The organism is Exiguobacterium sp. s138, assembly GCF_018618775.1.
GTDB classification, from domain to species: domain Bacteria; phylum Bacillota; class Bacilli; order Exiguobacteriales; family Exiguobacteriaceae; genus Exiguobacterium_A; species Exiguobacterium_A artemiae.
In genome coordinates this window covers 229,989-286,581 of the sequence record NZ_JACSMW010000002.1, presented here as the reverse complement: position 1 = coordinate 286,581, position 56,593 = coordinate 229,989, and the positions used below count along the sequence as shown (strand labels likewise).

The following is a 56,593-nucleotide window of genomic DNA, read 5'->3' as shown; positions in this document are numbered from 1 at the left end:
CCTCCAATATTAAATTCCGATAGAAAATCACCAAAAGTTGATATATACTCAACTTATCATTCAAAAAAAAATTTCTGAAGATACATTAAATATTTTTTTTAGCTTTAAAATATCGACTTCACTGAATTTTGTTTCACCATTCTCTCTTCTCCAGTATGATGAGGCATCCATCTCCATTAACCTCGCCATCTCTCTAATTGTTAATTTTTTATCAATTCTAAGCCTGAGTAGTACTTTACGATTCAATTTTCTCACCCTTCCTTTTGTTGAGATATTATCAACTTAATTCGATAATATATAAAAGTTGAGTATATGTCAACTTAATGATCAATAATTTTTCCCATTTAGATTATTGTTGAGGTTTCTGAAACAAAATCATCTTATTTTGAGGTAATATCATTGTATAGACATCGTTTAATTACGTAAGGTGGTGTATAAATTGAATCAGGATTTATTAAAAGAGATAATGGCGGAAAGAATAAAAACATGCAGAAAGAATCATGTTCCGAAAATGACGCAAATAGAATTAGCAAAAAAACTTGGGGTAGATAAAGCATTAATGAGTAAATACGAAAATCCTAAATATCCAGATATGCCACCACACAGAGTATTGAATCAAATCGGAGACATCTTTGAAGTATCACTTGACTACCTCAACGGGAGAGTCGACGATCCCCATACAACTTTAAGCGAATATATAGAACAGGTATCTCGTGCAAATAAAATGATTGGCATGAGTTTTTCTAAAGAAGAGCTCAAGTCTTTGGATCAACAAAAAATCGATAAGATTATTCAGTACATGCGTGATCAAGTTAATTTAGCTCTTTCTGAATCCTCCAATAAATCAAATAGTACGAAGTTGTAATTTTTCTCATAAACGTAAAAAATAATGATATTTATTAATTTTAAAAGACTAAAAAAGCAAAAGTATTGCAAAAGACACAGCTTCACTCAGCTGTGTCTTTAAATTTATCTAATTTAGGGTGCCAAAGTTCAACTTCTTCAGCACCTACAATATCTTGATTACGAAACATCACATAAGCATCTAGTTCGTCACTCCAAAATCCCCTAAGTCCTTCGAAACCTTCATTGGTTTTTAAAATTACTTTTTTAGTATACATGCTATCCATTTAATCCCCACCTTTTACGAGAACTTATGTTCTTGTTTTATTATGAGGGAACGTTTTTCTTTTTACAAGTTGCCATACTTCGCTCGCATCAAAAACTTTTCGACAATATTAATCTAATTTTGTCGAAACCTGTCGGACGGTTGTTGCCAAACCTTCCCTTTTTATTAAAAGGAAATACTTTTATACATCTTTTTAATTGGTAAAATGAAGGGAAATGTATATTACAGGAGGAATTATTGTGAAACGATTAATCATCGGAACATCATTAACCGCTGCTCTTTTGCTAGCTGGCTGTGCAGAAGAGAGTGCGGATACTAAAAAATCAGAACCTACTACTGCAGCTAAGACAGAGAAAAAAGAAGAAACGAAGTCTGAGGAAAAAGAAGTGGCTGCCAAAGAAGAGCCGAAAGTAGAAAAATCTGAGGTTGGTGAGAAGACGCCCCACTTCACGAATAAAAGTCTCGGCATCAAAGAAAAGTTGGGTCCGATCAATCTTTCAATTGATAAAATCCAAACTTCACGCTTAAAAGTCAGTGATGCTTTCAAACCGACATTCGGCGATCAAGACGAAGTTACGACTATCGTGATCAACATGACGCTTGAAAACACGAGTGATGACACGATCAGTGTTTATCCTGAACAAGCCACTCTTACAACGAATACTGGAGAGCAAATCGAAGCCGAGCTATTCCTATCTGATCAGATTGGTGGCGAATTCATCGGCAAAGTCAAAAAGTCCGGGAATATCCTTTTCGTAGCAAAATCCCAACCTAAAGACATTACAAGCATCAAGTACATCCTGGATGCTCCTCATGACCAGGAACTGAATCAACTCGCTGATCGGTATACGGTTGAGATTCAGGTGAAGTAACATCATATCCAAAAATAAAAAAAGACGTTGTTGCCGGCAACGTCTAAAAAAAGATTATTTAAAATTTACCATTACGAAGAGCATCGAACCAAGGACTTTGAGAAACGCTATTCGGAAGAGGATCTGATTTTTCATTTAAACGCTGATTAAACCGTTCTTCTGCTGATTCACGAAAATCATTGTAGGATTTATCAACTTTCTTACTATGTTGTTCGAAAGCTTTCATCTCTTTCTTATAACGTTTCATCAAACTCATTAAGTTCACCCTCTTCGGAATAAATTGGAGGAAGCCATGTCAAAACCATCAAGACAAAACTCGTCTGGAGCTCATCAAAATAAGCCAATGCAACATTATCTTTACGCAGATATGGATTTTATCAATTCTTTTCTAGCGCAAAGCGGTAAAGGTCTTCATCTTACTTCTCGTCAAACAAATTCTAACACAAACGGTAAGAAAGAAGATAGAAGTACTTCATCCATAACAGCACAAGGAAACGCTCTTAAAAAAGGTAGTCCGACGTTAGAATTAGGCGCGTTTGGTTCTAAATTAGGTGTTGGTGGTGATGAAAAGAGTGATGGGGAATTAACAGTAACTATCGAAGGACTTGAACGTGGAGAAGACTCCCTTATTTATACGGAACAAGCAATAGAAGTTGCTTTACATGATTATGCGATTAAAATGTTTATTGAAACTGTCGCTGATATAACGAAGACATCTAATGGCCAAAGTGATTATTTCTTAGCATTAGATAAAGAATGGAGTTTGCTTGATTACTCAAATACATTATCGGAAAAACTAGACGCATACGCCGAATTGTTTGGAACCGGATTAATTGAGGATGCTGATAAAACTTTAGACGTTATAAATACAATCTCACCACAAGCAAAAGCGATATTAAAAGTTATGAATTCAACTTTCCCGACACCATATGCGATTAGAAGAAAAAATAGACATGGAGTGTTAGATGAAAAGTGGATGAGATATTCTATGAAGTTTTTAGTTAATGATTTCGGAATGACACCTAAATTCAATGTTTTGGGTATTAAAACAACAAATAACAAAACAGTTGTAAGTGATGAGATATTAGATAACCCTAAAAAACTAATGAGTAACTTATCACAATTTCTGGATCAAAGTTTTTTGACAGAAGTTACTGAGACTAACTCAGGCGACTATATGTTTAGACCGATTGTTATCTATAGAACCTTAAATTAATTTTTGATTTCAAATTAGAGCATCCGATAAGATAATTGGATGCTTTAACTACATAATTTAAATCTCAAATTTAAGTTGAACATTGAATTAATATAAAGCATTACAATAACTTCATCACTTAAACTTGTACTATGAAGAAGTCCGTCACCATTCACAAAACGGAGGGAATTATTATGTTCAGTAGTTTCGCGAAGTTAAATGAAAGACTTGCATTAATCAAGTTTCCGGTCACGTTAGCTGCCATGAATGAGATCAAGATGGACTTCTCTGAAAATGAACGTATCTTCTATGAAGTCACGATAGAAGAATTAAATAAACACTTCAACCCGATTGATCTTATCTATAGCTTCGAACCAGTGCAACCAACAATTGTGAAGCACGGTTTCATGGTAATGATGGAAAAAGAAATAGTGCTGACACTTCATAATTTCAGACTGTCTACTAGCGCTACTTTAGAGCGCATCCCAATAGAAATGGTGGAGAAAGTTGACTCAGAAATCGTCATTTCTCCACTTGATGAGCCTACTGATTTTAGACTCGGTGTCATCTATATTACTTACAATGAAGGACTCAATAAAAAGAAATGCATAATCAGAAATGTAAACACAGAAAATCTCGCGTACTTAGTTACTAAATGTGAAATGTTATTACTTCAGTAAAAATTCAGAAAATGTATTTAAATAAGAACACATTCAATTTAAAATAACTCTTTCTGATATGACTACATAGTTACAAATTGGGGAAAGTACCTTTTAAAATAGTGTTGCAATTTAATTATTTTTAGTTCATTTGTACCATAAAGCACAGCTTTTTTTTCATATTTATCTTCTAATTCAATACTCTATGTTATTATTACAAACGGCAATAAAGAAACTTACTACAAATATTTTTTAAAAAAGGGGGATTCTAAATGTCATTTACTAGAGATGTCGGTGGACTTATTCCTAGCCATGTTATAAGTGTCAGCTATAATAACAATCCTTCTGTCGGTACTGCAGATGTTGTAAAAGAGTTCTGTATTTTCAAAATTCTCACTAAGCGAAGTAACAATCAATTATCGGATTTCATTAATAGTCCTAAATTCCAAAACCCAGAATTAAATCCTAATCACAAATCTAAGATAACAAAGACTCACAATACGGTATCTTTTATAGTAGAAAGCTTAGTTACACCTTCTTCATACTCTGACCCTTCATATATGAGAGAATGGCTCCACTCTCAAAATCATTACTTCAATCGAATTCTCGAGGATGACCTAAATAACGAGTTCGATGCAATTTTGTTTGCTAATGATATTACAAGAGCGCTTTCAGATTTGCAAAATGAGAATGAAGATTTTTTCTCTAAAACTCGCATGGCTCCGTATTTAAACGAAGAGATTGTACCGTCTTATTAATAATCCACAAATTAATATTCTGCTTCATAGACATAGATGAGACACTAAAAAAGTTTCTCATCTATGTTTATTTATAACAATAAGGAGGATAACAAATGAAAGAATCGACAATATCTAGTATTAATCACTTTTTAAGAAGCTTTAATGTAATAGACGTAGCTATTCAGTCTGAAAATGACTACTTTTTTAAAGAAGAATTCAACGTGCGAGGTCGAATAAATATTGCTTTAAGCAGACCTATTCGAATAGATAAAGAAACCTGCGAACAAATAGCAACATTTCAAATTGAATTTTCTGATGCAAAAAAAGAAAACAATCCCTACATAGTTGCTTCAATTGAACACAACATAGAAGTTAAATTCAACCCAGAGGAATTAGACGAAAAAAGACTATACGATAAACACGCTAACGCTCAAGATGAATATCATAAAGTATTTGGAGATATGGTCATTGAAGAGGTTTGGAGCAAAACAAGAGATTTAGGTAATATGATTTTAGCATCTACACGCTATGAAGATGTGCTCTTACCTGATGACTTAAAGCGCGGCTCCCAAAATGATCAAAAGGAAATACAGTGATATCATGGCTACTTTAAACTCTGATTACAGACCAATATGTCGAAGAACTGCACATAGTAGAATAAAATTAATTACAGAACTTGGTGAGATTTACGAGAATACAAATATATTTTTCAGAGAAAATATACAATACTACAAACCATTCTTTTCAATCATGGAAGATATAGTCATACCTTCTAATGAGGAAGACTACGCTAATAAAAATCGACCAAGACTACTTGAAAAAATCCCAGCTATTTTAATAAAAGATTTGAATGAATCTGTTTCAATGAAAACCACAGAAGTTATTGAGAAACATTCCGAATTTTATGGTTTCATTTTAGAAATCTTATCTTTACCTTTGAATAAAGTTAGCGACTTCAGAGGAATTTTTTTAGAAGATTTTGTCCATTACGCTGGTCCCTCACTACCAAAAAAGCACGATGAATATATCAAATTCATGAGCCCAGTAATTCAAGTGGGTACTCCACTTAAAAAATTAAAAAACAAAGAAAATGATATCGACGTCATATTTGTTAATGTTGGTGAAAATTCAGAAATACTAGAAGTAGAAGCAATAGAATGTAAATCTTCCATTAATTCATTCATGTATGCTGTAAAAAGATATGTTGAGACTGAAACAAGCAACGGGAAAAGAGATTACAATAAAGTATTATACATGAAAGATGTACTCGAACATTCTAAAGCTGACATACCAGATTGTACAATAGGATTTGCAACATACGAATCCAGATTTAACATAGACTACCTAATCGACATTGAAGAACACTACACCCATGAAATTTTTGAATTCATCCGTAAAAACACCAAAATTATAGAACGTTCACAATTATTAAGACTTGTAATGTGAAGTTAATTCAAACTCAAGTACTAAAAATTTAGTAGTATCAATATGCTATTAATTTTTAGTACTTTTATTTTTTATAAATACTAATTCTTAAATTAGAAAGGAGGATAAAGATTTATGACGAACATAAAAAAGAATCCCACTTCTGGTAAATGGGAAGCCAGGATAAGTCTAGGATACGATGAACGAGGAAGACGCATTCAGCGTTTCAAGCGAGCGAACACGAAACGAGAGCTAGAATACTGGGTAGCCAAGTTACTCAAGGAACGCGAGAGCGGAGCCATCAAGAAAAAGCGTGTGAAATTGACCGTCACGGATTTACTTGCGATTTACTTCGAACGCCGTGCTCCCCAACTCGCACAGGCGACGCTTTACAACCGTCGGAAGGTTTCAGGATTGCTCGAGAAGGAACTTGGAAAGATGAAGATTGAGCACGTCCGGACACATCATCTATCGGATGTCTTGGTGAAGTACGCAGAGATACGGGATTGGAATTCGAACAGCTACAATACGATGTTGCAACAAGTCCGCGCCTTCTTCCGGTATGCTGTCGAGATGGAGTACCTCAAGGAGGATCCGAGCAGTGGTCTCGCGCAGGATCGACGACGCGCCGTTCAGAATCACCAGGTATGGACCCAAGAGGAGTGCGAGCTATTCATCCAGACGCATGAAAAAGAAATCCGCGCCCTGCCAATCATCTTAATCCTGCATACCGGGATGCGAATTGGTGAAGCCATCACCTTACGCTGGTCAGATATCGATTTTGAAGGGCACACGTTACTCGTCAAGCGTTCCGTCGCGGATCATAACCGTTCTGCTCATCAAAACGAGAAAGCGCCTAAGAACGGCCGTTCTCGCCTTATCGTGCTCAGTGATGCTACGATCGATTATTTGAAGAGCATGAAAAAGCTACAAGCAGCGCACCAGCTGAGCAAGGGATATCGGAATGAGGACGAATATGTCTGTTTGAATACACTCGGGACACCTTTGAGCGCGACGCTCGTCCATCGTACTTTTAACTGGTTGACGGAACTAGCCGGCGTCTCGCGAATCCGCATCCATGATCTCCGGCATACACATGCTACCCTCCTACTCGAGCAAGGTGTGCATCCAAAAGTTGTGCAAGAAAGATTGGGTCATGCGAGTTACGCGATAACGATGGATTTATACAGCCACGTTAGTATAAAGTTGCATCAAGAGGCCGCAAATGTGCTCGTTTTCAAAAAAAGTGTGCAATAATTGTGCAATCGGAGGAGATTCGCTTGAATAAGAGAGAACCAAGAAACGTGAAAAGCGTTGATACTAAAGGGTTTCCGAGACCTACAAACCCAACAGCCAAAAAATATGTCATGTTCGTCGATGAGACGGGCACGCCAAAAGGAAATACCCAGTTTAATCTGACCGGGGTCTTGATGGAGTATAAATACGCTATTGATTCCGACGAAACCGGCGAACCAAGTCCATTACGCAAGCGATTAATGGAATTCAAATCGTCTGTTTTCGAAGATCCGCATATTCCGTTGCACCTGAAAGAAATCTTAAAGGCGGAACACCCATATGGAAAAGAAGACGGGATTACGATTGATATGTTACGTCATTTTTGGGTCGCTTTGCCGGACTTCTTGGTCGATATCGACTGTACGATTGTCAGTGTCGAAGTCGATAAACAAAAATTGCAGGAATTCTATTCGACACCAAAAGATCCATACGTCGTTGCATTTGCCCATTTGATGAAATCGTTTTACGCGTTTCTCGAGGAGACGGAAGCGACAAGCGCCCGTGTTGTACTCGAAAGCCGGGACGATTATCAGAACCTGTTGATTCAAAAAGCATTTTTTGATATTTTCAATTCCGGTACCGTTCATCTGGACGTGGAGAAAAGCCGTCAAAAAATCAAAGGATTTATTTTTGCTGAAAAAGATAGCGACCTCTACCAATCCGGTCTTGAGATTGCTGATCTTGTCTGTCTCCCTCTCTCCCGCGTCCGCCGCGGCGTGATTGAGGTAAAACCGCGGTTTGTCCATTATGGGGACGAAAACCGAATTTTCAAAGCCATCAAAAATAAGATTTATATCCGCCGTGACAGTCCGGACCAAGATTTCCGAAACTGGGGTTTCAAAAAGGTTCCGATTACGAAAAAGCGCCGCGAGTGGTCCGATACACCGTGGAACGGATGATACAAAAATACAGCGTCCTGCCGAAAATGGCAGGACGCTGTTTTGTCATTCGCCCTCAACAGGCGGCAGTAACCCTTTCGTACGCTTTTTCCCTTCCCGACACATATCGAGCAATGGACACTCAAGACAGTTCGGTCGTTGTGCCTTACAGTGATACCGTCCGAAAAAGATGAACTGATGGTGCAACTTCGACCACCGTTCCCGCTTAAACCGTTTCATTAGTGTCTGTTCCACTTGCATAACGTTGTCTTTCCAGCGGCAAATCCCAAGACGCTTCGAGACCCGTTCGACATGTGTATCGACTGCAAAGGCCGGCACATCAAAGGCAACGGACAATACGACGTTCGCCGTTTTCCGGCCGACACCCGGTAACGCTTCAAGTCCCGCCCGATCGGTTGGGACTTCCCCACCATGAAGAACCAGCAATTGCTCCGCTAACGCTTTGATGTTTTTGGCTTTATTGCGATACAAACCAAGCCGCTTAATCTTTTCTTCAATCTCTTCCACCGGCGCTGCCGCCAAGCGGTCTGGCGTCGGATAAGCGGCAAACAGACCCGGCGTCACTTTGTTGACCAAAATGTCGGTCGCTTGCGCACTGAGGGCCACGGCAACGACCAGTTCAAACGGATTTTGATGAATCAGTTCGCAAAACGCTTCCGGAAACATCTCTTCAAGTGTCGATTCGATTCGATCAATATCTGCTTTTCGTAACATGTGTCAGCCCCCTCTCGTTGCCAAATCTTCGAGCGTCTTGATCCCTTCCCGTTCCCATGTCCGCAAAATCTGATTGATGTAGGTCATTTTCCGGACGTTATGATAAACGGCTTCCCGTAATGCGGCCAAGACAAGCTCTTCTGCAATGTTTTCAATCGTCAACCACTGAATGATCTGTTCCATCTGAAACGGGGACATCATCCCAAGTTCGCGCTCAAAATGTTGGAAGACCGATGGATTGATCGTATCGAAGTTCGGTGCTTCCTGTTCCGGGGGTGCCATCAATTTTTCATAGAGCGGCACCAGCGAATAGCGTTCCGAACCGGCGACGTTTTCCATCGCGAGTAATCCTTTTTGAAGCAATCCAAGTGTCGTCTCGATCGTTTCCGTCTCCGAGAGTCCAAGCCGGTTGCTGAGTTCCTCTGGTGACGGCATCTCCATCCCTTCGGCACGGCAGGCAAACAATTGTCCGATCAGCGTAAACTCGACGAAACTGATGCCAAGACGTTTTGCTTCTGTGAACAATCGCTTAGGGAGGACAACCGTTCCTTCCTCAAAAAGCTGAATTAAATTATGATCCATGATACTTCCTCGATTCTTTAAAGTAAGCAAGAAATCGACCCGTCCGAGGGATGGGTCGATTTCGATCACTATTACGGATACAACCGGTTCAGCAGACGTGGGAATGGAATCGTCTCCCGGACGTGTTCGACTCCTGTGATCCAGGCGACTGTCCGTTCGAGTCCGAGTCCAAAACCACTGTGCGGCACTGATCCATATTTACGTGTTTCCAAGTACCATTTATAAGCACCGGTTTCATCCAAATCATGTTCTTTCATGCCGGCAAGTAACTTCTCGAAGTCTTCTTCCCGTTGTGAACCACCAACGATTTCACCGTAGCCTTCCGGCGCAATCAAATCATCACATAACACGAAGCCCGGGTTTTCCGGATCTTCCTTCATGTAGAACGGTTTGATGGCTTTTGGCCAGTGTGTGATGAAAACAGGACGGGCAAATGTATTGGCGATTGCCGTTTCGTGTGGTGCTCCGAAATCATCTCCGAACTCGATGTCGTCAAATCCTTGTTCTTTCAACATATCAATCGCTTCCGTATACTTCACACGCGGAAACGGCGCTTGGATGTTTTCAAGAACGGTCAGGTCGCGCTCAAGCAATTCGAGTTCCGGACGGCAGTTTTTCAACGCCGACTGAACAAGATGCGATACATAGTTTTCCTGGACTTCGAGGTTCATGTCATGATCGTAAAACGCCATCTCCGGCTCCATCATCCAAAACTCGATCAAGTGACGGCGTGTTTTCGATTTTTCCGCCCGGAAAGTCGGACCAAACGAAAAGACTTTTCCAAGTGCCATTGCGGCCGCTTCCATGTACAGTTGTCCTGATTGCGACAAGTACGCATCTTCATCAAAATATTTCGTATGGAACAATTCCGTTGTTCCTTCCGGTGCACTTCCTGTCAAAATCGGCGGATCGACTTTGATGAATCCTTCCTGGTTAAAGAATTCATATGTCGCCCGAATCAATTCGTTCCGAACGACCATGACGGCATGCTGACGTTTTGACCGTAACCAGAGGTGACGGTTATCCATGAGGAAGTCCGTTCCGTGAGCTTTTGGTGTAATCGGATAATCGACTGCTTCATGAATCACTTCAATCGCTGTGATTTCCATTTCGTGGCCGATGGCAGTCCGTCCGCCGTCCGATTTGATTGTACCCGTTACCCACATCGATGTTTCCTGCGTCAATCCTTTAGCCGTCTTAAACAGTTCTTCACCGACTGTTTCTTTGACAACGACACCTTGCATAAACCCTGAACCATCCCGTAATTGAAGAAACGCGATTTTCCCGCTTGATCGTTTGTTCGCGAGCCAACAACCGATCGTGATTTCTTCACCTACGTGTTTTTCTACATCCCGAATCATTGCTTTCAAAAGTCAACATCCTCTCTCTATTAAACGGCAGTATGCGCCGTGATAAATCCTTCAATCCGGTCTAATGCCTCGAGTACCCGTTTCGGGTCTGTCGCATACGATAACCGGACATATTCTGGTGCTCCGAAGCCTGAGCCCGGAATCAAGGCGACTTTCGCCTCGGATAACACAGCCGTACACCAGTCATCGACATTTGAGAATCCGCACATTTTTGCTGCCTGTAAGGCGTGCGGGAACAGGTAAAAGGCACCTTCCGGCTTCAGGCAGGTCAAACCCGGAATCTGAATCAAGCGGTCATAAATCTGTTCCAACCGTTCTTCAAACACGACACGCATTGCCTCGACCGGTGCATCCCCTTCCGCATAGGCAGCGACAGATGCTGCTTGGGCGATCGATGTCGGATTCGACGTCGAATGACTGGCGAGATTTGTCATCGCGCTGATGATGTCTTTCGGTCCGATGGCATAACCAATCCGCCAGCCCGTCATCGCATGCGATTTCGAAACGCCGTTAATGATGACTGTCCGCTCACGCATATCCGGTAACGTTGCAATCGATAAGTGCGTCACGCCGTTGTATAACAGTTTTTCATAAATTTCATCGCTGATGACCAACAGATTATGGGCAATCGCCACTTCTGCCACCATCTCAAGCTCTTCCTTCGTATAGACCATCCCTGTTGGATTTGAAGGAGAGTTTAAGACAAGCGCTTTTGTCTTCGGTGTGATGTGCTGTTCGAGTAGATCACGCGTCACTTTAAAGCGCGAGGCTTCCGTCGTCTCAAGAATGACCGGCACACCGTCACTCAGTTTGATTTGTTCCGGATAGCTGACCCAGTAAGGGGCCGGGACGATGACTTCGTCGCCCGGATCTAAAATCGCCTGGAACAACGTCGACAAAGCATGTTTCGCGCCTGACGCGACCATGACTTCCGAACGGTCATAGGATACCCACAAATCACGGCGTGTTTTTTCAATGATGGCATCTTTCAAGGCAACCGTTCCGCCGGACGGGGTATATTTCGTATCGCCCGCTTCCGCAGCTGCGAAGGCCGCTTGAATGATAAATTCTGGAGTGTTGAAGTCCGGTTCGCCTGCACCGAGTCCGATGATGTCTTGTCCTTCTTCACGCAATGCTTTCGCTTTTGCAGTAATCGCCAGTGTCGTTGACGGTGTCAGTTGTTGTACCCGTTTCGATAACATCCTGTCCACTCCTTTTTAATTGATCCGTAATCGTTTGATGAAGGATCCCTCTTGATAGGTATAGTACGAATAGTCGTAGCCGGTCGCCGTTTTGGTGACAATTTCAATCAGCGCCCGGTTTTCAAAACCGTATTTCGCTGAAACGATGTTTTCCGGATTACCCGCTTGTCGAATGACATCGGCAATCTTCATTCCATCTTTGACACGTCTCGTCTCGATTTTTCCTGTCTTCGGAACGAATGCCCGTAACGCTTGACCATCTTGTTCAATCGTAAAGACACTATACTGGGTTTTTCCGTTAAATACATGGTCAAATTGAATCTGTTTCGGCGCCAATTCTTTTTTCAAGCGTGCTTCCGCTTGAATGGCGACGGTTTGTTCACGTTCTTTCGCTTCAGCGACGGTGAATTGATACACGCCCGTCCCAATCAGCGTAATCAGAAGGATGAAGCCGATCAGACCGATGACGATCTTCCACTTCATGTGCGGTAGATGGTAAAGACCATCTGCTCCTTATCTTTTTCGTCCAGTGCCAGACCAAACATCAAATCTTCTGTTTTCAGCGTGCGATTCAATAAGTCTACAATCTTGTACGTATCGTCATGGCGGTTGACCTTGACGGTTGCTAGCGTCTCGATTTTCGAATCCATCTTATATCCTCCCTCATTTTTCTACATCTATTATAATGCGATAATGCTTATTTTAACAGACTCAATCCGTCTCATTTAAGAACAATTCCAACTCGGCCGTTAATTCGTCGAGCGGTTTAGCCAAAAGCGGCACGTTAGGCAGACTTGTGACAAATCGTTTTCCGTAACGGGTCGTCTCGATACGGCGGTCAAAGACGAAGACGACACCCCGGTCATTCGTCGTCCGGATCAAGCGGCCGAATCCCTGTTTGAAGCGAATGATGGCTTGCGGCAAACTGTATTCGAAGAACGACGATTTTCCTTGTTGTTCAATTTGTTCTGAACGCGCCTGCACAATCGGTTGATCGGGTGGTGCAAACGGCAGTCGCACGATGACGAGACAACTCAGGTCGTCACCCGGAACATCGACCCCTTCCCAAAAGCTCGCTGTACCGAACAGGATACAGGCATCAAGTTGTTTAAATTGTTTCATCAGACGCTGCCGTGATCCTTGGGTGATCCCTTGGGAAAGTAACGTAAACCGTTCCGGCAATGCCATTTTCGTTGCATCATGTGTTTGGCGTAACATTTCGTTTGATGTGAATAACACCAACATCCGGCCTTCCGTCACTTCGGCAATCCGGATGATGGCATCCGCAATGACTTCAGAATACGTGGCTTGCGGTACATCTTGTAATAACGGTAAGTCCGTCGGAATCATCAGTCGGACTTTTTCGGCGTATCCGAACGGCGACGGAACGATGAACCGCCGTGTCTCGAGCTCCGACAGCCCTAGCCGCTGTTCGATGAACTGAAATTTATTTGATACCGTCAAAGTCGCGGACGTTAAGATACAGGTCCGTTTCGAAAAAACTTCCCGATGCAGACGATCTGAAATATCAATCGGTTGCGTATAAATCCGCGTCAGTTTCCGATTTTTAGCCGTTGTTTCAATCCAGGAGACGGTCTCATCATGCGGGGCGAGCATCGTCTCAAAGATCGCTTGTTCGACTTCTTCCAACTGACCGATCACCGCCTTTAAATCCGCCACGACGGACCGTTCCCGGTAACTCATATGTTCCCGTTGATCATGGAACAATTTATGAATTGCCCGGATTGCCTGGCGGAGACGCCGTAAAACCAGTTCCACACGTTTCGCGCTCTCCTGCACCGCCCGCATCGACTGATCAAGTCGTTTGAAGCGAACGGTGACACGTCCTTCCCGCCGTTCTTTCCGGGAAGCCAGTTCCAAACCGTACGCTTGAATGATTGTCAACAGTCCGTCGGCTTCTTCGAGTAATTTTGTCAATGTCTCATCGATCGTTTCACTGTGCGCTTCGACCAGTTCCGTCAAGTCGTATTGATCCGATAGACTGATCAGCCGCGTCAACAGTTTTTTATCGGAAGAGAATCCGAGCTGTCTGAATATCCGGTCAAAGGAATGACCGTCAAAAACCAGACCGAAATGATGACTGGCCACTTCTTCGATTTGGTGGGCCTCATCCAAAATCAACGGACATCCCTTTGGTAGGACACCGGCTTCATATTGAATATCACTGAACAACAAGGCATGATTCGTGACGATGATCGTCGCCTGTTTCGCCCGCCGGACGGCATGATGGAAAAAGTCCCGGCTGTACCAGGGATCAAATCGTCCGAGTTGCGACTGACTGTCCGACTGGATCAGCTGCTTAATGGCGATATTTCCTTGCGCTGCCCCTCCGGGTAAACTGACTTCCTCCAGGTCGCCTGTTTCCGTCTGTGTCAACCAGACCAACAAGATGGCTTTCGCCAACGTAAAATTATACGGTTCTTCCGTTTCGCTGAGGAAAAACTCAAACTTGCGTAAATCCATGTAATTACTGCGCCCTTTTAATAAGGTAATGTCGACCGGTGCTTCAAACAGTTGGCGTAAAAGCGGCAAATCCCGGGCAAATAACTGTTCCTGTAATTGAATCGTGTGGGTACTGACGATAATCGGCGTCTCATGTTCAATCGCATAATGCGCCGCCGGTACAAGATAGCCGAGGGATTTCCCAGTTCCCGTCCCCGCCTCGACAAGTAGCGGTGTTTCTTGGTCAAGCGATTGATAAACATGACGCATCATTTCAAGCTGTCCCGTACGCGGTTCGTACCCAGGGAACAGTTGCGGAAACACGGTTTCGTTCAATCGGTCAACGAACGGACTGAACGGTTCCAGCTCGGTCCGTGTGTACCATTCTTCCGGTTCGGTTCGCTTCTTTAAAGCCAGCTTACGAAAAGAATCAAACCGGTCATCCGGCTCCAGTCCGACCGTTTGAATCGCCTGATCAATCTCCTGTTCAATCGCACTAAACAGTTTTCCGGCCAGCCGACGTAAGTGGCGTAACGTATCGAGCGGTAAATCCTGTAGACGGGTAAATAAATGAAGCAACAGTTCCGCCGTCGCTTCTGCATCGCTCCCGGCACGATGCGCTTCGTGGTGCGTCAACTGTAACGCTTCCGTCAAATGCGACAACGAATGACTTTCAGCAGTCGGCAGCAAGATCCTCGCTAACTCGACTGTATCGATGACAGGACCCGTATACGGCAAATAGCCTTCTTCTTCCAAAGCTTCGTTCAAAAAGGTCAGATCAAACTGCACATTATGTGCGACGAACACACCACCATCGAGTAATTGAAGTACGCGCGGTGCAATGGTCGCGAATGATTCCGCCTGTGCCACATCCTCATCCGTAATGCCGGTCAATTGAGAAATAAACGGCGGAATCGGTTTTTGTGGACGGACAAATGCCGACAGACGATCTGTAATCTGACCGTCTTCAATTACTGCCACTCCGATTTCAATCATCTCATCGCCGGATTTAATCGAATGTCCGGTCGTCTCTAAATCCACTACAACAAACTTCTTTTCCACGACTCATCTCCACCTTTAACCATCCATATCTTAAGTATATGGCATCTCAAGTTCCATCTTAACAAAAAAGAGACCCGAATGTATCTCGGGTCCCTCAAAATCATAAGATCGTATGTGCGATTTCCTGCGATAACATCTGCTTAATCGAATTCTCTTGATCAAGAACCGCGACTTTCGGAACATGTGTCGCAATTTCTTCGTTCGTCAATTGCGCATAAGCCATGATGATGACTTCATCACCGATTTGGAAATGACGGGCTGCTGCTCCGTTCAGACAAATGACACCAGAACCACGGGCTCCCTTAATGGCGTATGTTTCAATCCGGGCCCCGTTTTGATTGTTCGTCACTTGGACCTTCTCGTTTTCAAGAATCCCGACCGCGTCCAGTAAATCTTCATCGATCGTAATCGAACCGACGTAATGCAGATTCGCTTCCGTGACACGGGCTTTGTGTAATTTTGCATGCATGAATGTACGTAACATGATCATGCTCCTCTCGTATATAGTAAGTTATCAATCAATCGGGCCGATTCAAATTGAACGGCAACCGCCAGTAAAATCGTGTCCGTAGTCGCATCGACCGGACCGAGTGTCGGATAGGCGACAGCTTCGACATAATCGATCGTCGTGCCTTCAAAGTGAAGCGACGCCCGTGTTTGCTCCAGAACCGTTTCGAGCGGCGTTCCGGCATCGAGCGCTTGTTTGGCTTGTTGGAGCGCCTGCTGGATACCCGGTGCCTGCTTCCGTTCCGTTTCCGACAGATAGACATTTCGCGACGATTTCGCCAGTCCATCCGCTTCACGAATGATCGGACACCGCTTGATTTCGACCGGGACGAAGTAATCTGTGACATACCCTTCAATTAATGCCAGTTGTTGTGCATCCTTTAATCCGAAATAGGCACGCGTCGGTTGGACAATATTAAACAATTTACTGACGACCGTCAAGACCCCGTCAAAATGTCCCGGTCGCGACGTGCCACATAAGACGTCATCACCCGAACGAACCGTCACCCGCGCCATATCAAGCGGATACATGACGTCGTTCGTCGGATAAAAGAGATAATCGACACCGGCAGCTTGGGCCAATTGCTGATCACGCTGTTCGTCCCGCGGATAACGGTCTAAATCTTCGTTTGGACCAAATTGTGTCGGATTGACAAAGATACTTAATACGACAATGTCATTCTCCTGCCGTGCCTGTTCGAGTAAGGAAGCATGCCCTTCATGCAGGAAGCCCATCGTCGGAACGAATCCGACCGATGTCTGTCCTGCCAATGCTTCGCGCAATTGTGTCACACTCTGCATGATTTTCATTCTTTAAATCCTCCATATAACGCCCCGATCAGTTCTTCATCCATCAGGAACGAGTGGGCGAGTTCAGGGAACGTCCCGTTTTTGACGTCTTCGACGTAACGGGCGATCGCTTCCGTACCGGATGTGTTCCAGTCGGCATATGCTTTAACGAATTTTGGCAACCGTCCGACACCGTACGTCAAGATATCATGGTAGACCAATACTTGTCCGGCAACATCGGCACCTGCCCCAATTCCGATTACCGGAATCGTTAAGAGTTCCTGAACACGTTTCGCCAGCGGATGCGGTACACACTCAAGAACAAGCATCTTCGCTCCCGCTTGTTCTGCGGCCAAACTGTCGGCAATCAACTGTTCCGCTGCTGCAAGCGATTTCCCCTGAACTTTAAATCCTTCGAGCACTCCGACCGATTGTGGTGTCAGCCCCAAGTGGGCAACACAAGGCATACCGGCCTCCGTCAGACGACGAATCGTTGTCAGGATGTCTCCGGCCCCTTCGAGTTTCAAGGCGTCTGCTCCGCTTTCCTGGAAGATACGGGCTGCCGCCTCAAGCGTCCGGTCAAACGAACCGTGATAGCTGGCAAACGGCATGTCAACGACCATAAAGGTTGCCGGTGCTCCGCGACGGACAGCTTTTGCGTGATGGACCATATCGTCTACTGTCACGGCAATCGTCGAATCATATCCGAGAATGACATTCCCGAGCGAATCCCCGACCAGCAGCAAATCGACGTGTCCGGCTTCCGCTAATTTTGCGGACGGATAATCGTACGCTGTGAGCATGACGAGTTTTTCGCCCGCCTGTTGTTTTTTTAGTAAAGGTGTCATCGTATGCATGTGTGTTCTCTCCTTCGTAGTTTAGAGAGGACAAAAGGAAATGCCTTCCTTCCTAAAAAATAGCATAGGAAAGAAGGCATGAATAAGTGCAAAATCATCCTTCTGTCCCTGTCCAAGTAGGATCAAGGCAGTCAAATAAACAATATGAATATAAGCCTCTAACCGGTATGACTCCAAGTGGCTATCATCCTCGCACTTATTATACATGATTCAAAAAGCAGACTGCAAACGTCCGAGCTTACATCTCCGTCCAGTAAACCAGTTCGGCGGAATGAAATGCTTTCAGTCCTGTCTCTGTTTCAATTTGTAAGGTACCGTCCGCCTGAATTCCGCGTAAGATTCCGGTCACGGTCTCTTGCCGGGTCCGCAACGTCACTAAATCGTTTAACCGGTCGGCGTATTTCTCCCATGCCGGGACAAACGATGCGAATCCTTCTGTCAACCATTTCTTGTACATCGGTTCAAACGTGTTTAAAAACAATCCGACGATTTCAGCGCGGGCGATTAATTTTCCGGTTGCTAAATGTAAAGAGGTCGCCCGATCCGATAAGAGTTCCGGAAATTGCGTGTGGTGGACATTGATACCGATTCCGATGATAACGGAATTGATGCGATCGGCTTCCGTCTGCATTTCCGTTAGGATTCCGGCAACTTTTCTTCCGGCAATCAACAAATCGTTTGGCCATTTAATCGTCGCCGGGACGTCTAGTGTCCGTAATGTCTCGGCTAAAGCGATTCCGGCAAGTAAGGTCAATTGCCCGGCCTGGTGAAGCGGTGCTTTGGGACGCAAAATTAAACTCATTGCAATACCTGCACTCCGCGTCTCGTGCCAGGTCCGTCCAAGTTGTCCCCGTCCGTCGGTTTGAAAGTCACAGACAATTAACGTCCCTTCACTTGCCGCTTGTTGCGCCTGCTCATGCGCAATCCGTTGGGTGGTTTCCGTCTGTTCGAGATGAATGATCTGTTGTCCCAAAGTGTCCGTTCGTACATACTGCTGAATCGCAAGCGGTGTCAACCGGTCACCCCGATCCGCCAAATGATACCCGGTTTTCTTATGGGCTTCGATGATATAGCCGTCCTCTTTCAATGCCGCAATTTGTTTCCAAATAGCGGTACGTGAAATATTAAATTGATCCGCCAACTCTTGACCGGATATCCAGTCAGCCTGCATCAATGCCTGGAGGACCCGGTCCCGTGTTGATTTTTCCAATTCATCACTTCCTTTAACAGAATCTCGCGTTCATTATCCAACTGACGGTGCACGACTTGCTGCTCCAAATGATGGAGTGCTTCTTTAATCTGATGTTTTCGTAAACCAAGGTCCATCATGTCCCGTCCGTTGACCGTCAAGTCTTGTAGGCGCCGAATCGGCAAGGACGCCCGGCCTTCGTGACGGTACCCCGTCATCTGATTCAAATGGTCCAACTCTTCATCCGACAGCCGGTAACGTTGCCAATCGGATAACGTCTGTTCATGAACGAGCGGAGCGAATGTCTTCGCCCGTCCCTCTTGTTTTTTAGACCGTTTCCATGCCCGTAAAGATTCGGGATGGAGTCCGGCCACCAAAACGAGCGTCCATACGTCGTCCGGCGACACCCCATTAAACGGCAACAGCATCAACTGATGCAGTATCACATCGTTCATGTGCGGCATATAGTGTCCGATTCCCGTCCGACGCATCGCCGCTAAAGCAGCTTTGCGTCCGGGACCTAACAGCAGTTTTTCAAATTCAATGGCAATCCGTTCGACGGCAACGGATGAAAGGTGCTGTTTTTTATTTTCGATGGCCCGTTCTGTCTCCGGATCGAGTGTAAACTCCAACTGACTCATAAAACGGAACGCCCGGATCATCCGCAGGGCATCTTCATCAAACCGGTCTTCCGCCCGACCGACTGTCCGGACGACTTTCGTCGCCAGATCAGCTTGACCGCCGAACAGATCGACGAGACCGGTCGGCTTCAGCGCCATCGCATTGATGGTGAAATCACGGCGCGTCAGATCTTCCTCCAGGCTGACACCTAGCGTCACTTCGTCCGGACGCCGCCGGTCACTGTACGTACTTTCCGAACGAAAGGTCGTCACTTCAAACGGTACATGATCAAGGACAACCGTGACGGTTCCGTGATCCAGTCCGGTCGGAATCACGACCGGAAACAGGTGCATGACCGCTTCCGGAAGCAGCGACGTTGCCAAGTCATAATCTCCGGGTTCGCGTTTAAGCAACATATCCCGAACCGCTCCCCCGACGATATAGGCTTCGCCGCCTGCCGCTTCAATCGTTTGGATGATCTGATTCGCAGACTCAAGCATTTTCATATTGCGCACACACCCGTTCATATAACAGTTCATAAGCACGAACGACCTGATTGGAATCAAACCGTCTCCGGGTATCTCGGATTCCTTCCTCCGCCAATTCTTCCCGCAAGGCCGCGTCATCAGCCAACTTCCCGATTCGGTCCGCTGCCGTCTTGACATCATACGTCGGAACGATGAATCCTGTTTTTCCGTCCTGAATCACTTCCGGTAATCCTCCGGCGCTCGAGACGACACTCGGGACACCAACGGCCATCGCCTCAAGAACAACCAGTCCGAAGGCTTCTTTTTCCGACAACAGTAAATGAATATCGCTGATCGCCAGCAACTGAGCGACATGCTCCTGTTTCCCGGCGAAAATGATTTTGTCGTAAATTCCAAGTTCCTTTGCCCGGCGTCTCGTCTGTCCCATTTCCGGACCGTCCCCGACCAACAATAACCGCATCGCCCGGTCTTTTGAAGCGATTGCAAACGCGGCAATCGTATCGTCGATTCGTTTGACCGGTCGGAAATTCGAAATATGAATGACGACGATTTCATCCGGCTCGATACCGTAATGCCGCTTCAACCGTTCATCCCGCATCGGATAATACATACTTTCGTCAATCGAGTTTGGGATGACTTCGATCGCATACTGTCCGTTTAATGTTATGTTCGTTTCGAGGGCCAGGCTTTCTGAAACCGCCGTGACGGCATCTGAACTTTCGATTCCGTACCGGATGGCCGGTTGCATTTCCAAGTCCTGACCGATGACGGTAATGTCTGTCCCGTGTAAGGTCGTCACGACACCAACCCCTTTTTTCTTCGCCATATTCCGTCCAAGTTCCGCGCATACCGCATGCGGGACCGCGTAATGCGCATGAATGATGTCAAGATCAAACAGATCGATCACTTCCGCGACTTTTGACGCCAAGGTAATGTCATACGGGGGATATTTAAAGACCGAATATTGATTCACCTCAACCAAATGAACGGTAATGTTCGGACGATATTCCGTCAAGCGGAACGGAATGCTCGAGGTGATGAAATGAACATCATGCCCCCGGTCCGCTAACTTCATTCCGAGTTCCGTCGCCACGACACCACTGCCGCCGACCGATGGATAACAGAGAATCCCAATCGCTTTTTTCATATCTAGTCACTCTCTCCTCATTAAATAATGTCCTGTAAGTAATGTCTTGTCCCTGCTCATTGTAATCAAATTGCCGACTAAAAACTACATCCGCCACTTTTCGAACGATTTTCGTCAGAAAAGCTAGTCTTTTTTGACGTCTGCCGTTACCCTAGAGAAAGAGTCATGTAGAGAGGAGCAATCAGATGGCACCCCCATTTCAGTTTCCGATTCGTATTCAAAACATCATCTGGATTTTGATCGGATCCTTTATTTTCGCTTTTGGTATTTATCATTTTAACGTGCAAAATGAGTTGGCAGAAGGAGGATTTACAGGAATCACCTTGATCTTAAAAGGACTGTTCGGTTTTTCCCCGTCCGTTACGAACTTGTTGCTCAACATTCCGTTATTTCTCGTCAGTTATAAACTGCTCGGACGGACGACGTTCGTCTATACATTGATCGGAACGTTCAGTTTCTCGATTTGGTATGGATTGATTGCAAAATATTCTCCGCTTGAAATTTTCTTGAAAGACGATATGGTTCTCGCAGCCTTGTTTGCCGGGGTTTTCATCGGTGTCGGGCTCGGTATCATTTTCAATAATGGCGGGACGACCGGCGGGGTCGATATCATCGCCCGCTTGACCAAACGGTATTTTGGTTGGTCGATCGGCAGAACGTTTATGGTCTTCGACTTTTTTGTCATCGTCGCTTCACTGAGCTATCTCGACTATAAACAGGCGATGTATACATTACTTGCCGTCTACGTCGGAGCCCGGGTCATTGACTGGATGCAAGAAGGCACCTATGCCGGAAAAGCCGCGATGATCATCAGCGATCAACGGACGGAAATTGCAGACGGTATCCATGCGACGATGAACCGCGGGACGACCCGCCTGATCGCCAAAGGTGGCTATTCGGGACGCGACTTGGAAGTCTTGTACGTCGTCGTCGCCCGCAATGAAATCACACGGTTGAAGACACTTGTCAAATCAATCGATCAGCACGCGTTCATCACACTGCACGATGTCTATGAAGTGACCGGTGAAGGGTTTACCTTTGATGAAAACCGGGTCCCGATTAAAGAAACGTAATCAATGACAATAAAAATGACGAGAAATCCATTGCGGACTTCTCGTCATTTTTTTCGATTCGATTAGTTAGTCATCACTTGACGGTGCAAAGACAATCAAAGCCAAACGGACGAACTCAGCAATCGCGACGAGTGTCGCAGCAACGTATGTCCAAGCTGCAGCATTCAAGACACGGCGTGAGCCGCGCTCTTCTTCCGCATCGATGATTCCGTGTTCCGTCAACTGGGCCATCGCCCGGTTCGACGCATCAAACTCGACCGGTAACGTGACGAGTTGGAAGATGACGGCTCCGAGCATCAGGATGACCCCAAGCATGGCAAGTCCGCTCATTCCGGCGAGGAAACCGATCAGTAACAACGGGAACGATAAGTTGGACGTGATCGAAGCCACTGGCGCAATCCGGTGACGAACCCGCATCATGCCATAGTCGGTTGCATCTTGAATGACGTGCCCGATTTCGTGGGCAGCAATCGAGACGGCTGAGACGGTCGAACCGTAGTAAACATCTTCTGACAAACGGACGACTTTATTCGTTGGATCGTAATGATCGGACATCGTTCCGCCGATTGGTTCTAGACGCACATTCGTGATTCCGTTTTGCTTCATGATGAAATCTGCGACCTGTGCTCCGGTCACGCCGCTGTGAATCGGAACTTCCTGATATTTCTTGTACGTTTTTCTGACACGCATCTGCGCCCAAATCGGCACGATGATGATGATGGCCAGATAAATCAAATAGTTTGCCATGTCGTCGCTTCCTTTCATAAAAAAAGATTATAGTCTTATTTTATGTTCAAGCGACCTTATTGTCAATCGAATCGCGTGCCACAAACCAATATCCCATCAAAAGACATAATCCAGTCAGCCAGAACGAGCCGTACCCGATCCACTGGATATGTTCGGCGAGTGCCGGATACCGCGGCCACTGTCCGAGAACGTAATCGACGACATCGTTATGGACGACCCAAATTGCGACAAGGAGCAGCTCTTTGACCCGAAACGTCATGACCGGCGCGTAAAGCAATGCCTGAAACGCCATCGCCCCGTGCGAGACCATCAGCATCAACGCCATGGCCGTCAAATAAGAATTCTCCGTCCCGAGTTCCCGTAACATCAAGGCATTCATGACGACCGCCCACACCCCGTATTTGATTAACGTCACAAAGGCAAGGGCTTCAAATAAACGGGAACGGCGGTTGAAAATCCATAAAAAGACAATAATCGTAAAAAAGAGCGAGGCTGTCGGACTGTCCGGAATGAACGGATAATAGTACCACTTCGACTGCGCCAGTTGGGGTTGATACCAGTAATAGCCGTATAATGTTCCGCCCAAATTAATCAAAGCGAGCGGCCAAAGCACAGCTTTATGTTTTAACAGATGAATGAACGGCATGTATTGTCACCTCATGATAGACAAAAACCGGAGGAAAATTCCCCCGGCCGGTTGTCTTATTTATTGTTTTCTCCGCCTTCACCGTATGAAGCGATGAATTTAGCAAGTTCTTTATGTTCGGCATCTGAACCTTTGAACTGTCCAGCAGGCATCGAACCGACACCTTTGACTGCGATATCATAAATTTCTTTTTCTGTCTTTTTCGTCCCGACGAGGGCTGGAGCTGCTGCGCCGCCTTCGAGGTTCTTACCGTGACAGTTGACACATGATTGGTTCGAGTAAATCTCGAATCCTTTTGCTGATGTATCGATTTTTGGACCTTCGTTCATTGTCAACTCACCTTGTTTGTGGATAGTATCCCAGTGTGTTGTCTGAACCGATTCCCATGTCAAGAAGACGATCGATACGATTGCAAGTAACATCATGCTGACGGCGATCGGACGTTTTGCCGGGCGACGTTCGAGTCCCTGGTCAAGCCATGGCGCTACGAGCAATGCTGTAAACGCAAGACCAGGCAGGATGACCGTTCCCATTAAAATGTACGGACCAGCCGCGAATTGGTATTTCAAGAGCTGATAGAGGAATAGGAAGTACCAGTCCGGAAGTGGAATGTACGACGTATTCGTCGGGTCAGCAATATTTTGAAGCGGTGCTGCTTCAACGATTGTCAAGGTCATGAAGCCGATCAAGAAGACCGCTCCTACCATCCATTCGCGAAGCAAGAAGTTTGGCCAGAACGCTTCCGTCCGACCTGGATACTCCGAATAGTCTTTTGACTTGTTCGGCATCCGGTTGTTGATCGACACCCGTGAATCGGTGACGAATTTCATTCCTTTACCACGATGCATCGTGTTCTCCCCCTTTTAGTTGTCTAATAATAAGTGTCGGTTTAAAGTGGTCCAGAGATCCCTTGTTTCCGGATCATCATGAAGTGGGCCCCGAGCAAGACGAACAATGCTGCAGGAAGGAAGAAGACGTGAATCGCAAAGAATCGAGCGATTGTGCTTGCACCGACGATTTCTCCACCCGCCAGGAGTGTTTTTGCAATACCACCGATGACAGGAATACTTTCCGCGATTTGAATCGTAACTTTCGTCGCGAACAATGCTTTCATATCCCATGGCAACAGGTATCCTGTCAAACCAAGTGCTAAGACAACGAAGAACAACAGTACACCGACAACCCAGTTCAATTCACGTGGTTTTTTGTATGAACCTGTGAAGAAGACACGTAATGTATGTAAGAACAACATTACGATGACGACCGATGCGCCCCAGTGGTGCATACCACGGACGATTTGACCGTGAGCTACTTCATTTTGAAGATAGTACACAGACGCATGCGCATTGATGATATCTGGTACGTAATACATTGTCAGGAACATTCCTGAAAGAATCTGGATGACAATCGTAAAGAATGTCAACCCGCCAAAACAATAAACGAATGCTGAGAAGTTATGGGCCGGGTTAACGTGTTCTGGAACTTCATGATCGGCAATATCCCGCCAAAGCGGCGTGATATCAACGCGCTCATCAATCCAATCATAAATTTTTTGCATCATCGCTTACGCACCTCTTTCGACTGGTTTACCTAGGTAAAGGAAACCATCTTTCTCTTGCTTTTCATATTCATCAAGCGGTTTCGTCGGAGGCGTACCTGGTACGTTGACGCCGTCTTTCGTATACCGGCCGAAATGACATGGGCAATAGAATTGTTCTGGGTGCGTCGGATCCGCTCCAAAACTGACCTGGCATCCTAAGTGTTTACAGATCGGTGATAAAGCTAACACTTCGCCTTTATCATTTTTAAACACCCACGCAGATAACGTTTCTTCAAACTCATACCACGCATCCTGTGTTTGTTTTTTGAAGTCAACCCGTTTTGGTTCTGTCGTGATGTCCGACAACTTCATTACTTTTACTTTATCGCCTGCTCCTGATTTCTTCAGGACTGGATCAACTGCGAAGTTGACCATCGGCATGACCATCGTCGCCGCCATAAAGCCGCCGACTCCAGTCAATGTATACGTCAAGAATTGACGACGTGTTACGTTAGACCCGTTTTGAGCCATCTCGATCCCCCCTCGTGATGTACACTGTGCCCCAAGACCACGGTACTTCACACAAATTTCTCACATGGTAATAGTATCTTAATAAAATCATTGCGTCAACCGCTTCATAGCGCGGTCCAGCGGTTTCCTAACTGCTCTAAGACTTGCCCGACAAAATTCCCGACCATCTGACCTTGTTGATCTCGGCTCATCGTCTCAAGCGATAAACGCGGGACATAAATAATGTCCGTGACCGATGTCTCTTTCCACCGTAAATCGGCAGTAATGAACGTCACAAATCGAAACTGTTCTGAAGATGCCGCCTGTTGCCAACTCGTAAGCTGGTCGATGGACGGTTCACCGATATACGTCATCGCCGGTACAAGCATCGCCCGTCCCGACAATTGCCGTTCGACTTCCGTCGCGACGGTCATCGTCATATCTGCACATTCCGAGAAAGCATGCATCGCTTCGTCGAATCCGACGGGAATCAATGGGACAATCAACGTATCGATATACGCTTGTTCGTTTCTTGTCCTTTGAACATCGGATGGTTTGAAACGCAAGTCATTCCCCCCTTTCCTGTTCACTTACATTTCGTCACATTTAATGTATCATATCCGCTTTTGTTACTGCTTCTTTAATGTGAACGTTTTATGAAATTAGCTACAATTTTTCTTCATATTTTCCCCTTAGTTTCGATTTCGAAAAAAAGCCTCCCTTCAGTACAGTCGAAGGAAGGCAAACGACTCGATTTTTCGATCAGAGTTGGCTGCGGATGATTCGCAATTCGTCCGAAAGCGATTGGAAACGATGTTTATCCCGGGCGTCAAGCGCCTCGTCGATCAACCGGACCAAACGTTCTTCTTCTTGACGGTTGACCGTCGCCGCAATGAAATTCATCGCAGCATCGGCCAGTTTCGGTTCAACGGCTACTTCCGGTCGGAACGGATTTTCCTCCAACAGCGAGAGGTACTCGTCATCCATCATCATCCCTTGAAAGTTCAACTCGATATAAAGCGGCTCATCCGTCAATCGAATATCATGGTAGGCTTTTTCCGGATCGGTCGTTTTGACCTCTCCTTTTTTAAAGAGAAACGGGTCTGCATCAAATCCATAGGTCGTAATGATCATTGCTTTTGGCGCAAACATGGCATTTTGAACAAAGTGAACCTGTTCGAGCTTCGAATCGTTTCGAAGCCAATAATCGATGATCCACTTTGATTCCCGACGTTTCAACGTATAATAGGTCAAGATGCGGCGCAAGAAACGCTGCTTTCTCTCTGTCATCTTAATCCTACTCCCTTCTCCAGTGAAGTCATCCATCCATTCGTTCGACATAGTCGACTAAATCGGCATCTTCCGGTGTCAGTGCAGCCGCCCGGCGTAATAAGATCAGCCCTTCGTCCCGGCGTCCTTCTTCCACGAGCGCATATCCATACTCTTTTAAGAATAACGCATCATCCGCAAAAGCAGCCTCTACTTGCGCATATTTCTCCATCGCTTGCGTATACTCTTCTAATGCATATAAGGAGCGTGCCCGGTACCAGGTCAGAATCGGTGCCGTCACATGTTCTTCGATGGCGGAAATCGTCTCAAGCGTCGCATCGTGATCTTCATCTTCCGCGAGCAGTGCAAGCAGTCTTTCGGCCGCGACGAGCGATTCCGGATTGAGGGCCAGGGCTTCACGCAATGCTTTCACACTGCCTTCCCGGTCTCCAAGTTTCAAGAGGAACAATGCTTCCATCGTTCGCAACTCATCGTTGTAATCGTCGCGCTCGATTCCCTGTTTGATGACATTAAGCGCTTCTTTCGTCAGTCCGAGTTCAGCCTGACTTTCCGCGTACGGGACATACGCCGACGTATAATCAGGATCCTGAGCAATCAATTGCTGGAATGTCTCGACCGCTTTTTGATGTTGTCCGACCCGGTGAGCCGTCATCGCGAGTCCGAACAATGTATGCAGATCCGACCGTTCCGCCACGGCGCGTTCATACAGTGGAATCGCTTCTTCGAACTCCCCGATCATGGCCAATGCTTCCGCATAGAGGGCATCCAGCGGCAATTCTTCCCGCAACACCGGATCAGCCGCAATTTCAGCAAACAAAGGAACCGCTTGATCAAATGCACCGAGTGTCATATACAGTTCAGCCAGTCCATAAGCAAGCAACGGTTCATTTGGTGCTAATTCCCGGGCCTCCTTTAATTTGGCCAATGCTACTTCATCAAGTCCTTGCGACTGATACAAGTCGGCGAGCAGGACCAACGTCCGGGGACCATTTTCGATATCCGTCACATCCACCTGTTCCAGGACGGTGATGGCCTCTTCTTCCCGGTCGAGATCGATGTAACATTCGGCAAGCAATAAGGCCACACCGGCATTCCCTGAGTAATCGACGTACAACGGAGCCAACAGATCGACGGCACGGTCGGATAATCCTAATTCGATGTACAAATCAGCCACCGCCAGACGATCTTCGTCCGTTCCTGTTTTTTCGAGTTGTTCGAGTGCGACTAACGCTTCAGACGTATGACCGTGTTCGAGACTCTCGACTATTTCTTTTAATACGTGTTCGTTCAAGGCAAACGCCTCACTTTCCTCTATTTCACTGTTCGAGATCTTTTCAGGGATTCGTTTGTTGCAGTGTCTTTAAATCATCATAAAACGTCGGGTAGCTGACTTCAACTACTTCATTCCCAAGGACCTCGATTTCCGGCTGTAATGTCGCAGCAATCGTCAGCATCATCGCCAGACGATGGTCTCCTGCACTGTCGACCGTCGCTCCGACAAGTGGTGTCGGTCCGTCAATAATCATGCCGTCTTCCGTCGCTTCAATCTGCGCACCAATCTTTCGCAGCGTCGAAACGACCGTCTCGATCCGGTCCGTCTCTTTAACACGCAGTTCCGCTGCATCCCGGATGACGGTCCGTCCTTCGGCTTGTGTCGCAAGCAGGGCAAGCAACGGAATTTCGTCGATCAACGAAGGAATTTGCTCCCCTTCAATCGCTACAGCTTGCAGGGAAGTCGTCATCAGCGTCATGTCAGCCGTCTCTTCCCCCGCCGTTTCCCGACGGTTCGTGATTTCGACACTGGCTCCCATCTGCCGTAAGACTTGTAAAAATCCTGTCCGGGTCGGATTCATCAAGACATGTTCCGTCGTGATCCGACTGTCGGCTCCTAAGATAGCTGCCGCCCACCAAAAAGCAGCAGAAGAAGGATCACCCGGAATGTCGATTTCTGTGGCTTGCAGGCGGACCGGTCCTTGCAGACGGATTTTCCGTCCCTGCTCCTGTTCTTGAATAGTCAGGTCGGCTCCGAATTTCGGCAACATCCGTTCTGTATGGTCCCGTGACAGAATCGGTTCGACAACTGTCGTCTCGCCGGTCGCAAACAATCCGGCCAGTAAAACCGCACTTTTGACTTGAGCGCTCGCAACAGGCAACGTATAGGTTGTCCCAACAAGCGGTTGACCATGGATCGTCAGCGGCGCGTATGTCCCTTCAATGTCCGCTCCGAGTGTCGCAAGCGGGACGGTCACCCGGTCCATCGGCCGTCGTTGTAATGACTCGTCTCCTGTCAAGGTGTACGTTTCCTGACTACCTGCCAAAATACCGCTCAGTAAACGAATCGTCGTTCCTGAATTACCGCAGTCAATCGTCGCTGCCTTTAGAGCAGTGGTCCCGGTAATCCGAATTTCTTGTTCCGTCTGCTGAACGTGTGCGCCAAGTGCCTCGACTGCTGCGAGTGACGCCAGACAATCTGCCCCTAACAAGGCATTCGAAATCACTGTTGTTCCTTCTGCGATTCCACCCATCAAAAAAGCACGATGGGTCATCGATTTATCGCCCGGTACACGTACCGTCCCTCTTAAGCCCAATGTAAACACCTCACTGTTTGATCATATGCATTCTTTAGACGTTTCTGATCGATTACTTCCAAAGAAAATCCATCTTGACCTTTTACTACAAATCGAATCGATACATCATTTTTTTTGTCGCGTTTCATCAATTCCAAGTATCTTTCAAACGGTTGACGTTCCGGTAACACAACACCAAGCCGGTGAATCAGCTCGACCAATCGGTTGGTTTGGTATTCGTTGCCTTCAAGGATTGATACAAAAACCAGCCCGATCCCGACTGCTTCTCCGTGGGACAGATCCTCACTCGCATATTCGACGGCATGGCCGAAAGTATGCCCGTAGTTTAAAAAGGCACGGATGCCGGTTTCCCGTTCATCCTGTTCTACGATATGCTGTTTCACCTGTATGCCGGCTGAAATCCAGTCAGCGAGCGGTAATTGTTTGATATCTGAAAGTCCCAGTCCGATCAGCTCTTCCGCAAAAGTCGGACGCGCCAATAATCCATGCTTCAGTAATTCAAAAAAACCGCTTCTCCATTCGCGGTCGGACAACGTTTGTAAAAAGGCCGGATCGTATAAAACGGCAGACGGCTGATAAAAAGCACCTACTAAGTTCTTACCCCAACGTAAGTTTAATCCAACCTTTCCGCCGACACTCGAATCATGTGCGAGCAATGTCGTCGGGATTTGAAGGAAAGGAACACCACGTAGGAAAGTCGCTGCAACGAATCCCGCTAAATCACCGATCATACCGCCTCCGACGGCAAGAATCATCGTCTTTCGTGTTGCACCCTGCTCAATTCCTTCTTCCAGCAACCGTTGATAGACGGATAAGGATTTACTTCCTTCCCCCGGCTCGACGGTACTGACATGCTGAGCCGTCACCGGAAAAACATTCTCAAGTTGACGGCGGATTGACGCCATATGCAGATCCGCCACGGTCTGATCCGTAATGATCCAGAACCGATCCGCTTCCTGCGCTTGTTTCACTTCATGAATCCGTCGGATGGCATCCGGTTCAACATAGACGGAATAAGGACGGCTCGCCCGGATAGTCAGATGCGTCAAAAGAGACGCACCTCCTCCCGGTAAGCTGTGACAGCCTGTTTCAGGCGGTCAAGCGTCGATGTACCGAACATCTCAAGAACAGCTGCCGCAATCTCGACGGCTACGACGGCTTCCAGTACGACCGCTGCCGCCGGAACGGCACAGGCGTCACTGCGTTCGACCTGAGCGACGAATGGCTCCTTTGTTTCGATATCGACGGACTGGAGAGGACGATATAACGTCGGAATCGGCTTCATCGCCACTTGGACCCGAATAGGCATTCCGGTCGACATTCCGCCTTCAATCCCGCCCAGATGATTCGTCTTACGGAAATACCCGGTTTCGTCATGCAGGATTTCATCCTGGACCGTACTACCTTTTCTGCGCGCCAAATCAAATCCGTCGCCAAACCCGACTGCTTTCATCGCATTGACACTGATGACGGCACGGGCGATCCGGCTGTCAAGTTTCGTCTCATTTTGTGTAAAGGAGCCGATTCCCGGCATCATATCTGTCACGACGACTTCGACTTCTCCGCCTAATGTGTCCCCGTCTTTTTTAGCTTGGTCAATCGCTGCCATCATCCGCTCTGCTGCCGCTTCGTCGGCACAGCGAACAGGCGACGTCTCAATCACTTCCCGGTACTCCATCGGGTTGACGAAATCCGCATCGATGCCTCCGATGGAGCGGACATGAGAAAACACATCAATCCCCAGTTGACCGAGCAGTTGTTTGGCAATGGCACCGACCGCGACACGCGCTGCCGTTTCCCGGGCGGACGAACGCTCCAGGACATCGCGTAAATCCCGGTGTCCGTATTTTAATCCGCCGACCAAATCAGCATGACCCGGGCGTGGACGTGTCAGTGTCCGCGGACGTTCCAGTTCCTCCTGCAACGGTTCGGCCTGCATGACTTTCGTCCAGTGCGTATGGTCTTTATTCTCAATGAACAGACTGATCGGTGCGCCCGTCGTATAGCCGTGCCGGATCCCCCCGCGGACATCCACCGCGTCCTGTTCGATTTGCATTCTCCGTCCACGACCGTAACCACCTTGACGTCGTGTCATCTCACGTTGCACTTGATCAAAATCAATGATGAGACCAGAAGGGATTCCTTCGATGATGACCGATAATCCTTTACCGTGTGATTCACCTGCTGTCATGTAACGCATGTTGCCTCATCCCCTTCTATCCGTTAGATTTTTTCATAAAAAAAGCTTTGTTTCATTTTTAAGCCAAATCGTTCCGGTTGGAAAATCTGTTCTGTTCCGCCGACAAACAAAATGCCCCCCGGTTTTAAAGCGTCGACGAATGACCGATAGACATGTGCCTTGGCTTCCTCAGTAAAATAAATCAAGACATTCCGGCAGATGATCAAATCAAATCCTGTATCATACCGGTCACCGAGTAAATTATGTTTACTGAATCGAACGAGACGTCTGATTTCAGGAACGACTTCAAACTGTTGTTCTTGTTCGATGAAATAACGTTTTTTCCGTCCTGCTTCCACTTCATTCAGAGCGGACGCTCCGTAGCGGCCTTGTTTTGCCTTCTCAAGGACTAACTCATCTAAGTCCGTTGCTTGAATCGTAAATTGTGCCGGATCGAGCTTTTCGTTTAGGATCATCGCCAACGAATACGGCTCTTCACCTGTCGAACAGGCGGCACTCCACGTCCGAATCCGTCCGTGGGCACGGGCTTGCAACACCGGCAAGATATCTTGCTCCAGTTGCTGCCATCGAATCGGATTCCGGAAAAACTCACTGACGTTAATCGTCATCCGATCCAAAAATTCTTCATACAAAGTTGAACTTTTTTCCATCGCCTGCATATAAGAAGCAAATGTACTGTATCCTTTTTTATCACGTAATGCTGTTAATCGCCGCTTCATCTGGGCTTCTTTATATTGTCCTAAATCAATTCCTGATTTTTTCAAGAAACGTTGGATGAAAAGCTCATAGTCCTGCATAGTCCACCTCACAAATCCTCTCTCTGGTGGGATTGCTTTTCAGGCACTCCCTGTCTTATTTTCTATCTTAGCATAAAGCCATTTCCTTTCCAAAAAACAAAAAAGACGATTGAGCAGTTGCTCAATCGTCTTGCTGACCTCAAACGTTTAACGGTTGTCCTTGAAACCAAAGACCGAGTTCACGCTCGGCACTTTCAACACTGTCTGAACCGTGAATGACATTCTCGCTCATCGTGTTTGCAAAATCGCCCCGAATCGTTCCCGGTAGTGCTTCCGTCGGTTTCGTTTTACCAATCATCATCCGCGAAACCGTGACTACATCTTCGCCTTCAACACGAAGTGCGACGACAGGACCAGATGTCAAGAAAGTGACCAACTCTCCGAAAAATGGTTTTTCTGCGTGTTCCGCGTAATGAGCCTGTGCTAATTCTTCAGTCACCTGCATCATTTTCATTTCACGAATTACGAATCCCTTACGTTCGATACGAGCGATGATTTCCCCAATCAAACCTCGTTCAACGCCATCCGGTTTTACCATTAAAAACGTTTGCTCCATTACTAGTTCCCCCTATGAAATACAGATAAAAAAGCGCTTACATAGTAAGTTTACTGCGTAAATGGACAAGCGGCAAGAAATTTTTTACATTTTTTCAACCTTTACGTTTCCCGACATACCGGGCGACTTCTTCCAAGGACCGTTTCGCTGATGATTTCGGGAGATGATTCAAGCGGAGAATCGCCCGCCGAATGTATAAATCAACGGTTTGTTGCGTTCGTTCCAACGCATCTGATCGTTGCAACCGGTCCAGTAAAGGAGCCACCTCTTCATGACTCGGCATTGAACGAATCTTTTGTAATTCCCGGAAAAATTCTCGATCTTCAGACGCATAAAATACAGGCAATGTTTTATGACCATGACGCAAATCTTCTGCGACAGGTTTTCCAAGTTCAGTCCGTTTCGCTGTAAAATCAAGCAAATCATCTGCAATTTGGAAAGCTAGACCAATGTCACGCCCAAATTGTCGTAACGCCTTCGTATCTTCCGGTGAACAGTTCGCGACAATCGCCCCGAGATGACAGCTGGCTTCAATCAGGATGGCCGTTTTCCGCTCGATCCGTTTAATATACCGTTTGATCGATTGTTCCCAGTCATACTGATCGTAAATCTGCTCGATTTCGCCTTCACAGATTTCACGCATCGCATGGACCATCACCTGAACCAGTTCCGGTTTGCCAACTTCCCCAATCAGTTTAACTGCCTCACCAAATAAAAAGTTACCGGAATAGAGTGCAACTTCTTCATCAAAGTGTTGCATGACGGTTGGTTTGCCGCGCCGCAGTTCAGCGTCATCAATCACATCATCATGGACAAGTGAAGCCATATGGACCAGTTCAAGACTGGCTGCAACACGCACAAGCTCATCACGATCGGCCTGACCGAACTTTGATGCGAGCAACACAAAGGCCGGCCGAATGCGTTTACCGCCTGCTTGAAGCAATTGTTGTCCGGCAGCATCGATGGTCGGATCGCTCGATGCGATATGACGGATCAAAAATTGATCCACTAAATTTACTTCTTTGGTTACGTCTCGATAAATAGAATGCAGTGACATCTCACCACTTCTTTCCGAGGTGCATTGCAGCCGCCCCACCTGCAAATGCTTTGACTTCCACTTGCATGAATCCGGCTTGTTCAAACAGTTGTTTCAGTTCGACACGATCAAGGAAAACTTCAGTTGACTCTTGCAACCAGTTGTATTGATCGTAGGATTTGGCAAACAAACGACCAACCTGCGGCATGATTTTTCCGAAATACAGGGAGTAAGCTTCCTTAAACAGCGGTGCTGTCGGTTGACTTGTCTCAAGGCAGACGACCGTCCCGCCCGGTTTTAGGACACGGTGCATTTCTTTGATGACCTGCAAATAATCCGGTACATTCCGCAGTCCAAATCCGATTGTCACGAAATCAAACGAATGATCGCCAAACGGAAGCTCCATCGCGTTCCCGTGAATCAACTCGACATTTTTCATCTCAAGCGCTTCAACTTTTTCGACACCAACTTTCAGCATGTTCTCGGAAAAATCAAGTCCTTTGATGACACCGGTCGGACCGGCTGCTTTCGCAAGCTGAATCGTCCAATCAGCGGTTCCACAACATAAGTCGAGACACTTTGCACCTGGAAATACGTTCATCCGGCGCATCGTTTCTTTTCTCCACAATTTATGAAGGCGGAAGCTGATGATGGAGTTCATTTGATCATAATTGCTTGAAATCGATTGAAACACTTCATATACTTTTTTCTCTTTTTCTTGTGTCTGCACGCAGTTCACCCTTTCGAAGATATTACGCTACTGCCATCTGTTCCAGATGAGATAATAACAGTTGTTGAGCACTTGATTGTAAGCTTTGTGCCCGTTGACGAATCAAACGTTGTCCGTCCTCCGTCAACCAGTCTCTTCCGCTAATCGCTGCTAGTCCTTGAACCAATCCGAATTCTGCCTTTAACCATAATAAGACATACTCTTCGGTTGAATCGTAGTTTTCCTCATGAAGGGCACATTTCGCTTCGTTCACATGCTGAACGGTCCGCCCGAGTGTTACGAGTGCCGTTTGGGGAAGGGACGCCAATTCTTCAAAGAAGTAGCTCGAAAATAAATCTCCCGCCAGAACCAGCAGTTGTCGTTCTTTCGAACCTCTTTTGGTCTCTCCGACACGTTCATGTAACAGTAAGGCCACCTGTGCATAATGCACACCTTTGACAAGTGATTGCCAAGCCAACGTTTCATTTTGGGCGACATCGATCAACCAACTGATTTGTTCACGATTGATGGAAGGGAAATCCACATGCCGAGCCAATTGTGTCGTTTGTTTTGTAGTGAGTGCGGTGATCATTTCTTCCACGAGCAGCTCTTGATGATTCATGCTTTTACCCCCCGATCTCCAGTGCCATCTCGTTGATGGATTTTCTTCTTTTTTAATATACCATAATCAGTTCGTTTTCTCGTCTCTCAATGTCCACAAAAAAAGCCGTCCGAGGAATTCCTCGAACGACTATGTAGCCGAATTACTTAACAGCATCTTTCAATGCTTTACCTGGTTTGAAAGCCGGTACTTTGCTTGCTGGGATTTCGATATCTTCTTTTGTACGTGGGTTGCGACCTTTACGAGCTGCGCGTTCACGGACTTCGAAGTTACCAAAGCCAATCAATTGGACTTTCTCTCCAGACTGAAGTGTCTCAGTGATCGATTCGAATGTTGATTCGACAACTTTCGTCACGTCTTTTTTAGTCAGACCTGATTTTTCGACAACTGCTTGAATGAGTTCAGTTTTGTTCATTACGTTCACCCCCTCCCAATCACTTCTTCGAGGCTAATCATACCTTATAAACGTTGATATTACAACATTTTCGTTAGAATCCCCATTAATTTTCTGATTCTTCGATCGATTTCTCAGAAAACACAGGTTCGCCTTTTTTGTTGATTGTGTAACTTTGGGAGTATGCAGGAACAAATGGTTGCTCATCGTAGAGCAAATGCCGAATATCTTGGCCGACTTTCGGCTTTTTCTTCGCTGTTTCGACCGCTTTTTTAAGTTCAGGCAAATAGTTGATAAACAACTGCCCCTGACCGTCTACATAGATCGACAGGTTTTCATCGGAATACGGACTCGGTACTTTCGGTTCCTCTTTGATAAACAGCTTCTTATAATCAAGCGTAAACTGATTTTTCCCGATCGAACCTTTGAAAGGATATTTGTCATTTTTCTTACGGTACGTATCAATGCGGACTTGAAGCTTTTGAAGTTCTTCTGCTACAAGCAAGTCCATCAATTTAACCGTCGGCTTTTTCTCGACATCCACGAGTAAATAAATGAAGGTCCCGCCCCCTTCAAAACTGTTGGGAGGAGGGTCGCTCATATAGCGTGGAATCAGACGTCCGAGTTCGATTTGATACCGTTCCATTAATGGTGTATCCGCTTCTCTTGTTTTAATCGGCAAAACGCCGGTATCTTTTTGATAGGCGTCTACTGCATTTTGAACCGTTCGAATTTGTTCCGGATACGGAACCCGATTCGACGGTTTTTGACTGTCCGGAAATAAACAGCCCGACAACAACATGACCGGAATCAGCATAAAGACTATTAAAAGTTTTTTCATGCACTCGGACCTGCCATGACGATAAAGACCATGATGATCGATGCCACGATAAAACAAAGAAAAGCAATGGTCGACATCAAGAATTGCCAAGCACCGGATAATTTCGTCCGACTGATTGTGACCAATAAGACACTGATCGCAAACAAACCGATCCCGGCAAACGAAATCCACATTTTTAGTAATCCAGGACTCAAGGTTTCCACCCCACTCCGTTAATCTTTCATCGTAAACAGATGTTCAATCTCATTTTTCTGCGGACGGCGCATCAATTTCTGTACTTCTTCTGCCGGAGTATGTCCGTCGAATAAGACATGATAGAGCGCTGTCGTGATGGGTAACTCACATTGTTTCGTTTCTGCTAAATCGTAAGCGGCTTGTGTCGCCCGGACGCCCTCGACGACCATTCCCATGTTCTCAAGAACGGTTTCAAGTTTTTCGCCCCGGCCGATCGCATTTCCGGCGCGCCAGTTCCGACTGTGGACCGATGTACAGGTCACGATTAAGTCGCCCATTCCCGTTAAACCGGTGAACGTCATCGGATTTGCACCGAACAATGTGCCTAGTCGGGCAATTTCGACCATCCCGCGGGTGATCAAGGCTGCTTTGGCATTATCACCGTACCCTAATCCATCAGCCATTCCGGCTGCTAAGGCAATGATGTTTTTGAACGCTCCGCCCAGTTCTGCTCCGATAATATCGGCGTTTAAATAGACACGGAAGTTATCATTCGTAAACAATTCCTGCACTCGTCCTGCCTCTTCCATGTCAGTGGAAGCAACCGTTACGGTCGTCGGCTTACGTAATGCGACTTCTTCCGCATGGGATGGACCGGTCAACACACAAATCGCCGAACGTTTGGAGGCATCGATTTCCTGCTCCATCAATTCTGACAACCGTAAGTGTGTTTTCGGTTCAATCCCTTTTGAGGCATGAATCAACACGACCGGTTCCGTCAACAATTCGTTTAATTGACGCGATACAGAACGAATCGCAGAAGAAGGCGTCACAATCAAGATATGGGATACCCCTTCGACAGCTTCGCTTAAAACAGTAGTTGCCCGAAGTGATTCCGGCAACGTCACACCTGGTAAGAACTGCGTATTTTCATGATTTTGATTAATGGCATCAACATTTTTTTGATCCCGACCATAAAGAATGACCTCATGACCGTTATCGGCTAAAACGAGCGAGAGTGCGGTTCCCCAACTCCCGGCTCCAATGACTGCAATTTTTTTCATCATGATTCACCTTGTCCTTATTGTTTTTGACGTGCCAGAATCCGAATCGGTGTTCCTGTAAAATCAAAGGCTTCACGAATCCGGTTATCCAGATAACGTTTGTATGAGAAGTGTAACAATTCCGGATCATTGACGAATAAAACGAATGTCGGCGGACGGGAAGCGACCTGTGTTGCATAGTTAATCCGCAGACGAACCCCTTTATCCGTTGGTGCAGGATTCATCGCTACAGCGTCTACAATGACATCATTCAAGACACTTGTCTGAATACGTTGGGCATGGCTCTTCGCTGCTTGTTTGATGACAGGAAGTAACGTTTGTAAACGACGTTTTGTTTTCGCAGAGACGAAAACGATTGGGGCATAATCAAGGAACCGGAATTCTTCGCGAATTTCCTCTTCCATTTTTTTCATTGTTTTATCGTCTTTTTCAACGGCATCCCATTTGTTGACGACGATGACGATGGCACGGCCTGCTTCATGGGCATAACCGGCGACTTTCTTATCTTGTTCGATGATTCCTTCTTCACCATCTAATACGACACAGACGACATCTGCCCGTTCGATGGCTTTTTGTGCACGCATAACACTGAATCGTTCTGTTGATTCATAGACTTTTCCGCGTTTACGCATACCGGCTGTATCGATGATGACATATTCCTGCTCATCCCGTGAGAACGGTGTATCAATCGCATCGCGTGTCGTACCAGCGATACTCGAAACGATGACACGTTCTTCACCGAGAATCGAATTCGTCATGCTTGATTTTCCGACGTTCGGACGTCCGACTAAAGCAAATTTAATCGTATCCTCATCGTACTCGATATCTTCTTTATCCGGTGCCAGTTCAAGCACGCGGTCGAGCATATCTCCGAGTCCTAAACCGTGTGTACCGGAAATCGGATATAAATCACCGAATCCGAGCGAATAAAATTCATACATTAAATCGCGCATTTCAAAATTGTCCACTTTGTTAACAGCGACGACAACCGGTTTATTTGAACGGAATAACATGTTCGCCACTTCTTCATCCGCTGCCGTAATCCCTTCACGGCCGTTGACCATAAAGATAATGACGTCCGCTTCATCAATGGCGAGCTCCGCCTGATGACGCATCATTTGAAGTAAGGGCTCATCCCCGACTTCGATTCCACCTGTATCAATCAAATGAAAATGACGATTCAGCCATTCTCCAGTTCCGTATATACGGTCGCGGGTAACACCTGGCTTGTCTTCTACGATCGAAACCCGATCTCCAATCACCCGGTTAAAAATCGTCGACTTTCCGATATTTGGGCGACCTACGATCGCCACTACTGGAATTGCCATCCCAACACCTTCTTTCTCTTCTCTCGCTTCATAGCCGTTCTATTGTACCAAATGAAGCGGTTTTATACCATATCTATCGGAACATAAAAAAAGTGAACACGTTTCGTGTTCACTTTTACTGCCTTATTCTTTTGTATCCGATTCCTTCTCAGAAAGATCGGCTACCGAAAATCCTTCGTTTTGATCCGTGTACTGAGAGTAGTCATCATTCGACGAATCTTCCTGTTCAAGCACACGTGTCGATAAGGAAATCTTATGTTCCGCGAGATGAACCTCGAGAACTTTTGCTTCAATTTCCTGACCTTCTTCAAGCACTTCGGACGGCGAGCCGATATGGCGGTTGGCAATTTGCGAAATATGAAGTAATCCTTCGACCTGAGGTGCCAGCTCAACGAAAGCACCAAATTGAACGATCCGGCGGACACGTCCTTTGACGATGTCTCCCGCTTCAATTTTGCCTTCCATCTGTTGCCATGGACCCGGTTGCGTTTCTTTGATCGAGAGTTTGACTTTTTCCGTGTCCCGATCAACACCAAGGACCTTCACTTCAACTTTTTGTCCTTCCGTCACGATATCCGACGGACGTTCCACGCGGTGATGTGCCATTTCTGAAATGTGAACCAACCCGTCAACACCGCCGATGTCAACGAATGCTCCGAAGTCCGTCAGACGTTGGACGGTTCCTTCTAGCACCTGTCCGACTTCAAGATGTTCCAGTGTGTCTTTTTTCTTTGCATTCAGTTCGCCTTCGACAACGGCTTTATGCGAAAGAATGACACGATTTTTTTCTTGATCCAGTTCGACGACTTTAACGGCAATCGTCCGACCGATATAATCCGAAAAGTCTTCCACGTAGTGGCGTTCGACAAGCGAAGCAGGAATGAATCCGCGGACACCAATATCGACGACCAGTCCGCCTTTGACAATATCTTTCACAACGACTTCAAAAATTTCACCCGATGCGTATTTCGCCTCAACTTTTTCCCATGCCTGTAAGGCATCGACTTCACGTTTGGAAACGACTACTTCTTCATCTGTAATTTTCTTGACCTTTACTTGTAGTTCATCACCGACTTTGAGTGCACCTTGAATGTCATCCAGATGGAGACTCGATACTTCGCTAATCGGCAGGATTGCTTCTGTCTTATATCCGATATCAATGAGTGCTTGCTTGTCTTCAATCTTCACGACCGTTCCGGTTACTACCTGGTCCCGATGAATTTCAAAATCAGGCATATCTTTCATTTCTTCGACCATTCCAACACAACCTCCTCACGATGAGTACAAGAAACGTATGAATACGTTTAACCTTCTTCTAACTTCTTACAATTCTGACTATTTGTCAAGGCATTACGCGTGATTGAAGTAGACGGTTTTAATTTCTTCCAAAATCCGTTCGGAAATTGCTTTTGCCGCTCCCCGTTGATCTCTTAAATCCGAAATATCAACCGGTTTTCCAATGGCAACACGCATCCGGCGGAACGGACGGTAATCGCCGATGATGGCGATCGGTAAGATTTGGGCCGGCGAACGTAAAGCAAAGAATCCGACGCCGGGTTGAGCAGATGTAAACTCGCCGGGAGCCGACCGCGTTCCTTCCGGGAAAATCCCGACCGTTTCATCCGAATTCAGCAATTCAATCGTCCGCTTCAACGCTTGGCGATCGCCTTGTCCGCGACCGACCGGATACGTTCCGGCTGAAATCATGATTTGTTTGAGAACCGGAATGTTGAACAATTCCTCTTTCGCCATGTAGCGGACAGAGCGACTTGTCGGAATGGCACTGACCAAGAACACCGGATCCCAGTTGGAACTGTGATTGGCACAGACTAAAAGCGATCCGTCCGACGGAATATTTTCCTTACCTGTCACCTTTAAACGAAACACCGTTTTGGCAATGATCAGAACGATGAATCGTGCAAGCCGATAGACAAATTCGTTTCGTTTCATTTTAAGGCACCCTCTGCCAGTTCAGTCAGTCGCGCAACGACTTGATCAATGTTCAGTTCTGTCGTATCGAGATAAATCGCATCATCTGCCTGTTTGAGCGGTGAGACCGTTCGTTCACTGTCCCGCTTGTCGCGCAACGCGATTTCATCCTGTAATCCCTTTAAATCGCTGTCCATTCCACGGGCAATGTTCTCCCGGTGACGGCGGCTGGCCCGTTCTTCGACCGATGCCGTCAAAAAGACCTTCAGCTCGGCTTCCGGCAAGACGACCGTCCCAATGTCACGTCCATCCATGACGATGCCTCCCCGTTCCGCCAGTTTACGTTGTGCGATGACCAGTGCTGACCGGACTTCTGCTTGGCGGGCGACAAATGAAACATTGTTCGTGACTTCATTTGTCCGAATCGCATCCGTCACTTCCCGTTCTCCGATGAACACACGTTGTCCCTGTTCGCCCGGCGTCAGTCGGATATCAAGTGATTTCATCAATTCTCCAAGAACCGGTCCGTTCTCTAAATCAAGTCCTTGTTCCAATGCAGCCAGTGTGACCGCACGATACATGGCTCCCGTATCGATATAAACATAATCAAGATGTGATGCTAACTGTTTGGCAATCGTACTTTTCCCGGCACCTGCAGGTCCGTCTAAGGCAATTTGAATCTTCTTCATGAGTGACTTCGTTCCTTCCATCTTCACCAACGTAAGTGGTGTATAGTATCGACCGTTATCATAGCAAAAAAATATGCTTACGTGAATGGGTTCGTTCCACGCCGTGAGTTTTTCATTTGCGCTTGGTAACAGTGCCGTAAGACCAGTTCCCGACTCCGGTCATTGATCCGGGTAAATTGAAAGGCCAGTTCATACCGCGTCTCTCGCGGGTCAACACGAACAAGTTCTGCCAATACATCAACCGTATGTGTCACACCGTCTCCCGTCGGCAGTATGAAGGTTAATTCGAGCTCATCCTTTACTTCGATCGGAATTTGATTTGCCAATACTAAAATACCGCCTGCCGATAAATCGAGCGTGACGGAAGTGAACGGTTCAAACGCTGTTTTGTGCGGGTGAACTGCTACATCCAACAATTGAGGCACCCGGACGAACTGCCGGCGCTGAACACGCTGGATCATTTCTTCCTTCGGCCGGCGTAACGCATACCGCTGACCTCTTAACGGATCATTTTGACGTTCGACGACTTCGGTCTCAAATCCATACAGCTTTCCTTTTTCCTTAAAAAAATAAAATCCAACTTGTTCCTGATCCGATAAAATAAAGGTTTTTAACGTCGAAATTTCACTCGGTGCTTCGATCCAGATCAACCGGTTGGTCACGGCCGTCACTTTCGTCCGTCCTTGACGGTCCTCTTGGTTAGTCAACATGACTAAATCTCCAGTTTCTATCATCTTACTCTCTCCCAGCCCATTCTATTCAGTTACTTTTTCTGTTGTGTCGTTGGTTCAAACGATTGGCGCTTCGAATTTGATACAGGCCGACAATCCATAATCCGATCATAAATAAAATCGGCACAACCGATATACCACCATTTTCCAATATTAACAAATTAAAGATAGTGTGTACAATCATCGGAACGAAAATTGATAAGGCGAGCCAACGATACGGATGCGTCGAGAACTTGGCTTTCCCCATAAAAAATCCCATGATGACTGCAAATAAAGCATGCCCTGAGACCGGTAACAAGGCACGGAAAACCATATGTTCAACCGTCCCGTTGACCATTAAATATAAAATATTTTCCAGTGTCGCAAATCCTAAGGAACAAGCGACGGCATAAATGATTCCGTCATAATAATCATTAAACCGTTGGTGAATATACACGGTATAAAAGACAACAAACCATTTTGCAAACTCTTCCGTCACGGCCGAACGAACCAATTGAATCGATTCGAGTCCACCAAATTCACTTTGGATGATGTATTCAACGAACATTAAAGGAAAAACAAGAAGTATCCCGAAAATAAAACTACGTAGGATATAGCCTACGGGTTCTGACTCGTGTTCGTGGCGTAAATAAAAATATGTCAGCAATGCAATTCCTGGGGCAATTCCTGAGAAAACGATTGGTAACACGTCTCCTCCCCCTTCCTATTCTCTTAGAATAAAGGTTTCTCACGGAAAAGAAAACCGCACCCATTGTTTCTCTTGAAAAAAAGGGTACAATGTTAATGAAAATGACCGGAAAGAAGGTGAAGGTTGTTCGTTATCCGACGACAACTGTTTAATGAAAAAATTACTTTTGATTCATACCGGAGGCACCATCGCGATGGCGCAAAATCATTCCGGTCACGTTTTACCGAATGAGATCAATCCTCTGGACGCCTCGTTGCCACGTGCGACCGATATCGCCGACATTACGACGCGTCACTTCTCGAACCTGCCGTCTCCACATATCACACCGGAAATCATGTTGCGGCTGGCTCATTTCATCAAAGAGGAGTTACAGACCGGTGGATATGACGGAGTCGTCATCACGCACGGCACAGATACATTGGAAGAAACCGCTTATTTTCTCCAGCTCACAATCGGAGCTCCTATCCCAATCGTCTTGACCGGTGCCATGCGTTCGTCTAACGAAGTCGGATCAGACGGTGAATTTAATTTGATTACCGCCTTACGGGTTGCCGTCAGTGCGGCTGCTCAAGACAAAGGCGTCCTCGTCGTCTTTAACGGAGAAATCCACTCGGCGTTTAATGTCACGAAAACCCATACTTCTTCAGTCGATACGTTCAAATCCGTCCATTTTGGAAATTTAGGGATGGTCACAAAAGATCACGTGTACTTATTTAATACTCCGCTTCTTAAACCGACTCATATGGTGACACAATTGAGTAAACGTGTCGCTGTCTTGAAAGTCTATGCCGGGATGGAACCGGACTTACTGCTTGCGATCAGCGAACTCGGATACGACGGTCTAGTGCTCGAAGTTCTCGGTCAAGGAAACGTGCCGCCTAGCCTGGTCGATGCGATCCAGTCGTTAACCGAACAGATGCCTGTCGTCATCGTCAGCCGTTGTTTTAACGGGATTGTCCAGGACGTATACGGCTATACGGGAGGCGGTCAACAGTTAAAAGAACTGGGCGTGATCTTCTCGAATGGATTGAATTCTCAAAAAGCACGGTTGAAGTTAATGATTGAACTTGAAATCGGTGCCAATCATCATGCTTTGGAAGAATCTTTCCGCGTCGAATAAAATTATGCAGGCAAAAGGGAGAGGCTTCCGTAGAGGCCTCTCCCTTTTATTGCTTATGAATCACGGTCGAGCTGTTTCCGGTTTCAGGCGGTGTTTGAGACTGTCTGCAATCAACCCGCCGTGGAATCGTCCGTTTTCAATAAAGATTTTATTGGCATCATAACCAGCGGCCACGACACCGGCAATGTAGATTCCCGGAACGTTCGACTCCATCGTCGTTTCGTCAAATGCGGGAATCCCTGTTTCCGGATCGATTTCGATGCCCGCATCGGCGAAAAGACCGATGTCCGGTGTATATCCTGTCATCGCAAATACAAAATCTGCTTTGACAGCCGATTGTTCACTATGAACGGAATATCGCACTTCCGTATTTGTAATTTCATCAATCGTCGCGTCAAACACCATCGTTACTTTTTCTGCCCGTACCAACGATTCGAAATTCGGCAGGACCCACGGTTTGATGGACGGACTATAGGATTCCCCGCGATACAGCATCGTCACACGGGCGCCTGCCTTTTCGAGCTCGATGGCCGCATCGACACTCGAATTTTTTCCGCCGATGACGACGACATCCTGACCGTAAAACGGATGGCCTTCTTTAAAGTAATGGAAAACATGCGGTAAGTCTTCGCCCGGAATGTTCATCAGGTTCGGCAATCCGTAGTAACCGGTCGCCAGCACCACTGATTTGGCCGTCCGCGTCACAACTTGCCCGTTCCGGAGCGATGTCACGTTAAACCCACCTTCGATACGTGCGACGTCTTGAACCGTCTCAAACGGTCGCACAGTGACCTCTTTTCGCCGCACGACTTCCCGGTAATAGACAAGGGCATCTTGCCGTTTCGGTTTTAATTCTTTATTGATGAAAGGCACACCGCCGATTTCTAATTTTTCACTGCTTGAAAAAAATGTCTGGTGTGTCGGATACTGATAAATCGCTTCCACGATGTTTCCTTTTTCAATGACTTCGACAGTCAGTCCAAGGTCCTGCATTTCAATTGCCGCGGATAATCCGCAAGGTCCTGCGCCGATGACGATACAATCCAACATATCTCTTTCGCCTCTTCCACTTGCTTTTTTTTCATCTTAGCAAATCTTTCCCGTCGAAGAAAGAAATAACCATACAAAAAAGCCCACTTCTAGACGAAGTGAGCTGACTGAGATTAAACCCAACCGCGGAATCGTGATGCTTCCGCCATTTTCCGGACACCGACCATGTATGCCGCAAGTCGCATGTCGACATTTCTTGTCTGTGCCGTCTGATACACCTGGTTAAAGGAATTGACAAGCACTTTTTCAAGTTTTTCATGAACTTCTTCTTCCGTCCAGTAATATCCTTGGTTATTCTGCACCCATTCAAAGTAAGAGACGGTAACGCCACCACTCGAAGCAAGGACATCCGGAACAATCAAGATATCACGTTCCGCTAAAATTTTCGTCGCTTCGTTAGTCGTTGGACCGTTCGCTGCTTCGACGACGATACTTGCTTTAATGTCATGGGCGTTATCTTCTGTAATTTGATTTTCGATGGCTGCCGGTACTAAAATGTCACATTCCAGTTCAAGCAACTCTTTATTCGAAATGGTATTTTTGAAAAGTGTCGTGACGGTACCAAATGAGTCCCGGCGATCGAGCAGATACGGAATATCAAGACCGTTCGGATCATGTAACGCACCGTACGCATCACTAATGGCGATGACTTTTGCACCAAGATCATGCATGAACTTCGACAAGAAGCTTCCGGCATTACCGAATCCCTGAACGACAACACGTGCTCCTTCAAGTGTAATTCCTTTTTTAGCAGCCGCTTCACGAATCATGATGGCGACACCTTTTGCCGTCGCCGTCTCACGACCATGCGAACCACCAAGGACTAATGGTTTCCCTGTAATGAAGCCTGGTGAGTTGAATTCATCGATTCGACTGTACTCATCCATCATCCAAGCCATGATTTGTGAATTCGTAAAGACGTCCGGTGCTGGAATGTCTTTCGTCGGACCAACGATTTGACTGATGGCACGGACATAACCGCGGCTTAATCGTTCAATCTCACGGAAACTCATCTCACGCGGATCACAAATGATTCCGCCTTTACCACCACCATAAGGCAGATCGACGATTCCCGCTTTTAGACTCATCCAGACGGACAAGGCCTTGACTTCGACTTCCGTGACATTCGGGTGGAAACGAATTCCGCCTTTTGTCGGACCGACCGCATCATTGTGCTGGGCACGGTATCCGGTAAAGATTTTTGTCGATCCGTCATCCATCCGAACCGGAATCCGGACCGTCAGCATCCGAAGTGGTTCTTTCAACAATTCATACATTTCGTCTGGATAACCCAGCTTCTCAAGAGCTTCCTTGACGATTTCTTGTGTTGCTTCGAGTACATTCTTGCGATGATTTGCGTGTTGTTGGTCAGTGATCATTCCAACGTTCCTCCCCATAAGTGGCATCCCCTATGCCGTTTCCTTGTTCGGATAAAGTATACCTTTTTCCGAGCCGTAATGAAAGGGGTTCCCATCATATTTGTAAGCGCTTTCTACCATCTACTTCATTTTCAGTTTTTTCTACTGGCCGATTCGCTTTCATGACGTGTGATTGCCAGTTCAATAAACGTTTCCACAAGTTCCGGATAGTCGATTCCGACGGCCCGAGCACCATCCGGGAACAGACTCGTAGATGTCATTCCCGGCAACGTATTCGTTTCTAAAATAACCGGTGCCCCTTCATCGGGAACGAGGAAATCGGTCCGGGAATAGCCGGCGCATCCTAATACTTGATGGGCCAAAACAGCCCATTCCTGTAATGTTTGCGTCGTCTTCTCATCGAACTGTGCCGGACAGATGTGCTCCGATCCGCCGATGGCATATTTCGACTCATAGTCATAGAATTCATTTTTCGGGATAATCTCGATGACCGGCAATGCTTTTTCTTGTCCTTTTGCCCCGAGAACCGGTACCGTCACTTCACGTCCTTTGATGAATTGTTCAATCAAGACGGCATCATCCGCCTGGAAAGCCAGTTCAATACCTTGACGTAACATCTGCTCATCCATCGCAATCGTCAACCCATTCGAAGAACCTTCTTGGGCCGGTTTGACGACACAAGGAAACTGGGCGTCCCACTGTTTAATTTTTTGTTCGATGTCATCTCCACGCTCGACCAAGACATCACGTGCAATCCGGATTCCCGCCTTTTCAAAATGTACCTTAGAGCGCGCTTTATCCATCGCTAACGCGGATGCCAACACTCCTGAACCGGTATATGGAATACCCGCCATCTCGAGCAGCGCCTGGACACGGCCATCCTCACCATATTTGCCGTGAAGGGCAATGACAGCGGCCTCTACTTGTAGATTTAAAATTTCTTCTGCACGCTCTGGATGAAAGTCGACGGCAACGACTTCATGCCCTTTACTTTCCAGCGCATTAATTACCGATTTCCCACTATTTAATGAAACTTCCCGTTCACCGGAAATTCCGCCAAACAATACTGCCACTTTCATCTTGTTCACTCCTTCATCTTACGTTCAATGCTTATCATACCATCACTTTTTGTATGAAAAAACACAAATTGGTCGCAACCACCGTCCGGACATATAAAAAGTCACTTCCCGATTGCGTTCGGTGAAGTGACTTTTTAGTTACATCTTGAAAATTCCCGTTAACGACAGTCATCGGAATCAAGGTGTAAAGCTTGCGATCATTGTTGGAACGGCTTGTTCCAACAGGATGGTTTTTCCGTATTCGGACATCACGAGCGGACTTTTCGGACTGGGTACACCGTATTCCGACAAAATCGTCGTTACAGTCTGCTCGACATGTTGCTTCATTTGTTCTTGGAAGTATAAATAATAGCGGTCTTCGAAGAAATACAGTGTGCCACCCGTTTCCGTTTGATCGATGTGACGTGCCAAACCATGACTCGCCTGAATGACATCTTCCAATTGGTCGAGTTGATAGAGGACATGATGGACGATATCGACTGTCATCCGAATCTCAACTTGATCAAATTCCTCAAACGTTTCTTCCGGCAGGGCACCTTCACGCCGAACGTCGACCAACATACCGTCGTTCGGGAAAAATGTTACAAAAAAGTCGAGTGTCCCGACTGCATGAAATCCATAATTCGATTCAGCTTCTTCCAGTAAATTACGTAATAAAGCCTGGCCTTTGCCGACAGCCAATGTCTCCGGTCGAACGTCATGGACCGACAGTTCTTGTTTTGATACGAAGACCCGTAAATGACCTTGCTTAAATTGCTCAAACCTCATGTTAGACTCCTCCAGTTACTCGGCAGAGTACAAATGCTCTCCGTTCGATATGACTCACACTATACACCAGTTGTCGGAGTGAGTCGACTTAACCAACTTTTCCAAGCGTTGTCATCGGATCCAAGTAACATATCTCCGTACTTTTCCGGATGTTGCTCAACGGCATAGCCGCCTAAACCAATTTCCGTTTGTGGTGCCTGCTTTTGAATCTGGTCAATTGCTTCATCTAAGTCCTTCAAATGATCCGAGATTGTACATGATAGCACGACTGCTCGAGGCGTCAGCTGTTTCGTCACTGTTACAAGATCCGGTACAGGAATACCCGCTCCAAGGAAGATGACATCGAATCCGCTCTGACGGAGGTACAGCGTAAAAAACAGCAATCCGAGTTCATGTTCTTCTTCCGGCGCGCAGACACACAAGATGCGTGGTAAAAATGGATTGATCGGCATTTGAAGAGACAATGTCGAGAGACGTGCCCGTAAAAAAGCGGTCGCGAAATGTTCATGGGCAATCGTAATCGTTCCCTTTTCCCATCGCATCCCGATTTCATGTAACAACGGACCGACGATGTCTTGGATGACCTTATCAAAGCTGAACATCGAAAATGCTTTGTTCATAATGTCATGGGCATGTCGTTCTTCGAAATTCGTCAGTGCTTCGAACAATTGATTCCGCAGCTCGATTCCATAATCAATCGGAACCTCCGTTCGATTCACGGGCATTTCATATAATTGAATGGCTTTTGAAACCGACAGCCCTTCTTTTTGTTTATCAACGATCCAACGCAGCTTGGCAACATCGTTATCACTGTAAATACGATGGCCTGATTCGCTCCGATCCGGATCCAATACTTGATACCGCCGTTCCCAAGCACGAATGGTCGTCGGATTGAGTCCCACCAATGCAGCAACTGCTTTGATATTATATTTCCCACGATCCATGCACCGTGCCTCCTTTCTTCTTCCCTTTAGTATACCCGTAAAGGAAAAAAATCTCCGTTCATAATGTGCGCTTACATCATGAAACCGATGGAGACAAAGGCAATGATAATTGTAATCATCAAAACTGTGAGTGTAATCGCGAGTGGATTTTTAGCAAATGGTTGTTTTAATCGTTCATTGCGAACGTGTTCGATTCTTGAGGATCGAGGAGGTAATGACGTGCGTTGTTGTTCATCTTGCCGATTTTTTCGTTGATCCTGTTTACTCAATTTCATCACCTTTTCTAAAAAATAAGGACTACTATTAGTTTACACTGAAGGACGGGATGAAAAAAAGACTTCTTCTAGCCGGTTCTTCCAGTCCAGTTGGGCAAAACCGGTCCGGACGACAGGTTCATCCATCGTACTCGTGCCGCAATTGTCACAACACCGGTCTTGTACAACGGGACGTTCGTCAAAATGTTCCAATATGAATGCTCGGCGGCAAAACGTATTTTGAATATAATTTATCATTTGCATGAGTTCACGTAAACGTATTTTTTTCCGTTCCTCCTGCCACTCGATGATTTGGGATTTTGTTTTCCCTTCCGTAAGCTGACCTTTTAGCAGACGATAAGCCGGATCGTCCGGATCGAGATGCAGGCGTTGCTCAATCGCCTCAAACGACTCCCCTCGTCCGCGGTATTGCGTCACTTGATCAATCCAAAGCAGAGACGCATATTGTTTATCCACTAAAAATTGTTGAAGTTGCTGATCTCCCGGTGCATAAAGCAATACTGCGGTCGACGGTTGCCCGTCCCGTCCCGCTCGACCGATTTCCTGCATATAGGCTTCAATCGTCGCCGGCATCGTGTAATGAATAACCGTCCGGACGTTCCCTTTGTCGACCCCCATACCAAAAGCACTGGTACAGACGAGACAGTCGATTTCGTCGTGCAGAAACTGTTGTTGGATCAGTTGGCGATCTTCCGGTTCAAGACCGGCATGATAATAAGCGGCCTGAGGAACAATCGATGCAATCCGTTCTGCTTCTTTGCGTGTCGTCGTATAAATGACACATGGACGATTGACGGTTTCCAATCGTCGGCTCAAGACCTCATCTTTTTTACTCGGCTCGGTTTGCTCGACGATGAGTTGAATTTCCGGCCGGTTGACGGAATGGCGAATCCGCTTCGCTTGCGTCAGCGCCAGTCCCCGAATGATGTCTTGTTCGACTTGTGCCGTTGCCGTTGCCGTCAAGGCTAAGCAAGTTGGATTGCTGAGTCGTTGGCGAATCTCACCCAGTTTAGCGTAGTCCGTCCGGAACTCATGTCCCCACTGCGAGATACAATGAGCTTCATCAACGACAAACAGATTAATTTTAATTTCCGCTAATCGCTGTTGAATTTGCGGGGCGGCCAATTGTTCGGGTGACAGATACAAATAACGCAATTGATTCAGATGACGTAAAATTTCTTCCTTTTGATCGCGGGATTCAAGAGACGTCAACTTAGCGACGGCTCGTTCCCCGCGGCGTTTAATCTGCATGATTTGGTCTTCGATCAGCGATAATAACGGGGATACAATCACCGTCAATCCGGCCGGTTGCAGATAAGACGGCAGTTGGTAACAAATTGATTTCCCGCCTCCTGTCGGCAGAATGGCGACTGTATCGTGACCGGCGAGGACCGACTCGACGATTTGCCGCTGTCCGTCTCGAAACGCACCATACCGAAAGACTCGTTTTAATACTTCCTCCATCATGAATGAACCACCTTTCTTGCTAAAACGATACGAATTTGAAAATAGTCCATTTCCTGTGTCAACTCTTGCTTGATCCGTTTCAGCGAAAACGTTTGGAGCCGGTCGGTGATTTGAATGACCTCTTCATACTGTGCAGCAGCAACAAACTGCTCGATCGGGAAAACGGGAGCATACATCGCAATTTCCACCAGATGATCCTCCATTGTACTTTTTTTCAAACGCCGTCGTTCAGCAATTTGCGGAACCGTGTAGCCCTGTTTCAGCAGATCCCAGGTTTTTTGCGCAGACTGTGTCATTTTGAAATGATTGATGTCGTTTCCTAAAGATAAAATCAGACTGTCTTCAGGCAAGACACGTAAACATCTTCGCCATGCAATCACGAATTCCAACTGGAGTGAAAGTAAATCCGTTCCCAGCCGTTCACTCAATTGAGGAAACGATAATCCTGTCTTTAATCCCGACAACCGGTAAGTGATCAGAATCGCTTCTCGTTCTGTCAATTGATGTAACGCCTGATTCAGTTCCTGATAGACGGCCGCTTTCCAGACGGACCGTTCAGCTACCTGACGGATTTGTTGTTTGACCCATTCCTTTACGCCGCTGTCTTGTTGCACCGGAATAAAAAAGGTTTTTTCATCCAGACAAACGATTGATTGGATCATCAGACTGACTCGTTTCCACAACTGCATCGGATAGCCGCGCAGTTCTCCACCTAAGTCATCCAGTAGAAAAGGAGAACCAAGTTGTGCTTTTCCGGCATCTGTCATCAGCAGATTCTGTTCCCGCTTAATCCATCCGGCATGCTCCAGTTCGTGTAAGACTTGCTCAAACCGGTCTTTTTTTAATGGAAGCATTCCAAAAACTGCTTCCAGTCCATAAAAGTGTGCATCTTGTAAGGAAGTAGCGGACCGCTTTCCTTGCAGCAGATGGAACAAGCTTCGATCCGTCCGTTCATTTTGTAATCGACTAATGGCTTCCAGTACTACCTGTCTCACAATCGTTTTTTCCATGTCAGCCCTCCCCTCCGTTACATCACCCGTTTTAACTTTAGTTTATCATCAGGATACATCTGGTTCCTGTTTCGTACACTTGTTCTTATTTTACATTTCCAATCAGATTTATGCCATGTTGAATCGATTAAAGAAACAGAAAAGGTGATTTCGCTTCGACAATCGGTTTATTCACATACTTCTGCCTCTTCCTCATTGAAATGCGCGCATGAGTCCGATACAATGACTTATAGATGAGAACAGTACTTAGTGTCCAATGTTTTCGAATCGAGAGGAGAATGACCGATGGCTAAATTTACAATTGTTGACAAAGACACATGTATCGCATGTGGTGCTTGTGGCGCAGCTGCCCCAGATATTTATGATTACGATGATGAGGGCTTGGCTTACGTCATTTTAGATGATAACAAGGGAACAGCTGAAATTCCAGAAGCATTATTCGATGATATGATCGATGCATTCGAAGGATGCCCGACGGATTCAATCAAAGTCGCAGATGAATCATTCGAAGGCGACGCACTTAAATACGAATAATATTCGCTTTACCGGTCTGCTCTTACACGAGCAGATCTTTTTTTGTCGTAAAAAAATCACTTTCCCGCGACAAGCGCAGAAAAGTGATTCTCAGAAAACGTCAGCGTTTTCCTTTAATATACGGTACACCAACAGCTTTCGGTGCATCCGCCCGTCCAACGACACCGGCAAGGGCAAGAATCGTCAACAAATATGGTGCAATCAACAAGTAAACTTGTGGAATTTGATCAAGAAGCGGTAACTGTTGCCCGATGATCGAAATCGCTTGAGCGAATCCGAAGAACAGGGCCGCTCCCATCGCTCCGAGTGGATTCCATTTCCCAAAAATCATCGCTGCAATAGCGAGGAAACCTTGTCCAAGAATCGTCGTCACGCTGAAGTTCAGTGAAATCGACGTCGCGTAAACAGCGCCGGCAAGACCACCGAAACCACCTGAAATCATGACACCGATGAAACGCATTTTTGTAACGTTGATTCCCATCGTGTCCGCTGCCATCGGGTGTTCCCCGACTGAACGAAGACGAAGACCAAACGGTGTTTTAAAGATGACGTACCATGCAACGAATGCTAAAGCAATCGCAATGTACGATGTGTAATAGACGTTGGCAAAAAACATCTTCAGTACCGGAATATCCGATAAAAATGGAACGTTTTCTTTCGAAATCCGGTTCGGAATCGAATCGGTCTGCCCTTTTCCGTAGAATGCCCGGACAAGGAAAATCGCGAGACCGACTGCTAACATATTAATCGCTACTCCAAGAACCGTTTGATCGGCCCGGAACAAAATGGCCGGAATCGCGAGGAACAAGGAGAACACTGCTCCAACGATGATTGCAATCAGCATGGCAATCCAAGGACTGGCAGCACCTAAGCCCATTTTCGATAACGTCAAGGCTGAGACGATACCCGAGAACGCCCCCATGACCATTAGTCCTTCAAGTGCGATATTGACGACACCGGAGCGCTCACTGAAAATTCCGCCGAGTGCCGCAATGATCAACGGAGCCGAATAGGCAAGTGCGATCGGTACGATAATATACAGTACTTCTAAAAAGCCCATTATTTATCGGCTCCTTTCACTTTTTTATCTTCGGATTTCTTGACCGTGAATTTCTCGATCAAGAGACGGATCGCATATCCAGAAGCGACGAAGATAATGATAAACGCGATGATGATTTTAATTAACTCCGGCGGGATTCCGATTTGTTGCATCGAAAGACCACCGATATTCAGACCGGCAAACAGCAAGGCGGCGAGTACGACACCAATCGGATTGTTGGCACCAAGTAAGGCAACGGCAATCCCGTCAAATCCGACACCCGTGAATGAAGCGTTTAACGTCATATTCTGGAATGTCCCCAAACCTTCCATTGCTCCTGCGAGTCCGGCAAATACACCTGAGATGACGAACGAAAGAACAATGTTCTTATTGACGCCCATACCGGCATATTCTGCGGCACTCTTGTTGAATCCAACGGCCCGTAATTCGTAACCAAGCGTCGTTTTCCAAAGGATGAACCAGAAGACGAGTGCTGCGATCACGGCAATGAAAATCCCATTATGCAGACGTGAGAAATCTGTCAACTCTTGCAGGAAAGGTGACGCAAGCGAAGCGGATTCTTTTACTGATTCCGTCCGTTCGTTTTCAATCCCGATGACATTCCGAAGAATATCGTTTGTCACGTACAGTGCGATATAGTTCATCATGATGGATGTGATAACTTCGTGGACATGGAATTTCGCTTTTAGGATACCCGGAATCGATGCCCACAGTGCTCCTGCGAGTCCTGCTCCGATTAAAGCAAGCGGCAGGTGAATCGCTGTCGGAAGATCAAACTCAATCCCGATCCAGACTGCAACCATCCAGCCGACCAATACTTGTCCCTCGACTCCGATGTTAAACAATCCAGTCCGGAAAGCGAAGGCAACAGCAAGACCTGCAAAAATCAACGGGGCAGCAGCTCGTAATGTTTCACCGATGCTGTACGGTTCCCCGAATATGCCGTAAAACAATTGATCAAATCCGTCAACCGGATTGTAACCGCCGGCGAGCATAACAATCGCACCGACAACCATTCCCAAGATGATGGAAAGAATCGGAATCAATATTCCGTAAAAACGTTCTAGTTTCATGAACGACCGACCTCCTCTTTCTTACCGCCGGCCATCAAGAAGCCAAGTTCGATTTCGTTTGTTTCTTTTGGATCAAGGAAGGCGACTGTCCGTCCTTCGTAAAGAACCGCAATCCGGTCCGATACTTGCAGGATTTCTTCTAGTTCAAATGAAATCAGAAGAACGGCGCGGCCTTTTTCACGTTCGAGTACCAATTGTTCGTGAATGAATTCAATGGCACCGACGTCCAATCCACGGGTCGGCTGTGCTGCAATCAATAAGTCAGGTGAACGGTCCACTTCCCGGGCGATGATCGCCTTTTGCTGGTTTCCGCCTGACAGAGCGCGAGCAAATGTTTCCGGACTTGGAGTTCGGACGTCGAACTTCTCGATTAAGGTTTTTGCTTTATCCATGACCTGACCGTAGTTCATGATGCCTGCTTTTGAATACGGTTTTTGATAATACGTTTGCAATACCATATTGTGACCGATTGAGTAATCGAGGACCAGTCCATGCTTATGACGGTCTTGCGGGATGTGTCCGACTCCGGCTTCCGTCACTTTTCGTGGTTTTAAGTTTTTAATGGATTTGTTATTGAGGAAAATCTCTCCGCTGTCCGCTTTACGCAAACCGGTAATGGCTTCGATCAATTCCGTTTGTCCGTTTCCGTCGATTCCAGCGATCCCGACAATTTCACCGGCTCGGATATCGAGGTTTAATCCGTCTACTGCCTTGATGCCGCGACTGTCTTTGACAACCAAGTCTTTGATGTCGAGCACCAGTTCTTGTGGAGTTGCCTTGGAATACTCCGCATTAAAGTTTACTTCCCGCCCTACCATCATCTCGGCTAATCTTGATTGGGTCATTGTTTCATCGATATCAACTGTTCCGATGTATTTACCACGACGAATCGTTGTACAACGATCGGCGACTTCCATGATTTCCTTCAATTTGTGGGTAATCAAGATAATCGATTTCCCTTCAGCAATCAAGCGATTCATGATCTGAATCAATTCTTTGATTTCTTGTGGGGTTAAAACAGCAGATGGTTCATCGAAGATTAGAATATCAGCACCGCGGTATAGTGTTTTTAAAATTTCAACACGCTGTTGCATCCCGACCGAAATATCTTCGATTTTTGCATCTGGATCAACGGCAAGACCATACTGTTCCGAAATTTGACGGACTTTTTCCCGCGCTGCTGCTCGGTCGATTTTCAAACCGGCTTTCGGCTCAGCACCTAAGATGATGTTTTCTGTTACCGTGAAATTTTGAACGAGCATGAAATGTTGGTGTACCATTCCGATTCCCAGATCATTCGCAACGTTCGGACTCGTAATATTCACTTTTTCACCACGTACACGAATCTCTCCAGCCTCAGGCTGATACAAACCAAATAAGACGTTCATCAGCGTCGATTTTCCGGCACCGTTTTCACCAAGTAAAGCGTGAATCTCACCTTTCCGAAGCTGGAGCGTGATGTTATCATTTGCGACG

65 protein-coding genes (1 of these 65 running past the window's edge) are annotated in these 56,593 nt (G+C 46.3%); 12 read left to right on the top strand and 53 right to left on the bottom strand.

All coding sequences use genetic code 11. The features are described from left to right. Window positions 1-60: 60 nt before the first annotated feature. Window positions 61-246 (bottom strand): helix-turn-helix domain-containing protein, encoded by a 186-nt coding sequence (locus KNP91_RS05275; protein ID WP_214848950.1) that lies wholly within the window; start codon window positions 244-246, stop codon window positions 61-63. Between the two features lie 193 nt (window positions 247-439). On the opposite strand from KNP91_RS05275, the gene KNP91_RS05270 reads away from it, so the two are divergent. Next, window positions 440-865: a helix-turn-helix domain-containing protein gene (locus KNP91_RS05270; protein WP_214848947.1), complete on the top strand. Its 426-nt coding sequence runs from the start codon at window positions 440-442 to the stop codon at window positions 863-865. A gap of 82 nt (window positions 866-947) precedes the next feature. Here the strand turns inward: KNP91_RS05270 and KNP91_RS05265 are convergent, their stop codons facing one another. Further along, entirely contained in the window at window positions 948-1,130 is a 183-nt protein-coding gene (locus tag KNP91_RS05265; protein ID WP_214848942.1) for a hypothetical protein, read from the bottom strand. A 238-nt stretch (window positions 1,131-1,368) separates the two neighbouring features. On the opposite strand from KNP91_RS05265, the gene KNP91_RS05260 reads away from it, so the two are divergent. Further along, window positions 1,369-2,001: a DUF4352 domain-containing protein gene (locus KNP91_RS05260; protein ID WP_214849436.1), complete on the top strand. Its 633-nt coding sequence runs from the start codon at window positions 1,369-1,371 to the stop codon at window positions 1,999-2,001. 58 nt (window positions 2,002-2,059) lie between these two features. Here the strand turns inward: KNP91_RS05260 and KNP91_RS05255 are convergent, their stop codons facing one another. Next, entirely contained in the window at window positions 2,060-2,257 is a 198-nt protein-coding gene (locus KNP91_RS05255) for a hypothetical protein (protein ID WP_214848939.1), read from the bottom strand. Window positions 2,258-2,293: 36 nt separating this feature from the next. Here KNP91_RS05255 and KNP91_RS05250 point away from each other — a divergent pair, with 36 nt between their 5' ends. From KNP91_RS05250 to KNP91_RS05220, 7 genes are all read left to right on the top strand, one after another. Next, a complete protein-coding gene (locus tag KNP91_RS05250; protein ID WP_214848936.1) occupies window positions 2,294-3,217 on the top strand; it encodes a hypothetical protein in 924 nt (307 codons plus the stop codon). 173 nt (window positions 3,218-3,390) lie between these two features. Continuing rightward, a complete protein-coding gene (locus tag KNP91_RS05245; protein ID WP_214848934.1) occupies window positions 3,391-3,876 on the top strand; it encodes a hypothetical protein in 486 nt (161 codons plus the stop codon). A 251-nt stretch (window positions 3,877-4,127) separates the two neighbouring features. Beyond that, window positions 4,128-4,613 (top strand): hypothetical protein, encoded by a 486-nt coding sequence (locus KNP91_RS05240; RefSeq protein WP_214848932.1) that lies wholly within the window; start codon window positions 4,128-4,130, stop codon window positions 4,611-4,613. Between the two features lie 95 nt (window positions 4,614-4,708). Next, on the top strand, window positions 4,709-5,191 hold the full coding sequence (locus KNP91_RS05235) for a hypothetical protein (protein WP_214848930.1): 483 nt from the start codon (window positions 4,709-4,711) through the stop codon (window positions 5,189-5,191). Between the two features lie 4 nt (window positions 5,192-5,195). After that, complete coding sequence (locus KNP91_RS05230) at window positions 5,196-6,041, top strand: hypothetical protein (protein ID WP_214848928.1); 846 nt, start codon at window positions 5,196-5,198, stop codon at window positions 6,039-6,041. A gap of 114 nt (window positions 6,042-6,155) precedes the next feature. Further along, window positions 6,156-7,277: a tyrosine-type recombinase/integrase gene (locus KNP91_RS05225; protein WP_214848927.1), complete on the top strand. Its 1,122-nt coding sequence runs from the start codon at window positions 6,156-6,158 to the stop codon at window positions 7,275-7,277. Between the two features lie 47 nt (window positions 7,278-7,324). Next, complete coding sequence (locus KNP91_RS05220) at window positions 7,325-8,215, top strand: DUF3800 domain-containing protein (RefSeq protein ID WP_353048710.1); 891 nt, start codon at window positions 7,325-7,327, stop codon at window positions 8,213-8,215. Window positions 8,216-8,260: 45 nt separating this feature from the next. Here KNP91_RS05220 and nth read toward each other — a convergent pair whose 3' ends face one another. The 13 genes from nth to bshA all read right to left on the bottom strand — a co-directional run bounded on the left by nth (window position 8,261) and on the right by bshA (window position 21,206). Continuing rightward, window positions 8,261-8,929, bottom strand: a complete 669-nt coding sequence (gene nth / locus KNP91_RS05215) for an endonuclease III (protein ID WP_214848923.1) — start codon at window positions 8,927-8,929, stop codon at window positions 8,261-8,263. Window positions 8,930-8,932: 3 nt separating this feature from the next. Continuing rightward, a complete protein-coding gene (locus tag KNP91_RS05210; protein WP_012370642.1) occupies window positions 8,933-9,511 on the bottom strand; it encodes a DnaD domain-containing protein in 579 nt (192 codons plus the stop codon). 71 nt (window positions 9,512-9,582) lie between these two features. After that, a complete protein-coding gene (asnS, locus tag KNP91_RS05205; RefSeq protein ID WP_214849403.1) occupies window positions 9,583-10,872 on the bottom strand; it encodes an asparagine--tRNA ligase in 1,290 nt (429 codons plus the stop codon). A 29-nt stretch (window positions 10,873-10,901) separates the two neighbouring features. Then, a complete protein-coding gene (locus KNP91_RS05200; protein WP_012370644.1) occupies window positions 10,902-12,083 on the bottom strand; it encodes a pyridoxal phosphate-dependent aminotransferase in 1,182 nt (393 codons plus the stop codon). Between the two features lie 15 nt (window positions 12,084-12,098). Beyond that, the gene (locus KNP91_RS05195) at window positions 12,099-12,566 is read right to left on the bottom strand and encodes a hypothetical protein (RefSeq protein ID WP_214764380.1); all 468 of its coding nucleotides are present in this window, start codon (window positions 12,564-12,566) and stop codon (window positions 12,099-12,101) included. Then, complete coding sequence (locus KNP91_RS05190) at window positions 12,563-12,733, bottom strand: YpmA family protein (protein WP_012370646.1); 171 nt, start codon at window positions 12,731-12,733, stop codon at window positions 12,563-12,565. Before KNP91_RS05190 ends, KNP91_RS05195 begins: the two co-directional genes overlap by 4 nt. Window positions 12,734-12,794: 61 nt before the next feature. After that, window positions 12,795-15,608 (bottom strand): ATP-dependent DNA helicase DinG, encoded by a 2,814-nt coding sequence (gene dinG / locus KNP91_RS05185; RefSeq protein WP_214848922.1) that lies wholly within the window; start codon window positions 15,606-15,608, stop codon window positions 12,795-12,797. A 100-nt stretch (window positions 15,609-15,708) separates the two neighbouring features. After that, entirely contained in the window at window positions 15,709-16,092 is a 384-nt protein-coding gene (gene panD, locus KNP91_RS05180; RefSeq protein WP_012370648.1) for an aspartate 1-decarboxylase, read from the bottom strand. 2 nt (window positions 16,093-16,094) lie between these two features. After that, on the bottom strand, window positions 16,095-16,925 hold the full coding sequence (panC, locus tag KNP91_RS05175) for a pantoate--beta-alanine ligase (RefSeq protein ID WP_214764372.1): 831 nt from the start codon (window positions 16,923-16,925) through the stop codon (window positions 16,095-16,097). Next, entirely contained in the window at window positions 16,922-17,761 is an 840-nt protein-coding gene (gene panB, locus KNP91_RS05170) for a 3-methyl-2-oxobutanoate hydroxymethyltransferase (protein WP_012370650.1), read from the bottom strand. Before panB ends, panC begins: the two co-directional genes overlap by 4 nt. A 238-nt stretch (window positions 17,762-17,999) precedes the next feature. Next, the gene (locus tag KNP91_RS05165) at window positions 18,000-18,971 is read right to left on the bottom strand and encodes a biotin--[acetyl-CoA-carboxylase] ligase (RefSeq protein ID WP_214848920.1); all 972 of its coding nucleotides are present in this window, start codon (window positions 18,969-18,971) and stop codon (window positions 18,000-18,002) included. Continuing rightward, on the bottom strand, window positions 18,932-20,077 hold the full coding sequence (locus KNP91_RS05160) for a CCA tRNA nucleotidyltransferase (protein WP_041261641.1): 1,146 nt from the start codon (window positions 20,075-20,077) through the stop codon (window positions 18,932-18,934). The genes KNP91_RS05165 and KNP91_RS05160 overlap by 40 nt, the downstream gene beginning before the upstream one ends. After that, complete coding sequence (gene bshA / locus KNP91_RS05155) at window positions 20,064-21,206, bottom strand: N-acetyl-alpha-D-glucosaminyl L-malate synthase BshA (protein WP_012370653.1); 1,143 nt, start codon at window positions 21,204-21,206, stop codon at window positions 20,064-20,066. Before bshA ends, KNP91_RS05160 begins: the two co-directional genes overlap by 14 nt. Window positions 21,207-21,391: 185 nt before the next feature. On the opposite strand from bshA, the gene KNP91_RS05150 reads away from it, so the two are divergent. Then, window positions 21,392-22,279, top strand: coding sequence for a YitT family protein (locus KNP91_RS05150; RefSeq protein ID WP_012370654.1), 888 nt, complete (start codon window positions 21,392-21,394; stop codon window positions 22,277-22,279). A 66-nt stretch (window positions 22,280-22,345) separates the two neighbouring features. Here the strand turns inward: KNP91_RS05150 and KNP91_RS05145 are convergent, their stop codons facing one another. The 26 genes from KNP91_RS05145 to prsW form a co-directional block, all read right to left on the bottom strand. After that, a complete protein-coding gene (locus KNP91_RS05145) occupies window positions 22,346-23,026 on the bottom strand; it encodes a zinc metallopeptidase (protein ID WP_012370655.1) in 681 nt (226 codons plus the stop codon). Window positions 23,027-23,072: 46 nt separating this feature from the next. Next, window positions 23,073-23,672 carry a DUF1405 domain-containing protein gene (locus KNP91_RS05140; RefSeq protein ID WP_012370656.1) on the bottom strand — a complete coding sequence of 200 codons (600 nt, stop codon included), beginning with the start codon at window positions 23,670-23,672 and terminating at the stop codon, window positions 23,073-23,075. Between the two features lie 56 nt (window positions 23,673-23,728). Then, entirely contained in the window at window positions 23,729-24,520 is a 792-nt protein-coding gene (locus KNP91_RS05135) for a menaquinol-cytochrome c reductase cytochrome b/c subunit (RefSeq protein WP_214848919.1), read from the bottom strand. Between the two features lie 41 nt (window positions 24,521-24,561). Then, window positions 24,562-25,233 carry a menaquinol-cytochrome c reductase cytochrome b subunit gene (qcrB, locus tag KNP91_RS05130; RefSeq protein WP_012370658.1) on the bottom strand — a complete coding sequence of 224 codons (672 nt, stop codon included), beginning with the start codon at window positions 25,231-25,233 and terminating at the stop codon, window positions 24,562-24,564. 3 nt (window positions 25,234-25,236) lie between these two features. Beyond that, complete coding sequence (locus KNP91_RS05125) at window positions 25,237-25,743, bottom strand: ubiquinol-cytochrome c reductase iron-sulfur subunit (protein ID WP_026828085.1); 507 nt, start codon at window positions 25,741-25,743, stop codon at window positions 25,237-25,239. Window positions 25,744-25,847: 104 nt separating this feature from the next. Then, window positions 25,848-26,288 carry a DUF2487 family protein gene (locus tag KNP91_RS05120; RefSeq protein WP_012370660.1) on the bottom strand — a complete coding sequence of 147 codons (441 nt, stop codon included), beginning with the start codon at window positions 26,286-26,288 and terminating at the stop codon, window positions 25,848-25,850. 196 nt (window positions 26,289-26,484) lie between these two features. Next, complete coding sequence (locus KNP91_RS05115; protein WP_012370661.1) at window positions 26,485-27,012, bottom strand: ReoY family proteolytic degradation factor; 528 nt, start codon at window positions 27,010-27,012, stop codon at window positions 26,485-26,487. Between the two features lie 28 nt (window positions 27,013-27,040). After that, window positions 27,041-28,303, bottom strand: coding sequence for a tetratricopeptide repeat protein (locus KNP91_RS05110; protein ID WP_012370662.1), 1,263 nt, complete (start codon window positions 28,301-28,303; stop codon window positions 27,041-27,043). Window positions 28,304-28,346: 43 nt separating this feature from the next. Further along, window positions 28,347-29,600: a 3-phosphoshikimate 1-carboxyvinyltransferase gene (gene aroA, locus KNP91_RS05105; protein WP_214848918.1), complete on the bottom strand. Its 1,254-nt coding sequence runs from the start codon at window positions 29,598-29,600 to the stop codon at window positions 28,347-28,349. Then, complete coding sequence (gene aroB, locus KNP91_RS05100; protein WP_214848917.1) at window positions 29,591-30,649, bottom strand: 3-dehydroquinate synthase; 1,059 nt, start codon at window positions 30,647-30,649, stop codon at window positions 29,591-29,593. The genes aroA and aroB overlap by 10 nt, the downstream gene beginning before the upstream one ends. Next, on the bottom strand, window positions 30,646-31,800 hold the full coding sequence (gene aroC, locus KNP91_RS05095; protein WP_214764286.1) for a chorismate synthase: 1,155 nt from the start codon (window positions 31,798-31,800) through the stop codon (window positions 30,646-30,648). Before aroC ends, aroB begins: the two co-directional genes overlap by 4 nt. 23 nt (window positions 31,801-31,823) lie before the next feature. Beyond that, a complete protein-coding gene (locus tag KNP91_RS05090; RefSeq protein WP_012370666.1) occupies window positions 31,824-32,597 on the bottom strand; it encodes a CheR family methyltransferase in 774 nt (257 codons plus the stop codon). Between the two features lie 139 nt (window positions 32,598-32,736). Further along, window positions 32,737-33,153, bottom strand: a complete 417-nt coding sequence (gene ndk / locus KNP91_RS05085; RefSeq protein WP_012370667.1) for a nucleoside-diphosphate kinase — start codon at window positions 33,151-33,153, stop codon at window positions 32,737-32,739. 94 nt (window positions 33,154-33,247) lie between these two features. Continuing rightward, a complete protein-coding gene (locus KNP91_RS05080) occupies window positions 33,248-34,210 on the bottom strand; it encodes a polyprenyl synthetase family protein (protein WP_214764266.1) in 963 nt (320 codons plus the stop codon). A gap of 1 nt (window position 34,211) precedes the next feature. Then, on the bottom strand, window positions 34,212-34,919 hold the full coding sequence (locus KNP91_RS05075; RefSeq protein ID WP_012370669.1) for a demethylmenaquinone methyltransferase: 708 nt from the start codon (window positions 34,917-34,919) through the stop codon (window positions 34,212-34,214). Between the two features lie 22 nt (window positions 34,920-34,941). Beyond that, window positions 34,942-35,520, bottom strand: coding sequence for a heptaprenyl diphosphate synthase component 1 (locus KNP91_RS05070; protein WP_012370670.1), 579 nt, complete (start codon window positions 35,518-35,520; stop codon window positions 34,942-34,944). A 142-nt stretch (window positions 35,521-35,662) separates the two neighbouring features. Next, window positions 35,663-35,935 carry an HU family DNA-binding protein gene (locus KNP91_RS05065; RefSeq protein WP_012370671.1) on the bottom strand — a complete coding sequence of 91 codons (273 nt, stop codon included), beginning with the start codon at window positions 35,933-35,935 and terminating at the stop codon, window positions 35,663-35,665. Window positions 35,936-36,020: 85 nt separating this feature from the next. Beyond that, window positions 36,021-36,755, bottom strand: a complete 735-nt coding sequence (locus KNP91_RS05060) for a hypothetical protein (protein WP_214848915.1) — start codon at window positions 36,753-36,755, stop codon at window positions 36,021-36,023. Next, the gene (locus tag KNP91_RS05055; protein WP_251135900.1) at window positions 36,752-36,949 is read right to left on the bottom strand and encodes a DUF2768 domain-containing protein; all 198 of its coding nucleotides are present in this window, start codon (window positions 36,947-36,949) and stop codon (window positions 36,752-36,754) included. Before KNP91_RS05055 ends, KNP91_RS05060 begins: the two co-directional genes overlap by 4 nt. An 18-nt stretch (window positions 36,950-36,967) precedes the next feature. Next, on the bottom strand, window positions 36,968-37,993 hold the full coding sequence (locus KNP91_RS05050; protein WP_041261645.1) for an NAD(P)H-dependent glycerol-3-phosphate dehydrogenase: 1,026 nt from the start codon (window positions 37,991-37,993) through the stop codon (window positions 36,968-36,970). A gap of 17 nt (window positions 37,994-38,010) precedes the next feature. Further along, window positions 38,011-39,321, bottom strand: coding sequence for a ribosome biogenesis GTPase Der (gene der, locus KNP91_RS05045; protein ID WP_012370675.1), 1,311 nt, complete (start codon window positions 39,319-39,321; stop codon window positions 38,011-38,013). 123 nt (window positions 39,322-39,444) lie between these two features. Then, the gene (rpsA, locus tag KNP91_RS05040; RefSeq protein WP_214848913.1) at window positions 39,445-40,578 is read right to left on the bottom strand and encodes a 30S ribosomal protein S1; all 1,134 of its coding nucleotides are present in this window, start codon (window positions 40,576-40,578) and stop codon (window positions 39,445-39,447) included. A gap of 93 nt (window positions 40,579-40,671) precedes the next feature. Further along, window positions 40,672-41,271, bottom strand: coding sequence for a lysophospholipid acyltransferase family protein (locus KNP91_RS05035; RefSeq protein ID WP_214764238.1), 600 nt, complete (start codon window positions 41,269-41,271; stop codon window positions 40,672-40,674). Continuing rightward, entirely contained in the window at window positions 41,268-41,939 is a 672-nt protein-coding gene (gene cmk, locus KNP91_RS05030; protein ID WP_012370678.1) for a (d)CMP kinase, read from the bottom strand. Before cmk ends, KNP91_RS05035 begins: the two co-directional genes overlap by 4 nt. 77 nt (window positions 41,940-42,016) lie before the next feature. Next, on the bottom strand, window positions 42,017-42,673 hold the full coding sequence (locus KNP91_RS05025) for a flagellar brake protein (protein WP_214848910.1): 657 nt from the start codon (window positions 42,671-42,673) through the stop codon (window positions 42,017-42,019). A 25-nt stretch (window positions 42,674-42,698) separates the two neighbouring features. Beyond that, window positions 42,699-43,358, bottom strand: coding sequence for a glutamic-type intramembrane protease PrsW (gene prsW / locus KNP91_RS05020; RefSeq protein WP_012370680.1), 660 nt, complete (start codon window positions 43,356-43,358; stop codon window positions 42,699-42,701). A gap of 151 nt (window positions 43,359-43,509) precedes the next feature. Between prsW and KNP91_RS05015 the strand changes: the two genes are divergently transcribed. Further along, window positions 43,510-44,478, top strand: a complete 969-nt coding sequence (locus tag KNP91_RS05015) for an asparaginase (protein ID WP_041261650.1) — start codon at window positions 43,510-43,512, stop codon at window positions 44,476-44,478. A 60-nt stretch (window positions 44,479-44,538) separates the two neighbouring features. Here KNP91_RS05015 and KNP91_RS05010 read toward each other — a convergent pair whose 3' ends face one another. The 8 genes from KNP91_RS05010 to KNP91_RS04975 all read right to left on the bottom strand — a co-directional run bounded on the left by KNP91_RS05010 (window position 44,539) and on the right by KNP91_RS04975 (window position 52,450). Then, window positions 44,539-45,528, bottom strand: a complete 990-nt coding sequence (locus KNP91_RS05010; RefSeq protein WP_214764217.1) for a YpdA family putative bacillithiol disulfide reductase — start codon at window positions 45,526-45,528, stop codon at window positions 44,539-44,541. 113 nt (window positions 45,529-45,641) lie between these two features. Then, window positions 45,642-46,907, bottom strand: coding sequence for a Glu/Leu/Phe/Val family dehydrogenase (locus KNP91_RS05005; RefSeq protein ID WP_012370683.1), 1,266 nt, complete (start codon window positions 46,905-46,907; stop codon window positions 45,642-45,644). Between the two features lie 131 nt (window positions 46,908-47,038). Beyond that, window positions 47,039-47,986, bottom strand: coding sequence for a D-alanine--D-alanine ligase (locus KNP91_RS05000; RefSeq protein WP_012370684.1), 948 nt, complete (start codon window positions 47,984-47,986; stop codon window positions 47,039-47,041). 177 nt (window positions 47,987-48,163) lie between these two features. After that, window positions 48,164-48,754 (bottom strand): adaptor protein MecA, encoded by a 591-nt coding sequence (locus tag KNP91_RS04995; RefSeq protein WP_012370685.1) that lies wholly within the window; start codon window positions 48,752-48,754, stop codon window positions 48,164-48,166. A gap of 59 nt (window positions 48,755-48,813) precedes the next feature. Next, a complete protein-coding gene (locus tag KNP91_RS04990) occupies window positions 48,814-49,698 on the bottom strand; it encodes a MerR family transcriptional regulator (protein ID WP_214848907.1) in 885 nt (294 codons plus the stop codon). Between the two features lie 71 nt (window positions 49,699-49,769). Beyond that, window positions 49,770-49,967 carry a hypothetical protein gene (locus KNP91_RS04985; RefSeq protein ID WP_041261653.1) on the bottom strand — a complete coding sequence of 66 codons (198 nt, stop codon included), beginning with the start codon at window positions 49,965-49,967 and terminating at the stop codon, window positions 49,770-49,772. A gap of 39 nt (window positions 49,968-50,006) precedes the next feature. Next, window positions 50,007-51,440 carry a RecQ family ATP-dependent DNA helicase gene (locus KNP91_RS04980; RefSeq protein WP_214848906.1) on the bottom strand — a complete coding sequence of 478 codons (1,434 nt, stop codon included), beginning with the start codon at window positions 51,438-51,440 and terminating at the stop codon, window positions 50,007-50,009. Then, entirely contained in the window at window positions 51,437-52,450 is a 1,014-nt protein-coding gene (locus tag KNP91_RS04975) for a YpbB family protein (RefSeq protein WP_012370688.1), read from the bottom strand. The genes KNP91_RS04980 and KNP91_RS04975 overlap by 4 nt, the downstream gene beginning before the upstream one ends. A gap of 285 nt (window positions 52,451-52,735) precedes the next feature. Between KNP91_RS04975 and KNP91_RS04970 the strand changes: the two genes are divergently transcribed. Beyond that, window positions 52,736-52,984: a ferredoxin gene (locus KNP91_RS04970; RefSeq protein WP_012370689.1), complete on the top strand. Its 249-nt coding sequence runs from the start codon at window positions 52,736-52,738 to the stop codon at window positions 52,982-52,984. A 100-nt stretch (window positions 52,985-53,084) separates the two neighbouring features. On the opposite strand, the gene KNP91_RS04965 is transcribed toward KNP91_RS04970, so the two are convergent. The 3 genes in view from KNP91_RS04965 to KNP91_RS04955 are tightly spaced (each overlapping or abutting the next) and all read right to left on the bottom strand, a layout consistent with a single transcriptional unit that may run on beyond the window. Beyond that, window positions 53,085-54,044: an ABC transporter permease gene (locus tag KNP91_RS04965; RefSeq protein WP_012370690.1), complete on the bottom strand. Its 960-nt coding sequence runs from the start codon at window positions 54,042-54,044 to the stop codon at window positions 53,085-53,087. Further along, a complete protein-coding gene (locus KNP91_RS04960; protein ID WP_012370691.1) occupies window positions 54,044-55,117 on the bottom strand; it encodes an ABC transporter permease in 1,074 nt (357 codons plus the stop codon). The genes KNP91_RS04965 and KNP91_RS04960 overlap by 1 nt, the downstream gene beginning before the upstream one ends. Further along, window positions 55,114-56,593, bottom strand: the 3' portion of a protein-coding gene (locus KNP91_RS04955; protein WP_012370692.1) for an ABC transporter ATP-binding protein. Its footprint extends 50 nt past the window's final position; only the last 1,480 of its 1,530 coding nucleotides appear in the window; its start codon lies off the right edge, out of view — the gene reads right to left on this strand; the stop codon is at window positions 55,114-55,116. The genes KNP91_RS04960 and KNP91_RS04955 overlap by 4 nt, the downstream gene beginning before the upstream one ends.

Excerpts from the sequence above, each read along its gene's own strand:
- KNP91_RS05065 (WP_012370671.1), bottom strand. The coding sequence starts at position 35,935 with ATGAACAAAACTGAACTCATTCAAGCAGTTGTCGAAAAATCAGGTCTG.
- KNP91_RS04965 (WP_012370690.1), bottom strand. The coding sequence starts at position 54,044 with ATGGGCTTTTTAGAAGTACTGTATATTATCGTACCGATCGCACTTGCC.
- KNP91_RS05090 (WP_012370666.1), bottom strand. The coding sequence starts at position 32,597 with ATGCAGGACTATGAGCTTTTCATCCAACGTTTCTTGAAAAAATCAGGA.
- panC (WP_214764372.1), bottom strand. The coding sequence starts at position 16,925 with ATGAAAATCATGCAGAGTGTGACACAATTGCGCGAAGCATTGGCAGGA.
- KNP91_RS05050 (WP_041261645.1), bottom strand. The coding sequence starts at position 37,993 with ATGAAAAAAATTGCAGTCATTGGAGCCGGGAGTTGGGGAACCGCACTC.
- KNP91_RS05200 (WP_012370644.1), bottom strand. The coding sequence starts at position 12,083 with ATGTTATCGAAACGGGTACAACAACTGACACCGTCAACGACACTGGCG.
- KNP91_RS05210 (WP_012370642.1), bottom strand. The coding sequence starts at position 9,511 with ATGGATCATAATTTAATTCAGCTTTTTGAGGAAGGAACGGTTGTCCTC.
- panB (WP_012370650.1), bottom strand. The coding sequence starts at position 17,761 with ATGCATACGATGACACCTTTACTAAAAAAACAACAGGCGGGCGAAAAA.
- KNP91_RS05035 (WP_214764238.1), bottom strand. The coding sequence starts at position 41,271 with ATGAAACGAAACGAATTTGTCTATCGGCTTGCACGATTCATCGTTCTG.
- der (WP_012370675.1), bottom strand. The coding sequence starts at position 39,321 with ATGGCAATTCCAGTAGTGGCGATCGTAGGTCGCCCAAATATCGGAAAG.
- aroC (WP_214764286.1), bottom strand. The coding sequence starts at position 31,800 with ATGCGTTACATGACAGCAGGTGAATCACACGGTAAAGGATTATCGGTC.
- KNP91_RS04980 (WP_214848906.1), bottom strand. The coding sequence starts at position 51,440 with ATGATGGAGGAAGTATTAAAACGAGTCTTTCGGTATGGTGCGTTTCGA.
- rpsA (WP_214848913.1), bottom strand. The coding sequence starts at position 40,578 with ATGGTCGAAGAAATGAAAGATATGCCTGATTTTGAAATTCATCGGGAC.
- KNP91_RS05115 (WP_012370661.1), bottom strand. The coding sequence starts at position 27,012 with ATGACAGAGAGAAAGCAGCGTTTCTTGCGCCGCATCTTGACCTATTAT.
- KNP91_RS05235 (WP_214848930.1), top strand. The coding sequence starts at position 4,709 with ATGAAAGAATCGACAATATCTAGTATTAATCACTTTTTAAGAAGCTTT.
- KNP91_RS05125 (WP_026828085.1), bottom strand. The coding sequence starts at position 25,743 with ATGGCTCAAAACGGGTCTAACGTAACACGTCGTCAATTCTTGACGTAT.
- KNP91_RS05245 (WP_214848934.1), top strand. The coding sequence starts at position 3,391 with ATGTTCAGTAGTTTCGCGAAGTTAAATGAAAGACTTGCATTAATCAAG.
- KNP91_RS05190 (WP_012370646.1), bottom strand. The coding sequence starts at position 12,733 with ATGGATTCGAAAATCGAGACGCTAGCAACCGTCAAGGTCAACCGCCAT.
- bshA (WP_012370653.1), bottom strand. The coding sequence starts at position 21,206 with ATGAAAAAAGCGATTGGGATTCTCTGTTATCCATCGGTCGGCGGCAGT.
- KNP91_RS04990 (WP_214848907.1), bottom strand. The coding sequence starts at position 49,698 with ATGGATCGTGGGAAATATAATATCAAAGCAGTTGCTGCATTGGTGGGA.
- KNP91_RS05150 (WP_012370654.1), top strand. The coding sequence starts at position 21,392 with ATGGCACCCCCATTTCAGTTTCCGATTCGTATTCAAAACATCATCTGG.
- KNP91_RS04970 (WP_012370689.1), top strand. The coding sequence starts at position 52,736 with ATGGCTAAATTTACAATTGTTGACAAAGACACATGTATCGCATGTGGT.
- qcrB (WP_012370658.1), bottom strand. The coding sequence starts at position 25,233 with ATGATGCAAAAAATTTATGATTGGATTGATGAGCGCGTTGATATCACG.
- KNP91_RS05000 (WP_012370684.1), bottom strand. The coding sequence starts at position 47,986 with ATGAAAGTGGCAGTATTGTTTGGCGGAATTTCCGGTGAACGGGAAGTT.
- KNP91_RS05080 (WP_214764266.1), bottom strand. The coding sequence starts at position 34,210 with ATGTCACTGCATTCTATTTATCGAGACGTAACCAAAGAAGTAAATTTA.
- KNP91_RS05015 (WP_041261650.1), top strand. The coding sequence starts at position 43,510 with ATGAAAAAATTACTTTTGATTCATACCGGAGGCACCATCGCGATGGCG.
- KNP91_RS05240 (WP_214848932.1), top strand. The coding sequence starts at position 4,128 with ATGTCATTTACTAGAGATGTCGGTGGACTTATTCCTAGCCATGTTATA.
- KNP91_RS05265 (WP_214848942.1), bottom strand. The coding sequence starts at position 1,130 with ATGGATAGCATGTATACTAAAAAAGTAATTTTAAAAACCAATGAAGGT.
- KNP91_RS05135 (WP_214848919.1), bottom strand. The coding sequence starts at position 24,520 with ATGCATCGTGGTAAAGGAATGAAATTCGTCACCGATTCACGGGTGTCG.
- KNP91_RS05005 (WP_012370683.1), bottom strand. The coding sequence starts at position 46,907 with ATGATCACTGACCAACAACACGCAAATCATCGCAAGAATGTACTCGAA.
- KNP91_RS05195 (WP_214764380.1), bottom strand. The coding sequence starts at position 12,566 with ATGAAGTGGAAGATCGTCATCGGTCTGATCGGCTTCATCCTTCTGATT.
- KNP91_RS05225 (WP_214848927.1), top strand. The coding sequence starts at position 6,156 with ATGACGAACATAAAAAAGAATCCCACTTCTGGTAAATGGGAAGCCAGG.
- KNP91_RS05025 (WP_214848910.1), bottom strand. The coding sequence starts at position 42,673 with ATGATAGAAACTGGAGATTTAGTCATGTTGACTAACCAAGAGGACCGT.
- nth (WP_214848923.1), bottom strand. The coding sequence starts at position 8,929 with ATGTTACGAAAAGCAGATATTGATCGAATCGAATCGACACTTGAAGAG.
- cmk (WP_012370678.1), bottom strand. The coding sequence starts at position 41,939 with ATGAAGAAGATTCAAATTGCCTTAGACGGACCTGCAGGTGCCGGGAAA.
- panD (WP_012370648.1), bottom strand. The coding sequence starts at position 16,092 with ATGTTACGTACATTCATGCATGCAAAATTACACAAAGCCCGTGTCACG.
- KNP91_RS05010 (WP_214764217.1), bottom strand. The coding sequence starts at position 45,528 with ATGTTGGATTGTATCGTCATCGGCGCAGGACCTTGCGGATTATCCGCG.
- KNP91_RS05255 (WP_214848939.1), bottom strand. The coding sequence starts at position 2,257 with ATGAGTTTGATGAAACGTTATAAGAAAGAGATGAAAGCTTTCGAACAA.
- KNP91_RS04975 (WP_012370688.1), bottom strand. The coding sequence starts at position 52,450 with ATGGAAAAAACGATTGTGAGACAGGTAGTACTGGAAGCCATTAGTCGA.
- KNP91_RS05230 (WP_214848928.1), top strand. The coding sequence starts at position 5,196 with ATGGCTACTTTAAACTCTGATTACAGACCAATATGTCGAAGAACTGCA.
- KNP91_RS04960 (WP_012370691.1), bottom strand. The coding sequence starts at position 55,117 with ATGAAACTAGAACGTTTTTACGGAATATTGATTCCGATTCTTTCCATC.
- KNP91_RS05160 (WP_041261641.1), bottom strand. The coding sequence starts at position 20,077 with ATGAAAATGCTTGAGTCTGCGAATCAGATCATCCAAACGATTGAAGCG.
- KNP91_RS05070 (WP_012370670.1), bottom strand. The coding sequence starts at position 35,520 with ATGAATCATCAAGAGCTGCTCGTGGAAGAAATGATCACCGCACTCACT.
- KNP91_RS05250 (WP_214848936.1), top strand. The coding sequence starts at position 2,294 with ATGTCAAAACCATCAAGACAAAACTCGTCTGGAGCTCATCAAAATAAG.
- KNP91_RS05145 (WP_012370655.1), bottom strand. The coding sequence starts at position 23,026 with ATGGCAAACTATTTGATTTATCTGGCCATCATCATCATCGTGCCGATT.
- KNP91_RS04995 (WP_012370685.1), bottom strand. The coding sequence starts at position 48,754 with ATGAGGTTTGAGCAATTTAAGCAAGGTCATTTACGGGTCTTCGTATCA.
- KNP91_RS05060 (WP_214848915.1), bottom strand. The coding sequence starts at position 36,755 with ATGAAAAAACTTTTAATAGTCTTTATGCTGATTCCGGTCATGTTGTTG.
- ndk (WP_012370667.1), bottom strand. The coding sequence starts at position 33,153 with ATGGAGCAAACGTTTTTAATGGTAAAACCGGATGGCGTTGAACGAGGT.
- KNP91_RS05140 (WP_012370656.1), bottom strand. The coding sequence starts at position 23,672 with ATGCCGTTCATTCATCTGTTAAAACATAAAGCTGTGCTTTGGCCGCTC.
- asnS (WP_214849403.1), bottom strand. The coding sequence starts at position 10,872 with ATGATTCGGGATGTAGAAAAACACGTAGGTGAAGAAATCACGATCGGT.